This window comes from Ectobacillus sp. OTK, assembly GCF_059698935.1.
In genome coordinates this window covers 3,277,608-3,335,278 of sequence record NZ_AP048547.1, presented here as the reverse complement: position 1 = coordinate 3,335,278, position 57,671 = coordinate 3,277,608, and the positions used below count along the sequence as shown (strand labels likewise).

Here is a 57,671-nt window from a genome sequence, read left to right as displayed (position 1 = left end):
AAACGATATCTGAATGCTTTGCTATTTTTCCAGCATCTATATGCTCAAGTTTTAAGCTTGTAATTCCGTTCAGATGTGGAAACTCTTCATATAATGGAAGCTCATCCCTCGTCGTATGCACTGATTGTATCCTAAATACAGGGTGATGATGTAATATACGGAAAAGTTCACCACCGCCATATCCAGTTGTGCCAATTATCGATACTTTCATGAAAATCCTCCCACGAGACAGTATTTATAAAGGTTTAAGTTTTCTTACGCTTTTCTTATGCCCACACATAATTTTTGCCCCAGCTTTCTTTTGCCAGTGCTTCTACTTCTTCAACAAGCTTGTCTTCAACCATATAGGTCTCACCTTGTTCGAATGGGTTATAGTGGTATGCATACATTCTTGATACAAATTCGTGGAATGGAAGGGATGCTTCTCCTTCAAGTTCACCAAATCCTGAAACACTTGCAATGATGCCTTGCCCCCAATTCTGACCGCTGTCGTTGTTAGGATTGTAAAAATAAATTCGAACATTTCCATTTTGGTCCTTTTTAATTCTTTGAATGGATACAGCATGAAGGCCGAGCAGCTCCCCATGAACGTTTGTGATGAAAATACCAACGGGATTCGGATAAATCAATTCAAATCCTTCATTATAATCAGGATGGTGAGTGGTATAGAATAACTTAACAAATGCAGAGTAGTTTGTAACCTTCAGTGTCATTTGATCAATCGCATTGATAAAGCCCTTTGGAATCCACGCACCGTAAAATTCCGGGTTTACCCACTTATGTCCATCCTCTCCGCGAAGCAGTGTTCTTTTCATCATTTCGTTATATATTTTGTCAAGGTGTGGTACAAGAACAATAGATATCAGATCCAAATCCTGATCGATTGCATGGGCTACTCCTCCAATAAGGAGGCTTGAGTGAATGGTCTCTCCTTCAAATGTCATATCAATATCATTGTCACGGGCTGCCCGAGCAATATATTCCAACAGTTGACCGATTCCATGCTGAGCCCAGAGGGAAATGGCTCTTGCGGATTGGCAAGTTGGATTGTTCCCTTGTCCCATACCAAGGGGCTGACCAAGAACACCCACAACACCGGCAATAAGAAGACCGTTTAGGCTAATCGCGCTTTGTTCATCCTTAAATTTTGTAATTGCTTGCCGTATTTGAGCATGAATAGGGAGATCAAACAGGCGGCGAATGGCAGGAAGTACATGCTCCTGTGTAAGCACCCCCCGATCAAGCATACTTGCAAGTCCGTATACAGCTTGTCGTGTTTCAGGATAAATGGAAATCTGGATAATGTCATGAACCAGTTGCTGATTGGCATTAAAACAAGACATCCCTGTTTCTGATAAATCAAGGGCTGTCTGAATTTTATCAGGACTCTTCCGGTTAAGGAACCGAAGAAGAACGGCATGATAGGGTGATACAAGACCTATTTCCTTCATCGATTTTGCGAAAATTATAGCCTCTGACTCAAGATCATTTTCATTGGCATTTTCTAGTCTGAGTCTATATTCTCTTTGATCTGCCACATCCTTGCTTAAAGGTGTTGGAGCATTTGCAGCATGTATAAATTTTTCAAGAGCTTCTTTCGTTTCTTCATCAATACTGCTTTTAATTAATTGTTTAGAAAGGCTGATCATGTTTAAAATCCGGCCGGTCATAATAGGACGCTGAACAGACAGGCGTTCTAATTCTTGAACAATTTGATTAGCGATTGCTCTAAAGGAAAGCTGCTGACCCAGATAACGGAACAAGCTTTGAGCCCGAATCATATGATCCTCCAATTGAATCCGTCCTTCTTCTGTTTCCGGTGTAAACAAAAGATCGAGATTCAGGGCCATGACTTCATTTAAAAAAGCATTTGCTTCTTGTTGACTCAAGCCCTCATGTATGTAATTTCCTTTCGCAATCGCAAGCATTCTCATTTCACTTAACAATTCGATAATGGAATTGACACCTTGTTTAGACCTCAATGAACCGCCAACGAATGGAGGCTGCATTTTAGTTGGATCCTCCCATTGACCTCCAAGGAAAACACCAGCCTGGTCAAACCGATGGGCATTTTCATAGATAATGTTCATTCCATCGTTGGAGTAAGAAAGCTCAATCGCTAATTGGAATACGTCTGTTTGATACAAGCTTTTTGCGAATGGTTTAGCCTGCTCAAGCTTATCCAAAGCATCTTCAAATTTGCCTTTTAAGTCTGCTGTTTGTTTATCCAGTCTTTTTCTCTTTCTTGTTATTGTACTCATCCTTTTATTCGCTCCTTGTTATTGGTAGAAATTGTATTTATCATAACCTATCAAAAGGGATCTCATTTCATCAGCATCGTCTCCAAAAAAGAAAATGGTTCCATAATGATTCCCGAATCCTACCCGTTCTGCCACTTTGGAAGTAACAGGAATGAACATATTATGTTTTACAAAATAAGGATGGGTCTTGAGCTTATTAGGTATATTCAGCTTTTCAACGGTTTTTACATTAGGATAGACCATGAGATTACCAGAATACCCTTTGGCGGATACCACTTCCTCAGGGAAAAATGCCTCAATTTCTTCTTCCGTAGTATCTGGGTCACAGCAAAGCACTTGGCCTTGATAAGGGCTGAACCCATATGCATTTTCAATATGTTCAAAAATATGGCCGCCAGGGATACGGTTCGCTACCTCGCCAAAGCTCAATGTCCCATCTTGAGTGATGAAAAACTCGGGGTGAATGATGCCGTATTTGACTTCAAAGGCATCCACAAGTTTTTCAATAGCTTCCCTGATTTGTGATCTCCATTTTTCAAGTGAAGGAGAAGCAGGTACGAAGTTAGAATGACCTAACTTTACATATTCAGTAATATTTAGGAACCTTACTTTTCCGTTATGGATAAAGGCCTCACAAGAGAATTCTTGACCTTCCAGGTGGCTTTCCATTAGTAAAGGGAATTCTGAATCGTCAATTTGGTCAATCTCTTTCGGTTTTCGAATCATGTAATGTCCGACTGTGCCTGCTTTATCGAATGGTTTAACGTGAATAGGGGCATAGTCATCCTCATTTATATTACATAGTGCCTCGTTGATTCTTTTTAAGAAATAATGGATATCTTCCTTGTTGTTTGCTTCTTCAAAGACTCCGACACGGATACCTGCCAATTGTGCTCTACGCTTCATCAAGCCTTTGTCTCGAAGCAGCAAAGATTTATGGAAAACGCGTGGGTTATTCCAAAGCCTTGCATTCATGGCAGCAGCCCACTCGACGGTTTCTTCGTAGATTGGTACAGCCACTTTTGTATTAAGATCCTTTAATTTTTCATAGAGTTCACCCGATCGCTCCTCTAAATGGTTGAATACCCATGGGATAAATTGGATACCGTGGGTGTCAGCAAAACTTTGAAATTCAGGCGGACCAACAACAACATATGGTCGATCCATTTTGTCAATTGCTTCGATTGCGTGCAGGCTCCAGCCTAGCAATGCCGTTATTTTGCCCTTGTTCTGTTTCATCTGAATAACTCTCCCTATTTATGAATATGGACTAGATAATAACAGCCCCTATTTTAGCAAAAATATAATTAGAATTTTCAGATTTACAAAAAGAGTACGAATATTTAAAAGCGGCTTAATAAATAATTTACATTTATTAACTAAAATGGGGGAGACATCAAAGGATGTTAAAATATTAAAAAATTCAGGCAGAGGGGTATTGTATGAGCGATTGGTATACTAGATTGACTGAGTATTTTCCAGAAAAGGAAATGAAATCAAAAAAACATTTTGAAATACTTTTTCAAGAAAAAAAAGGAATTTATCAATTGCTGGAAGGCCCAGATTATGTACTTGTATATTTTGAACAGTCTGATTATATCTTTATTGACTTTATTTTAGTAGGCGGGCGAAGTCGTGGAAAAGGGATAGGCAGCATGGTCCTTGACCATTTGAAAAAAGAGGGGAAAGCAATCATATTGGAGGTTGAGCCAGCTGCCGCTAAAGATCCTGACTCGGAAAAAAGAATACGATTTTACGAAATGAATGGTTTCTTAAAAATGAATTCTATTCAATACGAAAGAATCCATATGGTTACAAACGAGCTAAATAAAATGGACATTTTTTGCTGGTCACCGGTACATAGAACGGAACAATGGGTGTATGACCAAATGAAAGCTATATATGATGAGGTACATGCCTTTAAAGCGAGGGAATTGTATGGGCGCAATCCCCAGCCTGTATCAGATGTCCTTTGGATGAGAGAATTAATGTATAGTTAAGCTTAGATCATTGAGAATAATGTTTCACCAGTAGACCTGTTACGGTGAACCGTATCACAAGTAAATAAGATTTTTATCCTCATGCGAAAGGAGTGGATAGACTATGTAAAAATCTATTTTAAAAGGATATTTATTATATGGAGGCTTAAATCAATCCGTATAACTGGATATGATTTACTTATATAAAAAAATCTTCAGGTTATCTTTCCTGTCAAGGGTGGCAAGCAGAACGTTTTTTACTTCAGTCTGATATAAACTTTCTAAACTGGAAACAACCCATTCTTTGTCCTTGTGAATTTGTTTTAACTCCGTGAAATTAATTTTACCTTCCTTAATAATCGTCCTTGGCAAATCGAAAGGCTCTGTTTCCAGTTGGAAGGATGCAGGTGTAAGGGGTTCGTATTTTGGATCCAAAAAAACCGAAATTTTTCCGTCTGCTTCCCAAACCGCTAAGGCTACTTTCTTCACATCTTCTACTTTTTCTTCCCGTAATTCTTCCAATAAAACATCAATGGATATTCTTGCTTTTTTTAATCCTTTATAAAGGATTTCTCCGTCCTGAACAATGGTAATTGGTGCAGGACTAATCAGTCTTCTAAACCCTGGCCATTTAAGGGTCATAAAAATGCCTCCAAGATACAAGACCACCAATACAATGGTTGTAATGACAGATCCTTTGAGCCCAAGATGCTCGTCTGACAATGGATGGGCAATAATGTTTCCAATAACTAAAGCAATGACGAAATCAAGGAGTCTTAATTGGGAGATGGCACGTTGACCTAAGACTTTAGCAACAATCAATAAAAAGAAAAAAGCAACAATAGCTCGAAGAATCCACTCAATGGCAGTAAGTGCTTCCTGACTTTGAAAAAAATCCATGTAAGACACATCCTTTACCCCAATAAGCTAGCATTTAGTTTACCACTAAAGTTACTTTAATAATCCACAATTACGAACTGTACCCTAATTGTTAGACAAAAAAGTCTAACGGTAGGGGTATTTCTTTATGTCAAAATACACAACTGAGTTCAAATTAAAGATAGTCAAACATAGTTAAGAGTAGCTTAATATTACCAAATAATGTATGATTGTCAGGGAGAGGTGATTAGATTTTGTTAGTAAAAATAAGGAGACAAGAGTTTGATTCGCTGGAAGATGCAAAGCTTGGAAGAGTGTGTTTCGAGCCAATAATCCCTAAGATTCGTGGAAAAGACAACACAGTGAAAGAAAAGCTTTATAAGCAACTGACAACAGGACAACAAGCATTGTTCATGTTCAATGTGTATTATAACCATGCAAGCAATTCTCTGGCTGAGTTTTATTGGTGGAGTGCTTATTATCTTGCGCAGCCGAAAGCATGGTCAAAAATCAAAAGCGGGTTACAGTATTTTAGGGCTGATGCCATGTTGCAGATTCTTGAGAAGATGGAAGGGATTCTTGAAGCGAAAAATTATCCGAGAAGTTTAGAAAGATTCGATGCTTCTTATAAGGATCTTGACAATAATTCGGAACTCTTAGCATCCGTAAGTTCTCTTAACATCTTATTCAACCAAATTTCTCCTGCAACTTTAAAGATAATTGGTGAGTATATTAGAAATAGCCCAAATGAGTTTATACAATTCGAGGATTAGGAATCATCTCTGAATATAGTACAATGTTTTTTCAAGTACTCTTTATAAAACAGTAGGTTTATTTTTAGCCCTTTGGAGTAATTCAAAGGGCTTTTCATATGATAATGCTATTGTGCTAGCATTAAATAAACTGCACGTATTTACTTCCTAAACTATAATGAAGAGATAGTATAATTGGCTAAGAGATACTGCTTTTTTTAGTGGGAATGATGATTTATTGCACAAAAATCAATTTTGTTACTAGCTTGAAGTGTGAATATTATATTAGCTTTAAGTAATCTCAAAAGAAAGAGATGTGGTTAAAATGACAGAGGAATTAGAAATATTGAAGATGGAATTAGAAGGAATAATAAATGCCTCGAATGATAACATCGTTGTGACAGATGGACAAGGAATCGTGTTAAGGGCCATTAGGAATTCTGAAGAGATATACGGTGAGGTTTCATCAACTTTGGTAGGAAGGTCGGTTTTCGAACTAGAAAAGGAAAATATTTTTTCTCCATCCGTCACTGCCAGGGTTTTAAAGGAGAAAAAGGAAGTTCAAGTGATGCAAAAGACGAGAACAGGAAAGGTTATAATGGCTACGGGTATTCCGATTTTTGATAAACAAAAAAATATTATTCGAGTCATTAGCTTTTCTCATAATTTAACTGAAATACAAAAGTTAAAGGAGGATTATGAACAGCTCCAGTCTAAAATGAGGCGTTATGAATCAGAAATCGAAGAATTGAGAGGGAAGGAAACAAAAATTGGGGATATAGTGATCGAGTGCAAAACAATGCAAACAGTTTGGGAGCTTGTAAATCGAGTGGCAAGAAGTGATGCAACGGTTGTTTTACTAGGAGAATCTGGAGTTGGAAAAACTGTCTTTGCACGTGCTTTACATAATAGAAGCGAGAGAAAAAAGGAACCGTTTATTGAAATCAATTGCGGGGCTATACCGGCAAGTCTATTTGAATCTGAACTATTTGGATATGAATCTGGTGCTTTTACAGGAGCAAATCATAAAGGGAAAATAGGAATGATTGAACTGGCACATAAAGGAACACTGTTTCTTGATGAAATTGGAGAATTGCCTCTTGATATACAAGTTAAGCTTTTAAAAGTGTTACAAGAAAAAAGCATAACCAAAATCGGTGGAGGAAGGAGCAAAAAAGTAGATTTTCGGTTAGTGGCAGCTACGAATCAAGACTTGGAATACATGGTGAAGCAGGGAAAGTTCCGAGAGGATCTCTTTTATAGGTTAAATGTAGTTCCAATTAATATTCCTCCTTTACGGAAGAGGCGAGAGGATATTTATCAACTTATAGAGTATTTCTTGTCAAAATTTAACAAAAAGTATCAAACGAATAAATTTTTTCACTCAGCTGCGATTGATGCATGTTTGAAATATGAATGGCCCGGGAATGTCAGAGAGCTTGAGAATCTTATCGAACGGTTAGTTGTTACTTCGCATACTAATACAATTTATCATGACAATCTTCCCTTTATGCAAAAAAATCAGCGTTATAATGATAACGAAGCGGAATGGTCTTCGCTAACGGTTTTTGAAGATCAAGGATTAACGCTGCAGGATGCTTTGGAAGAAGTTGAAAAACGTTGGCTGCTGCGTGCTTACCGTCAATGTAAAACAACATACGAAATGGCCGAAGCTCTTGGGCTAAGCCAAGCAACAGTCGTTCGTCGGCTGAAAAAATACAATATTAATTCAAAATGAATCAACTAATTCAATTTTGAATTAATTATTGCTAGTTTAATTCAGTTTTGAATTCATTTAAAGGAATTTAAAGGGAGATTTGTGCAAAAAAAGTTGGCATGAAATTTGCAAGTAATAGTAATGATGAGACCTTAAGGAAGGAGGAGCAATCTTAACCTAAACTGCTTTTTAAGCTAACATGATCAATCATACTCTACCTTATTTTGGAAAATAAGGTTAATTAAAAACGGACAATGTAAATTGCATGCTAGTTTTTTATAAAGCATGAAGTAGTCATTGAAACTAAAACACCTATATTCCCTGTGTAAACGTACTTTTAGCAGTTTAATAATGATTATAGAGATGATTCTAAAAGCAGAGGGTAAGTTGTGATAACGAAAAAACGAAAGCGTTTTAATTGTATAATAAATTAAAGGTGTGTTTTGGTGTTTTCTGGTTTGTTTTTATGTAAGTTGGGTTTTTCTTTTGTGGTAATCCCTTTATTTTCAATAGTTTATATATTGTTGTGGTTAATAATGTAAAGAAAAGCAATGTAAGGAAATCTCACGTTATTATTGAGAAATAATATATATGTATGATTATAATAATATCAGTAAGGTAAATTAAGTTTAGAAGATACTATTCCTAATTCCTTAGGCTGTGACGGTTCTATTTATATAGAGTGCTGTTGATTCGGAAGGGAATAGCATTGATTAGACTTAAGCCGCAGCAAAGTAACTAAACATTGTTAAGGGAGGATGTTAGATTATGATTATTGGTGTGCCTAGAGAAATTAAAAATAACGAAAACCGTGTCGCTCTTACTCCAGCAGGGGTCATTTCTTTTACGAATGCTGGCCATAAAGTGTTGGTTGAAAAAGATGCAGGGATTGGAAGTGGTTTTACTAACGAAGACTATACTGCTGCTGGTGCAGCAATTATTGAAGGGGCTGCGGACGTTTGGGCTCAAGCCGAGATGGTGATGAAAGTTAAAGAACCTCTTGAAAGTGAATATGCCTACTTCCGTGACGGCTTAATTTTGTTCACGTATTTACACTTAGCAGCTGAGCCATCTTTAGCTCAAGCTCTTAAAGATAAAGGCGTTATTGCTATTGCCTACGAAACGGTTGCAGCAAATCGCAATCTTCCGCTTCTTACTCCAATGAGTGAAGTAGCAGGCCGTATGGCTGCACAAATTGGCGCGCAATTCTTACAAAAATCAAACGGGGGTAAAGGTATCCTTCTTGCGGGCGTTCCTGGTGTGAGCCGCGGTAAAGTGACAATCATTGGCGGGGGTGTTGTAGGGACAAATGCAGCTAAACTTGCAATTGGTTTAGGGGCTGATGTCACAATCATCGACTTAAGCGCTGATCGTTTACGCCAATTAGATGATATCTTTGGAAACCAAATCAAGACATTAATGTCAAATCCATTCAATATTGCAGAAGCTGTAGCAGAAGCTGATCTTTTAATCGGTGCGGTATTAATTCCAGGTGCAAAAGCTCCTAAACTTGTAACAGAAGAAATGGTAAAAGCAATGAAACCTGGTTCTGTTATCGTTGATGTTGCGATTGACCAGGGCGGTATTGTGGAGACAGTTGACCATATTACAACACATGACAAGCCAACATATGAAAAATACGGTGTTGTACATTATGCAGTAGCAAACATGCCTGGTGCGGTTCCAAGAACATCCACAATTGCCTTAACAAACGTAACGGTTCCTTACGCATTACAAATCGCCAACAAAGGTGTGTACAAGGCAATCTCGGAAAACGAGTCCTTAAAATTAGGGGTAAACGTGGCAAACGGCGAAATTACATACGAGGCTGTTGCAAAAGACCTCGGCTATGAATATATACAAGTTGAAAAAGCGCTTGAAAAAGAACTATCCATAGTCTGATTGAATGATATAGTGACAGATGAAATGTCCTAGAAGTTAACGTTTTACATAGTAGCTTTGTTATCAGAACATTTCATCTTAGTATAACTTCAATCAAATGAAGCAGTGTCTGTAACAGTCAGTATTTTGTTTATATATCATAAAAAACGAACAAAATACTGGCTTTCTTAATTTTATGAAAAGAAAGGATGTCTATCATGATAAAAGATTTGGATGTAATTCAAACGTTAGCAGAATTGGATAAAAAGCATTTTCTTCATCCCACGTCTCCTATCAAACAGCAGCAAGAACAAGGGCCTGCCTTTATTTTTACTGAAGGAAAAGGGATTCATCTGTATGATATGACGGGAAAAACTGTGATTGATGGAATGTCTTCTCTTTGGAATGTCAATGTTGGCCATGGCAGAGAAGAGATAGGCAAAGTCGCAATGGAGCAAATGTCAAAATTGGCTTTCACTTCTTGTTTTGCCACATTTAGCAATGAACCTGCAATTCGGCTGGCGTCTAAACTCTCTCAAATAGCCCCTGGAGACTTAAGTGCTGCTTTTTTCACTTCGGGAGGATCAGAGTCTAATGATACTGCTTATAAACTTGCTCGGCATTATTGGATTCTAAAAGGACAAGCCGGACGAAAAAAGATTATTTCGAGAACTAAGTCGTACCATGGAGTAGCAATGGGAGCAACGAGTGCAACAGGACTGAAGCCTTTTCGGGATTTTACCAACTCATTAGCTCCAGATTTCTGCTACGTAGAAAACTTCTCTGCACAGTCTCTGCGTGAAGTTATTGAAGCAGAGGGGCCTGAGACGGTTGCTGCGTTTATTGCGGAGCCAGTTCAGGGGGCTGGAGGAGTTCATGTAGCTCCAAAAGACTATTTTAAGGAAGTTAGAAAGATATGTGATGAGTATGGAATCTTATTTATCACAGACGAAGTAATTACTGGATTTGGCAGAACGGGAAAATACTTTGGGATTGAACATTATGGTGTTACTCCAGATATGATGTGTTTTGCTAAAGGGGTTACGAGCGGGTATGCTCAGTTAGGGGGCGTGATGCTCTCGGAACGAATCCATCAAGAATTAATTGAATTTTCAGAAGGTACGCTCCTGCATGGTTATACATACAGCGGCCACCCAATGGCTTGCGCTGTTGCCTTGAAAAACCTTGAAATAATCGAACAAGAAAATCTGATTGAAAACGCGGAAATAATGGGTCAAGAACTACTAAAAGGATTTAAATGGCTGCAGAGTAATCGGAAAATTGTTGGTGAGGTCAGAGGGCTTGGCTTAATGGGGGGCATTGAAATTGTAAAAGAGCAGGATACAAAGGAAAAGTTTTCAACTCCTATAGCGCCTATCATTGTTTCGGAAGCCGCAAAGCGGGGCCTTATTTGCAGATCAGTTACCTTTGATGGCCAGGATACTCTTGTATTTGCACCTCCATTAACAATAAACAAAACTGAAATGGACCAAATGATCGATATCCTTCATGATTCTATTTTAGCTCTCGAATTGAAAAAGGGGTGACACATAGTGAGCACAAATGTGAAAAGTGCTAAAGTTATTGATGTTATTAATCCAGCCACAAACCAAGTCGTTGCTTCCGTTCCAAATGGAGGTAAAGAAGAAGCTAAGTTTGCAATTGATGCGGCTTATGAAGCTTTTAAGGAATGGTCGGAGAAAACAGCTGATGAGCGAAGTGCCTTGTTAATGAAGTGGCATCAATTAATTGAAGAAGCAAAAGAAGAACTGGCAACACTAATGACAAGGGAACAAGGAAAGCCTTTAAAAGAAGCAATGGGTGAAATAACGTATGCGAATAGCTTTGTATCATGGTATGCAGAAGAAGGGAAGCGAATTTATGGCCAAACGATCCCAGCTTCTAACCGTTCTAAACGTATTATTGTACAAAAGCAGCCTGTTGGGGTGATTGCAGCGATTACCCCTTGGAACTTTCCAGCGGCCATGATTACACGAAAGGTGGCCCCAGCCCTTGCTTCGGGCTGTACAGCTGTTGTAAAGCCTGCAGAACAAACACCTTTAACAGCTATTAAGTTAGCTGAGTTAGCTCACAAAGCAGGTATTCCAAAAGGTGTGTTTCAAGTTGTTACAGGAAATCCAGCTGAAATTGGCGAAGCTTGGCTGCAAGATACACGAGTGCGAAAAATTTCTTTTACCGGATCTACCGAGGTTGGGAAGCTGTTAATGAGACAAGCAGCTGACACTGTTAAAAAAGTGTCACTTGAATTGGGGGGACATGCTCCCTTTATTGTGATGGCGGACGCAAATATGGATAAAGCGATTGAAGGGCTGCTTGCATCTAAGTTTCGAAATGCGGGCCAAACATGTATTTGCACAAACCGTATTTATGTAGAAGAAACATGCATTGATCAGTTTAATCGTAAATTCGTAGAGGCTGTATCAAAATTGAAAGTCGGGAATGGATTAGATCAACAAACTGATATCGGACCACTAATTGATGAAGTGGCATTAAACAAAGTAAAACTGCATATTCAAGAGGCAATTGCAAAAGGAGGGAATCTAGCGTTCGGAGGGAATGTCGTGGCAAACGGAGACGGAGGCTGCTTTATTGAGCCAACGATTATTACCAATGCCTCAGATGATATGCTTTGTATGAAAGAGGAAACATTTGGACCTCTTGCACCGGTTGCCGCATTTAAAACAGTAGAAGAGGTCATTAAAAGGGCAAATAATACACCATATGGATTAGCAGCATATGTATACACTGAAAATTTAAGTCAAGCTATTCGAATAAGTGAACAGCTTGAATATGGAATTATTGGATTAAATGATGGACTCCCTTCAGTGGCTCAAGCGCCATTTGGCGGATATAAGCAGAGTGGACTAGGCCGTGAAGGCGGGCATTATGGAATTGAAGAGTATTTAGAAGTAAAATATATTTCTATCAACTTGTAAAAATAATATTCCGAATATATTTTATTTTCTGTTATTTAGGGTGGATGTGGAGAGAACATTTTACCAAGCTATAACAAGCTGCAATAAAATGCATTCCAAGGGGGAGGTAAGTAATAATGGAAAAAAAGACACAACTACAACATCAGTTAAAAACGAGGCACATTTCCATGATTTCTATTGGCGGTATTATTGGTGCTGGTTTATTTGTAGGAAGCGGATCTGTAATCAACTCTACAGGGCCAGGTGCTATTTTATCCTATGCTGTAGCAGGCGTGCTCGTTGTTTTTCTTATGCGTATGCTGGGTGAAATGGCAACTCTTAATCCTGATAGCGGCTCTTTTGCTACATATGCAAGACAGGCGATTGGACCATGGGCAGGATATACAATCGGTTGGCTTTATTGGTTCTTTTGGTTAATTGTTATTGCGATTGAAGCGACAGCAGGAGGCGCCATCGTCCATGAATGGATCCCATCTATTCCAATATGGCTGTGGAGCCTCGTCTTAACCTTTTTATTAACACTTACAAATATTTATTCTGTAAAAGCGTTTGGTGAATTTGAGTATTGGTTTGCGATGATTAAGGTTATTGCCATTGTTGCATTTATGGCTATAGGCTTAGCTATCATTTTGAATCTCATACCGAGTATTCAATCACCTGGAATGTCTAACCTAACTGCACATAGCGGGTTTATGCCAAAAGGAATTGGTTCTGTTTTCGTTGGGGTTGTTACTGTAGTTTTTTCGTATTTTGGTGCAGAAATTGCAGCTATTGCAGCTGGAGAATCAAAAGATCCTGCAAAGTCTATTACAGTAGCGATTAACAGTGTCGTGTGGCGAATTCTTGTTTTCTATATTGGCTCCGTCTCTATTTTAGTCATTCTTCTTCCATGGAATGCAGCTGACTTGCTAAAAAGCCCATATGTTACCTTGTTAGATATGGTTGGTATTCCAGCAGCTGCTCAGCTGATGAATGTAGTCGTTTTAGTAGCAGTTCTTTCTTGTTTAAATTCAGCTTTATATACAAACTCACGGATGATTTTTGCCCTTGCGCAAAGAGGAGATGCTCCGCGTGCATTTTTAAAATTAAATAAACATGGCGTGCCTGTTCGGGCTGTCTGGATCAGTACGGCTCTTGCTTATGTTTGTGCCATTTTTAGCTTCGTATCTCCTGATAAGCTCTTTCTCTTTTTAGTAAATGCTTCTGGTGCAATTGCTTTACTTGTGTATTTAGCTATTGCTATATCTCACTTGCGATTGAGAAATAAAATGGAAAAGGAAAATCGTCAAGTTTTAAAAATGAAAATGTGGCTGTTTCCTTACTTAACATATGTAACAGTCTTTGGAATTGTGGTTTTTCTAATTTCAATGGCTTTTATCGACTCCATGCGTTCTCAACTCGTTTTAACGATGCTTATCACAGCATTGGTTATTTTCTCATACTTCTTGTTTAAAAAACGAGACGTTCATGCAGTAGAGAAGAACCATATGGAAGATAAAAAACCAATTGTAAATTCTTAACATAATAAGGATGCTGATACAAACATTATTTAGATAGAAGTTTTCCTATCAGCTTTTTATCAACAAGTCTCACTACAAACAAACCCCTTTCCTGATTAATCGGGAAAGGGGTTTTCTTCCTTATCATTCTCTTATCTACTAATCTGTTTTAATATATCCTCTCGCTTATTCTCCATTCTCTGCAGCCACCCGAAATAAACTGAAACCGCAGCAATCCCTGCCAAAATAAAAGGGGAAGAAAATAGCAATATACCGAAAAAGCAAACTGAAAGCACTGTTGCTCCCGCTTTCAAGAACGGCGAGGAAAATAAGCGTATGCATGCCAGCACCCCGATTAGGGCGTTACACAGAAAGAAGGTATTGGCGATAGCGACAAGCTGTTCAATACGTACAGTATGCGTGGCATATAGCATAAACATGCTTGAATGGATAACAAACATGAGCAGAAGCGCCCGGGACGGAACATTATTCTTATTTTTAAAGGAAAGCCAGGACGGCAGTACACCGCTTTTTGCTTGATCATAGACAAGTCTTATTACAGCACCGATAACGAGCAATACCGTGCTGATGCATAAGGCAATGGTAATGGTAGAAATGAGCGGTGTTGCCCAACTGCCAAACAAGCTTTCTAGTAAAGATGCCAAGGATCGTTCCTGTGTACTGATTCCACCTGTACGTGTCCACTGAAATGCGAGAGCGACAGACAAGCTAACTACGGCTATAACAGTGAAACTTAAAGCAATAGCTCTTGGAATGGTACTCTCCGGATTTTTCACCTCCAGTGAATAGCTGCCAATGACTTCCCAGCCAATCAGCGCCCAAAACAAAAGAAGCAGGCTTTGTCCAAAGTCATATACAGTAATGGGCTCTGTCAGGCTGATGCTGCCGTTTGCCGTGAACAGGGTGTGCAGACTGCCGACAAGTAGGGTTACAACAACAAAGCTTGACATGATGAACGCTAATTTCCCTACTGCAGTAATGTTACGCATTAATAGGATGTACACAATGCAAAGTAAGCCAAATGTAAGCCATTCCTCCGGCTGAGAGGTCAAGAGATGCATATAGTGACCGGCTGTTCCGATAACGGCGACAGGACCAAAACAAACAGCTAGTAGAAAAAAGATAGCAGACAAGTTTTTAAAATGTGTGCCGAACGCCCTTTCTACTGCAAGTGCAACACCTGAATCACCTGGAATCATGATACTTAGTTTACCAAATAAGTAAGCAAATAGCATGCTTAAGCACAGTATAAGTATCCAGGCGAAGATGGCATAATTTCCAGCTGCTTCGTATACAGCTGGAGGCAGAATGATAATACCAGATCCGAGTATAGGCCCAATTATTAAACCGCTCAGCAGGATGAATCCAATTTTTCCGTTTTGCATACTATCACCTCAAATATTCTTGAAACAAATTGTAATCTCATATATTTTTATTATATGTAACACTTTTCCATCGGTAAAATGAATAATCATGATTATAACCATCGGGAATTTTGATGAGAGGAGAATCTATCATAGAGATACGACATTTGATTACTTTCAAGGCTATTGTAGATATGGGAGGATTCACGCGCGCGGCAACATATTTGGGGTATGCGCAATCAACAGTCACAGCTCACATCCAATCTCTCGAACAAGAACTAGGCGCACCGTTATTTAACAGGATTGGCAAGACGGTGCAGCTAACCGAAGTAGGAACACACTTCTTAATGCATGCTTCAGAAATGATCCAACTGTATACGAAAACAAAGGACATTTTCCATACACATCAAGAGGTAACAGGAACGCTGCGTATTGGGGCGCCGGAATCTCTTACAATCTACCGTCTTCCGTTTATTATCCAAGCATATCGAAAGCGTTACCCGAAGGTGAATATCATTATGAAATCAGGTTCCTGCTGGGACCTGCAGGAGGAACTTCGCAGAGGGATGTTAGATGTGTGCTTCCTTTTGCAGGCACCGTTTACAGATCACGAGCTGCATACTGAAGTTCTCCTAGAAGAGCCGCTAGTTATCATTCTGCCTCCGGATGCTGATGGGACGAGAACTTTGGAATCATTTACTTTGAAGGACAATGAGAATCTTTTGTTTACGGAACAAGGAAGCTATCGGGATTATTTCGAGGCATTTTTAAGAAGCAGGGGAATTGCAACGGAGAGTGGTATGGAGTTTTGGAGTATTGAGGCAATCAAGCAATGTGTCATCTGCGGTCTTGGCATTTCTATGCTGCCCTATGTGACGGTGCAAAGTGATCTCAACCAGAACAGGCTTCAGTCCATTTCTTGGGACTCTGGTCTAGGCAGCGTTTCGATGATTATGTCCTATCATAAGGATAAATGGATCTCTCATGCAGTCAGGGAATTTATGAATATAGTGAGAGAGCAGACAATAGGATGAAGATGTGATTGTTCATCATTAATCAGAAATATTTTATGATTTTTAGAGTACTTTTCTAACATTTACTGAATTAAAAAGAGTCCTTTTAAATAATATTTTATCAAAAAAGAATCTTGAAGTTATCTCAAGATTCTTTTTTTATTCCTTATGAGTATTGTTGCTATCTGAATTTTTAGCTAATTTCATAAATATATCATTTATAGTTTGCATACGCTTCTCTACCTTTTCCGCTGCTGCGTCGAGAGTATAACCATCATCTAATAATTCCTGAATCAAAAGGATTTTTTTGATATTTAAATAATTATATTTCCTTGTTTTACCTTCTCCCTCTGTTTCTGATTGAATAATATTTTTTTCTTCCCAGTACCTAATTTTTCTTGTTGGAACACTAGTAATATCTGATACTTCTCCAATTCCCACAACTAATTTTTGTAACAAATCAAAGTCCAACAAAGCATTCTCCAGTTGATTTTTCTCCATGTTTAATCACTCCTCTATGTAAGTATTTTACGATAAATGAAAATAAATTACAATTTTTTATAGGTAACGTATTGACTTATTTTGTAAATAAGTTACAATCTATGTAGATAATTTACATTATCCAAAAAATTACATTCAGGAGATGATGTGAAAATGCCTATTATCAATGTTGATTGTTGGGAAGGTTTTAATGATGAGCAAAAACAACAATGGATTAAGGAATTGACGGATGTAACGGTTAATTTGTTTAATCTTCCTCCAGACAAAGTATTAGTAGTATTGAGAGAGGTTCCTTTATCGAATTGGGGTCAAGCGGGAACCGTTGCAACAGATTCAGATTTTCTGGCTAAGAGCCGCATGACCGAATTACCATCCAAATTAAAAATTTAATAATCAGGGGGGATTCCTTTTATGTGAGAGGATTCCCTGAAAATTTAATTCAGGAGGGATTTCTATTGACGAGTAATCCAGCGTTCGAACAATTTAAAGAGGAATTTCCTGAGATATTTAAAGCCTTTAGTAATTTATATCAAAATGTTAGTTCAAAAGCGTTAGATGAGAAGACAAAGCAGCTTGTGTACTTAGGGATTCTTACAAGTACACACTATGCTCCAGCGGTTTGTGTTCATATCTCTCGTGCACTTGAAGCTGGTGCGAGCCGAGAGGAAATTTTAGAAGCAATGATGCTGGCTATTCCTGCAAGTGGTTTGTGCAACTTTCTTTCGGTATTGCCAGATGCTATGAAGGAGTTAAATCGATAGGGGGGGGTTTATTGGTTAAACTAGCTAAAAGTATGGAGGAATCGGTTGATAACAAAAATTATCTATTAATTACTTCTATACTTATTTGGTGCGGATTAGTTATTGTATCGAGCTTATATATTACGATTCCCTTGGTTCCGGTCCTTGTTAATGATTTAGGCGTTGCAGTTTCACAAGCAGCTTTAACAAGTAGTGCTTTTTCATGTGCATATGCTATCGGCTTCTTATTTTTTGGACCCTTATCGGACCGTTACGGGAGAAAACAAATTATAACAATAGGTTTGGCTCTCTTAACATTGATTTCGCCAATTATAGGTTTTTTAGACAGTCTTCCATGGATTGTAAGTCTTCGAGCTATTCAAGGAGTTGCGGCTGCAACCTTTGCGCCGGCTGCATTAGCGTATATCGCTGAAATGTTTCCGATCGAGAAAAGAATCACAACAATCGGATTTGTTAGTACCGGCTTTCTAATGGCAGGAATTATTGGTCAAGTGTTTAGCAGTTTAGTAAATCAACAACTTGGCTGGGGTAACGTTTTTTATATTCTTGCAGCAATTTATTTTGTAACGACTGTCCTCGTATTGCTGTTTATTCCGGAAGGAGAGAAACAACAAACTTCTGGTAACCTTTTTGAAACACTTAAACAAATGGGGAAGTTTCTTATAAAAAGAAATTTATTTCCTTGTTATCTTATAACGGTTACACTCCTGCTTTCATTCGTGGGTATGTATATATTATTTGGCAGCTATCTAAGTACAAATTTTAATTTAAACGATAATGAGATTCTTCTGGTGCGTAGTGCGGGGATTGTAGGTATGTTTATTTCGCCGTTTGCAGGCAAATTGGCTGTGCAATTTAGTATGTGCAACGTTTTAAGAATAGGACTGTTTCTGAGCTTGGCTGGTCTTGGAATAATGGGGGGGATCTCTAACTTAATATTCCTTATATTTATGAGCATCGTATTTGTAGCGGGAATCTCTCTCGTTGTTCCTACCCTCATTTCGTTAATTGGCCATTTTGGTGCGGAGGCGCGTGGGGTAACAGTGTCATTATATACATTCATTTTATTTATAGGAGCGACACTGGGACCAATTGTGGCAATTAATATACTAAAATTAGGAAGCTACTTATTAGCTTTTGAAATTCTTGCCATCCTGTTAGGTGCAGGGTTTTTCATTTCGTTTTTTATAGGCGAGAGGGATACTGAGAAAATAAAAAGATAAAAAATCTCAGTTTTTTATTTTGTTTGTTAATAAAAAGGAACATGAACACTTTGATTTACTAAAAATAAATATCGTCAATTCTTATGCAGGGATGGAGTCTAAAAACAGTTAATAGATTATTATTTTTTGAAAACTTCGGGGAATTTTGAATGGGAGGAAGGTTTTATGGAAAAGAATGAATATCTTAATCTAAGTCCATATAGTGAAAAGTGGAATCATAAATTCATAATGGTAAATGAAGATGTTAAAATTCATTTTGTTAGGTATGGTGGAGGTGCCCCGGTTATTTTATTACATGGATGGCCGGGATTTTGGTATGATTGGCGGTATGTCATCCCTTCATTGTCCCAGTATTGCGATGTTATAGCTCTGGATTTTAGAGGATTCGGGGATTCAGATAAACCTTCTTTGCCTCCTCATGAAGGTTATACACCCAATCATTTAGCTGCTGATGTTATAAGCTTAATAGAAAAGCTAGAGCTAAAAGAGGTGATATTAGTTGCTCATGACATAGGAGCGACAATTGCACAAACAGTGGTACAGAAATGCCCATCCTATATTAAAGGACTAGTACTATTGAATCCCCCGTATCCTGGGATTGGGCAAAGAAGATTTGATCCTGCAATTCAAAGGGAATTTTGGTATCAACATTTTCACAATTTACCTTGGGCAGGAAATTTAATTGGTAGTTCTTACAAGAACGTCCAGCTATACATCAAACATTTTTATGAGCATTGGGCGGGAGACAAGAAAAAAATAAATGAAAAGGAATTAGACTATATAGTTGATGTTTATTCTAAAGAAGGCTACTTTGACGCTAGTATCGCATATTATAAAGCACGAGCAGCTGCCAAAACTAGTCAGGCAGCTACTAGCTCACCAATTCATGTTATATCTCATAAAACTTGTGTTCTATGGGGAGAAGAGGATCCAGTTATTCCATCTATGTGGTCAGACAGATTATCTGATTATTTTTCAAATGTACGCTTGACCCTGTTACCTGGTATAGGCCATTTCGTTCCATTTGAAGCTCCTGAGGAAGTGGTTGAAGCTGTTAGGGAATTTTTATAAAGACAGCTGAGGAAAATACTTCATTAACTAGAACAAATTCAAAATGTAAATTACAATCTTAGGGGGCTAATTTATGAAATTAAGTGTAATTGGAACAGGGAGGATGGGAAAAGGTCTGGTAAAAACACTTGCGCCATATGTGAATGAATTACTTTGGGCTTCGAGAGATAAAAAGCGAATTGAATCATTGGTTTATGAGAATGATCTGAAAAATATTATTCCAGTTTCCTGCGCAGAAGCACTAGATGCTAATATCATTATCCATACTTTGTGGTTTAGAGATTTGATTCCTTGGGCAAGAGAAAATAAAGAAAAACTAGCCAACAAAATTTTAGTTGATATTGCTAACCCATTCACAGACGATTTTTCAGATTTTACATTAGAGTGGGGGAATTCGGCAGCTGAAGAGCTTCAAAGGATCATCCCCGAAACAAAAGTAGTAGGTGCCTTCAAAAACACTTTTTTTAAAGTGTTTGAAGAACCTGTTCATGAAGGGGTTAAAAGCGATGTTTATGTGACCTCTGACGATGAAAGTGCAAAGAAAATTGTAATGATGCTTTTAAGTACTATTCCTTTTCGGGTGCTCGATGGAGGGAAACTTAGTAATAACCGAACCATTGAAAGAATCACACTTTTTGAACGAGAAATAGCTATTCGATATGGCAATTATCCTTACGTATCGAATAGGTTATTTGGTATTAAAGGGTAGGGTAAAGTATTTATGTATATAATTACTTTAAATTATTTCATGCCAATTGAAAGAATAGATCTGGGTAGATTATTTGAAAAAAGGATAAACAAAGATTACATCGTCAGAGTACGAAATAAACAAGCGTTCTTGATGAAAGAACAATGGAAGGCTGTTAACAATATATAAAGTTAACAGCCTGATAATTCATGGCAACACTTCCGCCTAACTTTAACAGGATACACTCGTTTACTTTTTCGAGAGGTCAATATATTTTATACTATCCGTCGATACCTGACAGTGTTCACAGAAATATGTGATTTCTACCTCATGATTGCACTCCGTATGAACGAGTTCATAGTACTTTTCATCCAGGTGACGGTTGCCCCAGATGGCTAGCGCATTGATTACGTGACGCAGCTCTTTCCCTTTGCTTGTTAACTCGTAATCATAGCGGGGAGGATGCTTTACATATAGGTTAGAAGAAATAATGTCTTCCTGTTCCAAATTGCGAAGGCGTTCAGAAAGAATATTTGGAGCAATTCCTTCTAGGGCCTTTTTTAACTCGGTAAATTTCTTTTTGCCTTTAAATAATTCACGAATGATTAAAAGTGTCCAGCGATCTCCAATAATGTCCAATGTTTTTGCGATATTACAAGGCAAGTTGTACGTTTTATTCATCTGACATAATCTCCTTTCCCTGTGTTTTTGTAGCCCGATAAATGTTAATATAAATCCAATTTTATAGTATAAATAAAAAATTTTAAATACTTGATTGCAAAAAACAACTTAGTATTGTATATATAACTTATAAGCATATTTTTCCATATAAGGGAGAGGATCACATTGCTGATTAAAAGATTATCGTGGGCAGGCATGCTTATTCAATCAGGGGAAACAATCATTATGATTGATCCGCTTGGAAATACACCAAAGGGGCAAGATCAACCATTAGCTGCACGACTGGGAAACGCTCTTGAACCCTTTATCAGGCTTAATCAACTCTCAAAACCAACTGCAATCGCTATCACACATGTTCATCCCGATCATTTCGATTCCGAATCTATTCAAATGGCTTTTGGATCAAGCATTCCAATATTAGTCCCTATTGAATCCGTTGAAATTGCAAGAAAAACTGGCCTTAATAATGTTATCGGAGTCTCTGTAGGGGATACGGAAATATATGGGGAGATGAAAGTGACGGCGGTACAGTCGGCAGATGGATATGGTACACCTCAAGTGGCTTGGATAGTAGAAGGACAAGGACAAAAAGTTATTCATTGCGGGGATACTCTCTGGCATGGATACTGGTGGAGAATTGCTCGAGAGTTTGGTCCGCTAAACGTAGCCTGTCTGCCAATTAACGGAGCTGTTCTAGATGTTTATGGCTTTCCTGTGCAAAGTGAGCTTCACGCTTGCATGACACCTGAAGAGGCTGTAGAGGCAGCTAAGATTCTAGGGGTAGACAGTCTAATCCCTATTCACTTTGGAATGTTTAACAATCCTCCTTATTATACAGAAACATCTAATGCGCTTGATCGTTTGCAGAATAGGGCGGATACAAGAGAAGTGAAAGTTTGTCTGCTTCATTCGGGTGAGGAAATAGAGCTGACTGAATAAGTAAATTTCATATGTAGTGAGTTGCAAAAAACAACTTAGTATATGTTATGAATTTAATATAGATTACTAGAAATAATGAGGAGTTGATCCCTTGAGTCAAACAAATATTACTTTACAAGAGATTATTCAAGCCCATAAACAAATTCGAAATTATATACGTCATACACCATTGGAGTACAATGAGGAACTTAGCTGTTTATATGAATCTGATATTTATTTAAAGTTAGAAAATCTCCAGGTTACCGGAAGTTTTAAAGCTCGAGGGTCTTTGAACGGACTTTTGGACCTAAATCAAATAGAACTCAACCATGGCGTTATAACCTCTTCAGCCGGTAATCATGGGATTGGCTTGGCATACGCTGCTAAGAGGCTGAACACCACGGCATATGTGTACTTACCAAAGGATGCGGATCAGAGTAAGATTCAATCATTAAAGAGATATGGGGCCCTTTTGAAATTTTTTGATTCTATCGAGAAAGCAAGACTCTCCGCATTGACGGATGCTAACAAAAAAGGGTACACCTTTCTCTCTGCTTACAATAATCGATCTGTAATTACAGGAGGGGGAACTGTTGCATTAGAGATTTTAGATGATTTATCCGAAGTAGATACGGTTATTACTTGTATGGGTGGTGGAGGGCTTGCCTCTGGTATATGTTTGGCTCTAAAATCCGTAAATCCGAAAATTGAAGTCTGGGGTGTTCAAGCTATAAATAGTCCCTCGCTAGCTGTTTGGTATCAAAATGGAAAGGTTACCCCAGTTGATATACAACCCTCTATAGCTGAAGGGCTGAGTGGGTTGCTTGATCCTGAAACTATTACTTTTCCTATTATCCAAAAACATATTGATCGAATTTTAACTGTGACCGAGGAAGAGATTATTGATGCAATGAAAATAATGCTAGATTCTCAGTACATTGTCGAACCCTCTGGTGCGCAGGGGTTGCAGCGCTAAAGCAATGCGGGAAGAAGGAATTACATGGCCGGAAAATAGCGGTTGTGATTACTGGACGTAATATTTCATGGTCCAGGTTAACTTCCTTAGTTTCTAAGGTAACTTCCAAAGCTTCGCTATAGAGTATAATATTTGAGCTCAGGTATTGAAAACAGGAGAACTAATAATGTTTCTGTGATAAATGTAATTCATGTTTGATGATTATATAAATGGAGGGATTATTTTGAAAGTACAAAGAATTCAATGGGCTGGCATTAGGTTGTTTCTCTCATTGTCCACTAACTGTTAACTGATAATCACTCTTCTCTTTTTAGTCCTAACACTTCCAAATGTTTATCCCGAATAAAGGGGTTAAGAAATGTCAGAATATATGTAATCTTTTTTAAAAAGGTATTGAAATCTTATTAAAGGCAGGATAAAATAAAAACAACGATTGGGTAATCGATAACCTAGCTTGATAAATGGATTTGGAAGCGTTTTAAACTAATTTATTGTAAAAAGGGATGTGAAAATAAGGAGAATAAGAGAGTTTTCCGAAAAAATATGTAAACTATCTAGTTTTATTGAGTTATCGATAACCTTTGTTTTAAAAATAATAAAACATATTATAGGCGTGGTTCACCAGCTGTATAGAGAATAATTAGTACTACTAATATGATAAAAATGTAAGCGTTACCTATATGGTGGGTATATAAGGGGCTGTAAAAAAATACTAAAATAAATAAATAGTCTCTATTAGTACTGATTAAAGTTGAACACACTCCAGTTGTTGTTCATCTATTGGGATATACTTTATTGATTCAGAAATACATAGATAAAAAATTGTGTATCTACTTATAAAGAGGAAAGAGAGGAGAAATTCTCATGAATAAACAGAGGAATCAAACGTCGTTCTTGCGTACTATTATTTTAGTCTCGACATTCGGCGGGCTTCTTTTCGGATATGACACGGGTGTTATTAATGGAGCCTTGCCGTTTATGTCTGAAGCACTTGGTCTTAATTCATTCACCGAAGGTCTCGTTGCGAGTTCGCTTCTTTTTGGGGCAGCACTAGGTGCAGTATTTGGTGGCCGACTATCAGATATTAGTGGCCGCCGCACCAACATTCTTTATCTCGCAGTGTTGTTCTTTTTGTCTGCACTTGGATGTACACTTGCTCCGAACGTAATTATTATGGTTATTTCTCGTTTCTTTTTAGGACTTGCTGTAGGGGGAGCGTCCGTGACAGTTCCAGCTTATTTAGCGGAAATGTCACCTGCAGACAGAAGAGGCCGAATGGTTACTCAGAACGAATTGATGATTGTTACTGGGCAACTATTAGCCTTCGTTCTCAATGCTATTTTAGGCAGTACAATGTCTCATAATGAAAATGTCTGGCGCTACATGCTTGCTATCGCAGCGCTTCCAGCTATTTTCTTATTCTTTGGTATGCTTAAAGTACCAGAAAGCCCTCGTTGGCTCGTATCAAAAGGGAAAAATAGGGAGGCTCTTGGTGTCCTTTATAAGATACGTGAGGAAAAACAAGCTGAATCAGAGTTTAATAAAATTAAGGAGACTTTCGCTAAAGAGGCAGGCACTAAGCAAGCAACATTTAAAGATTTAAATGTACCTTGGATCCGTCATATCCTATTCCTTGGGATTGGGATTGCTGTTGTTCAACAAATTACAGGTGTTAACTCAATCATGTACTATGGTACTCAAATTCTTAAAGATGCTGGTTTTGAAACTAAGGCCGCTCTTATTGGTAATATTGCAAACGGTATCATTTCGGTTTTAGCGACTTTTGTTGGGATTTGGCTTCTTGGTAAGGTCGGCCGTCGTCCAATGTTAATAACTGGCTTATTGGGAACTACGGTATCACTTTTGTTTATTGGAATATTCTCACTTATGTTTGAAGGATCCGTGGCACTTCCATATGTTGTGCTTACTTTAACGGTTACGTTTCTTGCTTTTCAACAGGGAGCGATCTCACCGGTGACATGGTTGATGCTCTCAGAGATATTTCCGCTTCGTTTACGTGGTCTAGGTATGGGTGTTACAGTACTTTTCTTATGGGTAGTGAATGGTCTAATTGGTTTAGCATTCCCGATATTACTCGATAAGGTCGGTTTGTCTACTACATTCTTTGTTTTCGTAGCTTTGGGACTTGTGGCAATCGGTTTTGTAAAGAAATATTTACCGGAAACAAAAGGACTTACACTTGAACAATTGGAATATAATTTCCGCAATCGTAATGGGCAAGATAATCAGGAATACTTAGAACAGGTCGACGCCCAAGCAAAATAGGTAAAGTAAGCATGAAGCAACGTATTTCTCTGCTGCCGGAACTTGTTATTCGTCAGTCAACAGCAAGACTTAATGAAAATTAATAAAATATAAGATGAAATTTCCATCAGTGCGGGAGATTCTATCCACCTGATGGTTTGTTAAGGCTTGCAAGGTGGGGGGATAGGGATATTGCCTAGTTTACTCTTATTTAGACGCAGCCCTTATCCATCCTTTTTGATTTTCCTAAATCTTGAAGCAAGACTATGTGGTCTATTAAAGCAGTATAAAATTAAGTTTTTTAAGGCGTTATAGGCTAATTCTATGAAAAAAACGGCGAAAAAATCGTAGTTTCACTCGATTTTTTCGCCGTTTTTTGGTTAAAGAGAGTTACGTTAATTTTCATAGTTATTTTGTGTTCGTTTAAATAAAATTAAGCGGAAACCAAATACGAAACACAACGACCTTACCTAAGGGGAAGAGAAGATAAGGGATAGTTAATATGCATAAAAAGTTACTTTCGGTATCCTATGTAAAACCACGGTCAAAAAAGTAGTTTGAATATAAAACTTTTTGAAAAAATCATTGAAATATAATAAAGTATGAGATAAAATTAAATCAACTTAGGGTAATCGATAACCCTAATGTAAGAAAGTTATGTTTTCATTTGGTGTTTTTTAATAAAAAAAGAAGAATGTTAAGAAGTTTATTAGGGAGATTTCGTTGAAATTTCATATAATTCATAAGTTTTTAAAGGGAAACGATAACCTTTATTCCCTATCAGCGAATATTAAAATCTCAGCTGTAAGGAAGCTGCACTTCAACTGATAAGAGCATCTTTAAAAATGGTAACCAAAGAAGGTTGCTGTGTTGTTTGCATGGAGGATATCGTGTTTGTAAATTCACCAAATTTGTAAGCGTTGTCCTCCTGATTATGAGATCAATAGAAATAAAAACATATTTTGAGGAGGAAAAACATGTCAAAAGTGGTCACATGTTGCGGTTCCGAGTCGTGCAAGAATTCTATTCAACTATCAGCAATGGATTTTGCTATACAGTAAAACAGCCGGTCCCTTATATCACACGGGGTTGGTTTGAAAAGATTAGTAGAATGTTAAGGGGATGAGTAGCTATGAGTAATCAGGATATTTTATGGGGAATCGCGCCAATCGGTTGGCGCAATGATGATATACCGGAAATCGGTGCAGAGAATACATTATCTCACCTACTGAGCGACATTGTAGTAGCGGGTTTTCAGGGAACCGAAGTGGGCGGTTTTTTCCCAGAAGCAAAAGTGTTAAATAAAGAACTCAAACTTCGTAACTTAAAAATAGCAGGTCAATGGTTCAGCAGTTTTATCATTCGCGATGGAACCGGGGAGGCGGCCAAAGCATTCCATAAACATTGTCAATACTTGCAAGAGGTCAATGCTGCAGTGGCGGTTGTATCTGAGCAAACTTACAGTGTGCAGGGGATTGATAAAAATGTCTTTTCCGAAAAACCTTACTTCACGGATGCTGAATGGAAAACTTTATGTGAAGGCTTAAATGAACTAGGAAAGATTGCCGAACAATACGGTTTGAAATTAGTGTACCATCACCATATGGGAACAGGTGTCCAAACACTGAAAGAAATTGACCGCCTCATGGAAAACACGGATTCAAACTATGTGCATTTGTTATATGATACAGGCCATATCTACGTTTCTGACGGTGATTATATGACTCTATTAAACAAGTATATTGATCGCATTAAACATGTTCACTTTAAAGATACGAGAAGAAATGTGATGGAAGATTGCAAGAAGCAAGGCAAATCGTTCATGCAGTCCTTCTTAGCTGGCATGTTTACAGTGCCGGGCGATGGATGTATTGATTTTACAGAGCCGTATAAGAAATTACTTGAGTACGGTTACAAAGGATGGATTGTAATTGAAGCTGAGCAGGACCCGTCTATCGCTCATCCATTGGAGTATGCATTGCTCACCCGGAAATATATAGATGAAAACCTACTTGTCCTTTCCAAAAGGGATAAGGCAGTAACCATTAAATAAATTTCGAGGAAATTATAACCAGAAAGCATCATGTACAAAAAACAAGGCCTCGCTGTATGATGGCGAGGCTTTTGTTACACTTTAAGAAAGTATAAATTTCCAGCGAGAAGTAAATTCGACGTATTCGGAAATTTTAGGAATAAAGTATAAGTGCAACTACGTCTCTGTCTTCGCCTAACGGCTTGCCAGTCGGCGAGTTTTCTTTATATAAGGCATTTCATCAAATGCAGCTGTTTTCCATGAGAAAAAAGATTAATCCCCATTTCCATATGAAATGGCCTAGTATTTGTCTGATGTATTCTAGATTAGCTCCATTATCTAACGAATGGTTCGCAAAGAAGTAGTGAAACCAGTGCGGAGTTATATCACTTGGTTTTAGTTTCTAAAAAAGGAAGTTTAGTTTCTTTGATGATTTTTTACACAGCCACTTAGATATGTATAATCATACGATAGTAGACTGTTCCCCAAAATAGAAAAAATGATAAGTTTTTCGAAAAAAAGGTTATGAAAAATACAAAATTTCTGAATTTTATACCATAAATGAAGTATAGGAATCGGTATAATATTCTTAAGAAAGAAAAATGAAAGCGTTTGCTTTTGAGGTATCATCTGAGGATTCATAATGGATAGCCGTATAAAAGAACTCATTTCGTGGATGACATTAGAAGAAAAAGTGAGCCTATGCTCGACATTAGATTTTTGATATTTAAAAGGGATTGAACGATTAGGGATTCCGTCTAGTATGGTTACAGAAGGTTTGCACTGAGAGGAGCTGATCACGACAGCATTCCTACTACTTGTTCCCCGTCTATTGTTGGGATGGTAAGCTCTCGGAATCGAGAATGAATGATAAAAATTGTCCTGATTTTATGCAATTTCCTAGGAGTTTCTAATTTGAATAGTGTGAAAATAGTAGAAAGGAAAGAATATTAATGATTTTAAAGAAGGCGCTAGATTTAACTAAGAGCATAGAGGACTATCGTTTGGATATGTACGAATTGGCAAAGAAGAAAGGTTTCTCTAATCCGGATGTAATAACAATCAGCCAGAAATTAGATAAGAAAGTTTTAGCAGTTCAAAAAATTCTATATACAATTTGCGCCTCGCAGACAGGTACACCTGATTATCAGAATCAAAAACATGGTTGATTAAAATAGGTAAGGAGAAACACGCGATGAAACTAGCATTGATTGCACATGATAAAAAGAAAAATGAAATGGTTCAATTTACAAAAGCCTACCAACACATTTTGGAAAAACATGAGCTGTATGCCACAGGAACAACAGGGATAAAAATTATGGAGGGCACAGGATTAGAAATCTCTCGTTTTCAATCGGGTCCACTTGAAGGGGATCAAGAAATTGGAGCATTGATTGCGCAGAATAAAATGGATATGGTCATTTTCTTTCGTGATCCTCTAACAGCTCAGCCTCATGAACCGGATATTTCTGCTTTAATTCGTCTTTGTGATGTATATGCGATTCCGCTCGCAACAAATATGGGGACAGCAGAAGTTCTAATACATGGTTTAAAGCGGGGAGATTTAAAATGGCGAACTCTCATCCATGAAAAGCAAGGTGAATAAAGGCGGAATAGGCTTAATCCAAGGGCGTGTACGAGCGATGGAATTAGAGATTGAATATTTACAAGGGACAATTACGTTTTTGCAAAAAGCGTTGGACTAAATCAACAAGTAGGAAAGACAGTATGAGTATAGAAAAAAGGGGAGAGGGTAATGTGGGAAACGATACCATCTCCTTTGTCCGTTTTGCGACTTGATTCTAAGAAGAAGAGTATGAACAGATTCATTGTCTCCAGTACAGCAACAATAACATATTTATGCATACTAAAATTGTGAACAGCTTACCCAGACTAGGATATCCTGAAGCAAATAACGCAAATACACCTATTCCAAAAACTATTAACTCAATAAGCAGTCTGACAGGTAACTGAAGCTGGAACCTAGAATTGGGAGCAACAAAAGTGCCCAAACAAGCATAATGCTAATTGGAAGAACAACACCTATTCCAATCTTAAAAGCTAGATGATTTTTTAGGAAGGTTTTCATGAAGCTATCTGTTTCGGAGATACTAGAACTACAGATAAAGTAATGACCATCCTGATTCAGATATGCACTGAATCAGAATGGTCATTACTTTGTTTTTATATTATTTTCTTAACTTGATGGTATAGAGAGCCTTTTGGAATATGCATTTATCATTTATATTGAAATAACACCTAAAATGATCGCTGCAATAGTCATAACTGTAGTAGTTCCTACCGCCCATTTTAGGGAGAATCGCTGCAAATCTCCAAATTCAGTCCCAACCATACCTACTAATAGATGTGCTGCTGCCACTAAAGGGCTTATTACATGTACAGGTTGACCAAGTATAGAGGCACGACCTATTTCAGCGGCACTAATCCCATAAGCTTGAGCAGCTTCAGCTATAATTGGAAGGACTCCGAAGTAAAATGCATTGTTTGACATGAAGAAAGTGAATGGAGCACTTGCAAATGCTACGATTACTGGTAAATAGGGACCTAATGCGTCCGGGATTAATGAAACTAAAGTAGTGGCCATGGCGTCAATCATTTTTGTACCGGACATAATTCCTGTAAAAATTCCTGCTGCAATAACAATAGAAACTACAGCTACTGCATTGCTCGCGTGGGAAGAGATACGTTTTTGCTGATCTTTTATAGTTGGATAATTGACTAATAAAGCAATTGCAAACGCAACCATAAATAAAATCGCAAGCGGCATAAAATCAGCTATCAAACAAATTAGGAGTGCTACAGTCAAAAGAAGGTTGAACCATACTAGTTTTGGGCGACGATATTCTATTTGTTCTGCTGTTGCGGCTAACTGGGAATATACTTCTTGTTGTTGTGGTATGTATTGCGTTTCTATAACTCCCAATCTCTTACGTTCTTTTTTCCCAAAAACAAATGCTACAAAAATCACCCATAGAAGACCAAAACCCATTACCGGAATGAGGGGAAGAAATAATTCAGAGGCCTCAAGATGTAATGAGCTCATAGCCATGGCAGAAGCGCCTCCCCATGGTGTCATATTCATTACGCCCATTGATAACATAGCCACCGTTGCCAATATTAAAGGGTTCATGCCAAGCCGTTTATAAAGAGGAAGCAAGGATGAAATAGTAATCATATACGTTGTAGTACCATCTCCATCCAAGGCAACAAGCATGGAGAGGATCGCTGTACCTATAACTATTTTTAATGGATCCCCCTTTACAACTCTTAATATTTGAGAAATAAGAGGATCAAACAATCCTGAATCTATCATAAGCCCAAAGTATAAAATTGCAAATAGAATCATAATTGCTGTAGGAGCTATGCTCTTTACACCCTCCAACATCATTGTTCCCATTCCTGCGCTAAAACCGCCAATTATGCCAAATACGATTGGTACGAGCATCAGAGCAACAAGGGGAGTGAGTCGCTTAGACATAATCAAATACATAAAAACTGTAACCATGGAAAATCCTAATAAAGATAGCACTAGTGTACGTCCTCCTTTAATTTATTAACGCTTTCGAATATTGGGGTGTAATAATCCTAACTAGATTGAAGGATGACCCTTTTCAATCTAACTCCTGTAGTATTTGTTCACTTAGATTACATGGAGATCGAGCTAATTACGTACATCCCTATAATTTGATAGCGCTTTCTAAAGTGATCTTAGCACTAATGTTTCTCTATAACTACATAACAAAAATAAGTTTAATTTTTACTATAATTATAGTTTTTTTTATTTTTCTCATGCAAAGCTGCGTTATTGCTGTTACTTCGATTCTAATAATCAGTATGTTCAAGTCTTTGAGATTATTTACGAGTCGCTGGAAGCTTTAGCACCAGAACAGAATGTCTGAATTGTCAAAAACCGACGTTACGGAGGTCATGGCGATTTTTTATGAAAAACTTATAATTTAATACTATGGGTTGATAATGGTTAGTTCTTTTTCACAAAAAGATTAGAATATGACAAACATAGTTATATAATAAAAGTATAGTAATTTATCATGTATGTCAGGAGTCGAGATAGACATTGGAGAAAAAATTTAAAAAACCGCGGTTACTTACACAAATGGTCTTATTTATTTCTATGGTAATTTGCATTACTGTAATATTTGCAAGCGCTATCTTTTCTTCGATGATTGAGGATATAATTAAAACAGCACTTGGTAACCAAGCCATGACAGTAGCAAAGATGACAGCTCAAAAGGAACAAATTATTGAGGCATTTAGGGAACCTGTCCCCTCTTTGATTATACAGCCGATTGCAGAAGAAATACGTAAGTCAACAGGTGCCGGCTATGTTGTAATTGGCAATAAGAAAAATATTCGCTACTCTCATTACAATAAGGAGTATATTGGGAAAGAAATGGGATCAAGCAACAGACAAATTTTTGAAAACAATGCTTCCATTATATATGAAGGGACCGGAATTTCAGGAAAAGCCATCAAGGCAAAAACTCCCATTTATAATAAAGATGGTGTCACAATAGGTGTAGCATCTGTTGGATTTTTAACCTCTGAAGTAGAGAGAAAAATACATACATACCGCCTTAAATTACTTCAATTTTCTGTCTTTATTTTATTGTTTGGTATAACAGGTGCAATTGTTATTGCGAAAAAGGTGAAACGTCTAATTTTTAACCTTGAACCTGAGGAAATTTCCTTTTTGTTTAAGGAAAAACAAGCCACCCTCGAATCAATTAGGGATGCAACGGTGGCAGTAAATCAATACGGCAAAGTAACCTCCATCAACAAACGGGCACGGGAATTGTTAAAATACGACCATATCGAGGAAGACGCAAAAATTGTGCACAGCCGTTTGAACAGGATTATCGAATCGGTCACGACTAGCAAACAACATTTAATTAGTCAAAAAGTTATTTTTGACGATCAGCTTTACGTGGTCGATGCGGCCCCGATTATAGAAAAGAAAAGAACACAGGGAGCTGTTCTGACTATCCGTCCTGTGTCTGAAATTGAGGGGATTTTAGATGAAGTATCTAAAGTAAAAAGCACTTCTGATAATATCCGTGCCCAGAACCATGAGTATTTAAATAAATTAAATACTATCTATGGTTTAATTACCCTCGAACAGTATGATGAGGCACGGGAACTTATTTCAGAAGAAGTGAAAGAACGCCAAGATATTGTTGTATTCCTAACTTCTTCGGTTAAAGATCCTTTCATTGCTGCTTGTCTGCTTGGAAAAATAAATCGGTCGAAGGAATTAAAAGTACAGCTTGAAATTGATAAGGATAGTAATTTAGAGAGTATACCAGCTTCATTAGATACTAAGCTACTTGTAACCATACTTGGGAATGTAATAGACAATGCAATGGAGGCAGCTATCCGGACAAATTCTAATAGAGCATATGTAAAAGTATCTTTTACTGATATTGGAAGTGATCTTATTTTTGATATAGAAGATAATGGGAAAGGGATACCGGAAGAATGGCAAGACAAGATTTTCATGGAGGGATTTACAACAAAGGAAGGAGAAAATCACGGTTTAGGACTAGCAATTGTTAAAAACACCTTGAAAAAATTGAATGGTGAAGTTTTCATTTCTACCAGTGATTCAGGAGGAGCTCAATTTACAATTGTTTTACCAAGAGATGATTTAGGGAGAGGAATACACAATGACTAATGAATTAATCAAAGTGATGATAATAGAAGATGATGAAACAGCAGCAAGAATTTATGAGAAATTCACTCATAAGGTAGAAGGGTTTCAAGTTGTAGCTACTGCAAATACAGGGAAGCAGGCACTCGAAATGCTTCATGTATTTACACCAGATTTAATTTTGCTTGATGTGTTTCTTCCAGATGTGAAGGGGACGGATTTATTATGGGAGATTAGAAAAGCTATAAGAAATGTGGATATTATTATGATCACAGCAGCGAATGATGTTGACACTGTAAGCGAAGCTATCAGGGGAGGCGCATTCAGCTATATTATGAAACCCATTATGATAAACAGATTTCTTGAGGCGTTGGAACAATATAGAGAAAATAGACAAAAACTTGTCAATTTAAAGACTTTAGAACAAGATGATTTAAATGATTTTTTTAGAGTAAAGCCCCGGGAAGAGGTCGTAGCACAGGGAGAACCGGGAGGGAATTTACCAAAGGGCATTGATAAACACACCTTAAAAAAAGTTAGGCAACAGATAAAAGAAATAAATGAAAGCATCAATGCAGACGGATTTGCAAAAATTATTGGAGCTAGCCATTCTACAGGCAGAAGGTATCTTGAATATTTAGTGTCAATCAATGAGATGGAAGTAGAAGTCATGTACGGAATCATTGGACGCCCTGAACGAAGATACCGTAAGAAGGAATAATTATTTGGGTGTATTTAGAAAAGGAAACAGGGAAATTATTTTATAATAAAGCATAGGATGGGGGAACCTCGATGAGGGCAACAGAAGCCTTCATCGGGATTTTGTCTTCACCAGCTCTTCTTTACAAGGAGCATCGATTCGTCAATATCGAATGTTTAATTAAACAAATTTCTTTTATGGAGATTTTCTTTAATTTCTGTTACACCCGCTTTTCAGAACCGCTAGTTCGTTCTGCTGCTGATTAAAATAAAAAGGCGAGAAGAGGAAAACCTATTCTCGCACATCTGGCTAGCTGTCTGCAAAACTAGCTTATTATTACTAAAGAATTTTATTTTTGCATATTTAGTGAAGTGAGAATCTCTTTTATTACCTTTTCCTGTTCCTTCAGGAATGCAGCAAAATCCTTCGAATCCTTATAACCGTCTTCCCAGCCGTTTGATTCTAATACCTGTTTCCATTCTGGGGTTTGGCTCATTTTAGATAATGTTTTATTCCAGTAGTCTACAGCATAATCAGGCATATCTTTTGGTCCGAACAGCCCGCGCCAAATAGTAAACTCTGCATCTATACCTTCTTCTTTATAAGTCGGGATATCGGCATAGATTCCTTTTAGTCTTTGAGGAGAAGAAACACCCAGTACCCGCACCTTTCCCGCCTTTAAATACTCACCTGTCCCAGAAATATCAGTGGCAAGAACATCAGCATTTCCGCCAATTAATGCGGTCATAGCTTCTCCGCCTCCATCATAGGAGACAAATTTAATTTTTGTAGCATCAACTCCAGCTTTTACTGCCGGAAGCATGGCTACTAAATGGTCTTGTGAACCAGGTGCTGAACCTCCAGCTAATGTAATTCTGTAAGGATTTTCCTTTAAGTCTGCAAATAATGACTTTAAATCTTTATATTTGGAATTTGAAGGAACTACGATAGCTCCATAGTCTCTCGTTAATTGTGCCAAAGGTGTTAAGTCTCTAAAAGAATAAGGGCTGTTTCCTTCTTTTTTCAAATTGTTGATTAATAATGGAACAGACGGAAGGTATAAACGGTAAGGATCAGAAGGATCTTGGCTGACAAAATCAGCTAACCCTACGGCTTGTCCCCCGCCAGGTTTATTTTCCACAGTAATAGATGTTTTGGATAACTCAGTTTCCTTCAATACTTTTGATAGAGCACGGGCTGTAGTATCTAGACCACCACCGGCACCGGATGGGGCAGTCAATATAAGAGGCTTTTCAGGATAGGCAGCCGCTTCTTTACTATTACTACTAATTTCTTTCGATGAACTTGTTGAAGAGCCGCTACATGCCGCCAAGCTGAGAGCCAACGTTGCACTGGTAAAAATGCTGCCCCATTTTTTAAAGTTGGTACTAAAAATCATCATTTTTCCCCCTTGTAATCTTTTTTTTGATAACGCTTTCAAAATCATAGCATTCAAAAAAATAGGTGACTAGTTTATGAACATTTATAGAATTATTTACATAATTTTCACTGGAATCGAAAAAAGACTATAAAAAATATGAATTTAATATAAAAAAGGAACAATTGAAATTATAGAGATTATGGCGCTATTGAGATTCGTGCAGCGGTAGATTAATGTAACGGGAAATAATTATTACAACTTTCTAAGGATTTGTTCTTAGAAATTGGAAAAGGATTTCTCTTATTACTTTGAAAGATAACGAATTGGAGTGCTCTCGCATGTTTAGGTATAATCGCTACCGTTTTCATGTCCAAGTTGTCTTGCTTCTAAACAAGATTGGATATTGATTATAGTTTTGCTGCATTCTCCAGATAAACAATTCCTTTTGCATATGTCAGCAAAGGGCATTTTTAAATGGTTGTAATTAGTATATTAGTTCATATATTTATAGAATTACATGGGGGATTTGCTGAAAATGACAGGTAGTGTGTTCAAAACGAGACAAAATGAGACACGTGTCTCATTTTGTCTCGTTTGCTTTTTTTAGGAATAGCTAGATTCCTATTTTTTCGCCTATCTCTATTTGGCACAGTACTTGCAATGTACAAGAGTGAAGAAGGAAAGATGATGGGAGGCTGAGGAGCATGGAAGTCATGCAAAGCAAAGAGAAGCTATTTACTAGGGAGAAGGCTTATTGGATGTACAAAAAGATGCTGGAAATTCGTAAGTTTGAGGATAAGGTGCATGAGCTGTTTGCGCAAGGGATCTTGCCTGGCTTTGTTCATTTGTATGCAGGCGAGGAAGCTGTGGCTGTTGGGGTATGTGCACATCTCAATGACCGTGACAGCATTACAAGCACGCATCGCGGACATGGCCATTGTATTGCCAAAGGCTGCGACTTAAATGGAATGATGGCTGAAATCTACGGTAAGGCTACCGGATTATGCAAGGGAAAAGGCGGTTCGATGCACATTGCGGATTTGGATAAAGGGATGCTTGGGGCCAATGGAATTGTAGGCGGGGGCTTTCCTCTTGCTTGTGGTGCAGCTTTGACAGCCAAGTATAAAAAGACAAGTAATGTAAGCGTTTGCTTCTTTGGCGATGGTGCTAACAATCATGGAACATTTCATGAAGGCATTAATTTAGCTGCAATCTGGAAACTGCCTGTTATTTTCATCGCGGAAAACAATGGTTATGCAGAAGCTACACCATTTTCGTATGCTTCTAGCTGCAAAACGATTGCCGATCGTGCAATCGGCTATGGTATCCCTGGTATTCGCGTAGATGGAAAGGATGTATTGGCTGTTTATCAGGCGGCAGAGGAAGCAGTTCAAAGAGCCCGCCAAGGGGAAGGTCCAACGTTAATTGAATGTGTGACATATCGCAATTATGGTCATTTTGAGGGAGATGCCCAGAAATATAAAACGGAACAAGAGAAGAAGGAGCATAAGCAAGAAAAAGACGCAATTGTTCACTTTAGAAAATATTTATTAAGCCAACAGCTGTTTGCTGAAAATGAATTGACAGCCCTAGAGGCTTCAGTTGAAGAGGCAGTTAAAGAAGCGGTGAGCTTCAGTGAGGAGAGCTCGTATCCGGATGCATCTGAACTTTTAACCGATGTATACGTATCGTATTGAGTTAATGCCCTTCCCTGCTTCTCTGAGGCTGGGGAAGGGGGCTTCTTTCAGAAATTTATACAATTTGAGGAGGAGAAAAATATGGCAAGAACATTAAGTATGTCTGGCGCGATCAATGAAGCAATGAAAATTGCTATGAGAAAAGATGAAAATGTCATTCTTATGGGGGAAGATGTAGCCGGCGGTGCCCAGGTTGATCACTTACAGGACGATGAAGCATGGGGCGGGGTACTTGGTGTCACGAAAGGACTGGTTCAAGAATTTGGACGCGAACGAATTTTGGATACTCCGATTGCGGAAGCAGGCTATATGGGAGCAGCAATGGCAGCCGCATCAACTGGACTGCGGCCAATTGCAGAATTAATGTTTAATGACTTTATCGGAAGCTGCCTCGATGAAGTGTTAAATCAAGGAGCGAAATTCCGATATATGTTTGGGGGAAAAGCCCAGGTGCCAGTTACAATCCGAACTATGCACGGGGCCGGATTCAGAGCTGCAGCCCAGCACTCTCAAAGCTTATACGCATTGTTTACGAGCATTCCAGGGCTTAAGGTTGTAGTGCCGTCTACACCTTATGATGCGAAAGGATTGTTGCTTGCAGCCATTGAAGACAACGATCCGGTCATCTTTTTTGAAGATAAGACACTTTATAACATGACAGGGGAAGTGCCGGAGGGATATTACATGATTCCTTTAGGAAAAGCCGATATTAAACGGGCAGGATCGGACTTAACCGTTGTGGCAATTGGGAAGCAGGTGCATACTGCACTAACGGCTGCTAATCAGCTTGCTGCAAAAGGTATTGAAATGGAAGTAATCGACCCGCGAAGCTTGTCACCGCTTGATGAAGATACGATTCTGGCTTCTGTAGCCAAAACGGGCCGGCTTATTATTATCGATGAAGCCAACCCAAGATGCAGCATTGCTACCGATATCGCTGCTTTGGTTGCAGACAAAGGTTTTGACACTCTTGATGCACCGATTAAAAGAATTACAGCACCGCACACACCTGTGCCATTCTCTCCTCCGCTTGAAGATATATATCTTCCTACACCTGAAAAAGTGGTGGAGGCTGTATCAGAATTATTGGGGGATGCGACGCTTTTACGCATCTAAACTGACAAACGAAAGGGGAGAAGAAAAATGGCTGTAGAGGTCGTAATGCCGAAATTGGGGATGGCTATGAAGGAAGGGACTGTCTCGATTTGGAACAAGCAGGCCGGAGATCCGGTAGAGAAGGGCGAGCTTATCGCCAGTATCAATTCAGAGAAAATTGAAATGGAAATCGAATCCCCGGCAGAAGGGGTAATTTTAGAGATTATCGTACCAGAGGGACAAGGCGTCCCTCCAGGTACAGTCATATGTTATATCGGCCATGCAGGTGAAAAAGTTGTAGAGGTTGAGCGGAATTTGCAAACAGCCAAAACAGAAGCAGCTGTTGCTGTAACAGAAATCGAACAAGCATCGCCTGCCATTCAAACAGCCGTAAAAGAAAGAGTCAAAATCTCGCCTGTAGCCCGAAAAATGGCGGAGTCTGCTAATTTGGATATTGGGAAGATTCAGGGAACAGGTCCAGGAGGCCGTATTACAAAAGAGGATGTTCAAAAAGCGATTGAAGATTCTTCCCGAACTGGACATGAAATCAGGGAAGAGAAACAAGTGAATGATAAGCTGGTTAGCCGCGTTGATCAAGTACAACGGCTTCCAATGACTGGAATGCGGAGAGTAATTGCCGAGCGGATGCAGTATAGCTTGCAGGCAAGCGCCCAATTAACATTAACGATGAAGGTAGATGTAACAGATTTGATTGCTATGCAAAAACAAATAGCGGAAACAGCCCAAACACATTATGAAATAAAGCTGACCGTTACGGACTTTGTTGCCCGCGCAGTTGTACTTTCCCTGCAAAAGCATAAGCAAATGAACAGCGCTTATATGGATGATCAAATACATGTTTTTGATGCTATTCATCTTGGAATGGCTGTCGCTCTCGATAAAGGATTGGTTGTACCTGTGATTCGGAACGCCCAAAATGACTCATTAGTCAGCTTATCTAAAAATATTAAGGATGCTGCCTACAGAGCGCGGCAGGGACAGCTTAGTTCCGATGAGATGACCGGCTCAACGTTTACGATTAGCAACCTGGGAGCTTATGGAGTCGAACATTTCACCCCGATATTGAATCCGCCCGAAGCAGGGATTCTTGGTGTTGGAGCTGCTTATGACACACCTGTTTATAAAGGAGAAGATTTACAGCGCAGAACGATCATGCCGCTCAGCTTAACATTTGATCATCGGGTATTAGATGGAGCGCCGGCTGCCGCGTTTTTACGTACCGTTAAGCAATATTTAGAAGAGCCAATTTTAATGCTTTTATAGGAAGAAGGTCGATTGTATGACAACTGTAGCTGTAATTGGGGGCGGACCTGCAGGATATGTGGCGGCAATTACTGCCGCCCAGCAGGGGCAACACGTTATCCTCATTGATGAAGGCCAATTAGGAGGAACCTGCCTAAACGAAGGGTGTATACCTACAAAGTCATTACTAGAGAGTGCTGAAATATACGACACCGTCAAACGGGCTGAGGAATTTGGTGTAAGTCTCTCATCCAGCCATATAGGAATCAATTGGATGCAGGTTCAGAATAGGAAAAATAAGATCGTCCAAGCGCTTGTGCAAGGCATAGGCTATTTAATGAAAAAGAATAAAGTCGAAGTGATAAAAGGGCGGGCTTCCTTTCAAACAGATTCCCGCTTATGTGTAAGAAATGAAGGCAGGGAGAGTGTAATTGAAGCTAGTCGCTTTATCATTGCTTCAGGATCTGAACCAATCAGTTTACCATTTGCCCCCTTTGATGGGGAATGGATTCTTCATAGCGGACAGATCATGTCCCTTCCTTCTATTCCTTCTTCCCTGCTCATTGTAGGAGGAGGGGTCATCGGGTGCGAGTTTGCCAGCATTTACAGCCGGATGGGAACGAAGGTCACTATCATAGAGATGGCTGACCAAATTTTACCTAGTGAAGACAAAGATATCGCGGCTTTCTTACATAAAGAGTTAGAGAAGGAAGGGGTAATAATCCGTACTTCTACTTTTTTAAAAGATTTGAATTATGCTAGAAGGCAGATCATTCTTGAAAATTCCAATGGGATTGATGAGTTAGCTGCTGATTGCGTGTTGGTGTCCATTGGAAGAAAGCCGAGAGTTGCGGAGTTAACTTTGCAGAATGCTGGTATCATCTACTCGCAAAAAGGGATTATGGTGAATGAACAGATGCAAACAAATATCCCGCATATATATGCTTGCGGTGATGTGACCGGCGGTATTCAGCTTGCGCATGTCGCTTTCCATGAAGGGACTGTTGCTGCCTTAAATGCCTGTGGTAAAGAGGAGAGCGTGAATTATAGATCTGTTCCTCGCTGCATTTATACGTCACCTGAAATTGCAAGTGTCGGTTTGACGGAAAAGCAAGCAAGGAACGATTACGGTGATATTAGAGTTGGGGAATTTCCATTCGCTGCAAACGGAAAAGCTCTTATACTGAATAAGCCAATCGGAAAGGTAAAGGTGATAGTGGAACCCCAACATAATGAAATCCTCGGCATTTCAATTGTAGGTCCGCATGCTACTGAGTTAATTGGACAAGGGGCAGTTATGCTTCATGCGGAGATGACGGTGGACGTAATGGAGGATTTCATCGCGGCACATCCAACTTTATCCGAAGCAATTCATGAAGCAGTGCTCAGTACAGCTGGTCATGCTGTACATGCTTGATAAAGGTGAAATGTTAGGAATCATTCAAAAGGGGAACACCTCCTTTTGAATGATTTTAGGGAGACAGTTCCTTTATAGATTCATTTTTTCAGGAAACTAGTAACTTCCGCAAGTAATTCAACTTATTGCCAACAATCAAATCCAAGCATCAGAACTTGTCACTAAACATATCAAATTAGATGATATCGTTTCTGAAGGATTTGAAGCATTAACACAGAATAAGAGCCAAATTAAGATATTAGTTAGCCCAACTCTGTAAAAATTTTTGTCCGTAGAAGTACCTTGCAGAAGCAAGTTGCGTTCTATCAATCTCATTTTCGCTTCGCGTACCCTTTTGCGCGGAGCTTTTTATATGGAAAAATTTTATTGAAAGCGATTTCGTTATCATCTATAATGATGAAAATACTCCGCATTATAACCTGATTTTTTCCTCATATTATTCATTCTTTTCCTAGTCAAACAATCTGTAAGAAAATCCAAATTATGCGAAATGATAAAATGGTTAGGAGGATAACAGTATGATTGGGACAGCCTGTTATTTAAATACGTGGAAGCGCTTTGTAAGTGAAGGAGTACTTGATGAATCTCGTTTAAACAAACGAATTATGGAATCATGGTATCGTTGTAAAAGCAATGATGTGAATCCGCATTTACATAAAGGACCGCATATTTTACCCGAGAATTTACTGGCTGCTCAAAAGGAGAAGAGTTCTTTTTTCCTTGATATTGCTTTGCCTCATTTGGATAAAATGAAGGGGATGATTGAGGATCTAAGAATGATGGCTTTATTGGTTGATCCAGATGGGTATGTGCTATCCTTGACAGGGAATCGAGGTGTTCTACACGATGCAAGGAAGATTAATTTTACTCAAGGTGTTCGATGGACGGAGGGAGAAGTAGGGACGAATGCAATTGGAACGGCGCTGCAAATTGGAGAAGCTGTTATGATCAGCGGAACGGAGCATTATTCTGTTGCATCCCATGGCTGGAGCTGTTCAGCAGCCCCGATTCGCAATGACAATGGCGAGTTGCTGGGGATTATTGATATTTCTTGCCCGCTCAGCCGTACCCATCCTTTCATGCTAGGGATGGTCTCTTCCGTTGCACATGCGATTGAACGGGAATTAAGCGTAAGGGCGCGCCAAAACGAATTGGAACTCGTTCATAAAAGTATGGACTTGCTTGAGACGGACAAGCCGATTGTTGTATGCAATGAGCAAAGGATAATAGTTGCTGCAAGTAAATCAGTGCGTTCTAGAATACGTAACTGCCTTGGCATGAAGGCTAGTGAACTATTACAATATGGATTTGTCGTTCGGACAGAAACCCCTCTATACTCAGATCTGCATAAAAATAGAATTGGAATGTCCTCACTGTTATCTGAAGTAACGACTAGCAGCACAAATAAGATGCTTATCCCTTCCTTTTCCTCCAAGACGTTCCGCTTTGAAGGAGAGGTTGGTACGAGTGACACCTTTAAGTATGTTTTACAAGATATAAAGCGCGTGGCTCCTACAGACGCGAGCGTTTATATATTAGGAGAAACCGGAACGGGGAAAGAACTAGTAGCAAAAGCGATTCATGAAAATAGCTCACGTAAGGACGGCCCATTTATCACAATCAATTGCGGAGCTATTCCAAAGGAACTAATGGAAAGCGAACTATTTGGCTATGTGGAAGGCGCATTCACGGGGGCAAAACGCAAGGGGTATAAAGGGAAATTTGAACAAGCAAACAACGGCACTATTTTTCTTGATGAGATTGGGGAAATCCCTCCATCCATGCAGGTTGCGCTATTGCGTGTTTTGCAGGAACGCAAGGTGATTCCGATTGGCGGAACCAAAGAAATCCCTTTGAATATTCGGATCATTACCGCTACTCACCGTGACCTTTCCCAGCTTGTGAATGAAGGAACCTTTCGTCAGGATTTATATTATCGTCTCCATGTGTATCCTATATATGTACCTCCTTTACGGGAAAGAAAGGAGGATATTCCTCACTTAGTAAGATACTTTTGCCAAAGGAATAATTGGAACATAGAGTGGCCTAATGCATTTTTTGATAGATTAATGGAATATAATTGGCCGGGAAATATAAGGGAATTGTTCAATGTGTTAGAACGGGTACATATTGTGGCATCGGATGTAACAGCAGATCAATCCCAAACACTTATGTTATTGCATGTACTGGATACCCACACCAGATTGAATGCCTCATCCAATATTGAACTAGAAAGAACAAGCACTGGGGCTCAATTGACATTCCGCGAAAAAATTCAAAAAGACTTGATGATCGATGCTTTACAAAAGGCAAAAGGGAATGTTTCCTTAGCTGCAAAATTACTGGATATTCCAAGAAGTACATTTTATAAAAGGATGCAGAAGTTTAATTTATAAGGACCTCTGGGGAAGGATTGATCACAGTTAGCAGAGGTTTCTTAGTTCGTTTCAATTGAAATTATTCCAACGCTAGGAACACAGTATAATTACTGCTTCTAGCGTTTTTTATTTGCTGTGATTCAGCCGTTTAACTGGCTTGCCAACAGCTAGGATTCAGGAAAAACGAATAAAACTGGCCGCTGAATATGCAAGAAGCAATGGAGTCATCGTTGTCTTAAAAGGCCATTTCACGGTAATTGCTTTTCCTGATGGCACAGGGATTATAAATCCAACAGGCAATGCCGGATTGGCAAAAGGGGGAAGCGGTGATACGTTAACCGGAATGCTGCTTGCAAGTATTGGAACGCACGAAGACATAAAAGCAGCTGTAGCAAATGCGGTATACATCCATGGCGCTTGTGCTGATGAATGGGTGATATCAAGAGGCCAACAGACATTAACTGCCCATGATTTCAGCGATCTTCTTTCGATGGTTTGCTATCGGTTCGAGAATGGACAGTCTCATCCATAAAAAATGGAAAATAGGTAAAAAAGGATGACAGAAAAATAATTCTCCCATCCTTTTTTTACTTTTTAGAACTTCCTGCAAAGATTTTTAGTAAGATGAAAACTTCTTTTACGGGATAACCCCGCCAGCTTGCTTATAACGAGCATAAAACTCTTGAACAAATTGATTCGTTATAGATGGATCGTGAATAATTAACATATTTTCATCGTTTACACTATTTCCGTTATTACTCCAGTTTGTTGAACCAACAATGACAGTAGGGTCACTAGTGGTGTCTGCATCGACAATCATCGTTTTGCTATGAAGCTTTCGAACTTCAGCACTCTCCAATACAGGAGCTGGGTTGGCCCATCGAGTATTTGGATTATTTACACTTACTTGGGCAGCCGTTTTCCCAAGCATATCTACACTGGCTGACCACCATTGATTCCAAAAGCTTGTTTCAAATACACCTTTAATGTCAAAACCTGTACGAGTTCCCTCTAAATCATTATAAGAGCCTTCCCATTTGTATTTCAGCTCATCTACTAATTGCTGATCGCTCCATGCAAAAATAGAGAAATACGCATTCATATTTGCCTCATTTCGAATGAGCTCTGCCATTCTTCCGACAGCATTGTCACCAGCTGAAAAGTAGATTTCGACCCTTTTGCCGTTAATGGTAATGTTATGTGTCGTATTGTCTGTTTTGCGTGTGCTGAAGTTAGAAATCACCGGATCTGGGTTTAAAAGACCAGATCCCCACATCTCATTAAATTCAACCTTATAAATGCCAGCAAGCTGCGGCCAATTCACCTCGACCACATGATTTTGATTTCCATCTAAAATCCCTTTTTCCATATTTTCATCGGATCCATAAAGACCTGTTACCGTGAAATTCCAGGTTCCTGTAAATACCCACTTGTCATCAATAATGGCAAATTTATTATGCATCTGATTATCTGGACTATAGTAGCTGCCTGCTGACTTAGATTCAGCGTCTACAAACAAACGTCCTGTAACAGGACTGTTTCCTACCGTAACAGTTACTTCCTTAATATCAGAAGCGGATGAAGGGAGACCTTTGCTAATACGTTTTGTGCTATCCAAAACCGCAAACATAGGGGAATCTGAAAAAACAATAATATCATCTAATGTCCCAATTATCCCATCTTGTCCACGGACCATTTTTTCTACATACAATCGCATCGTTTCAAAGCGTTCAACATAACTTGGATCAGCTGAGTTTTTAGAATCTGCAATCACACGAACGTCAATACCAGCTGCAGCTCGCTGAATTAATGTATCAACAACACGAGGCAGGTTAATTTCATATGCTGCCAAATCAATACTTTTTGTTGCAGCATTTAAACGCTTTATTAAAATATCCTCAAAGTTCACATTATAATTAGCTTCATTACCAGTCGTAGCGTATTGAGGGAATGCACACTTATTAAAATAAATATTAATGGCTCCTTCAACTTCAGATACTTGGTTTATATGCTGAGTTGTATCGTTACAAATATTGGTGGCTGAAGGTGCAGGTGTCGTTGTAGAACCACCAGCATCTGGTGAACCGCTGCCATCCGCAGCTGTTGAGTTGATCCCTTTAGGAGTTCCGAATCCACCTATATAGCTATTAATGGCAGTTGCCCAATTTGAAGATTGGGTTCCTAACACACTTGTATTAATTCGTTCCATTGTTGCTTTTTTAACATTATCTCCTGCATACCACGTGTCCACCTCATCAATTAAGGTTCCTGCTTCATCAGTAAGTTTAAGATGTTCCCCAGTATTACCTAGTGCACCACTGTAGATAAGATCCGCTGTTATACCAGGTACTGCTAGATCATCCGTTTTTTCTAATAAAAAATAACCGTGTGCAGGAATTGTGCCGGATAGAGCTATAGAGGGAGCTCCATCAGCTGCTGTTAATTGCCAGCCTGTTAACGAGATACTGCTGCTAGAGTTATTATATAACTCAATCCATTCATCACTATAATTGCTTGTAGTCCCCATCCAAGCAACTTCACTGATTACAACGCTTGATATGGCCGCCGCATCCACTTTCGGTGCAGGGGTCATGAATGTTGGCAAAAGAAGAGAAAACAAAAGAAATAATGCCGAAAAAATTGTATAAACCTTTTTCATCTTATAACCTCCTTTTTAATAGATTGTACATTCATATTATAGAATGAGAATTTTGTAGAAATATGTTGTAATTGTAAATTTTAAACAAAACGAATCTATTAGACTAGTTAATGTTTTTTAATGGTTAAGGAATGCATACTTAGTTGTTACTTTAGGGGAATTGGATGAAACTAGAAAGCTGATATAAAGTACATAAAAATGCAATTGCAAGCATACTCTTCGGAAGTGGCAAAGGTGTAAAAAATTTGAGGGGGATTTATATGGAAACAAAGCTTAGTGCATGGATCTCTAGATTGTTAATGCTTGTACTCTTAATCTTTTTTTACAACACCGGAAACTTTGGGAGAGGACTTGCCTTAGCCTTTTGCGCATTAGCTGCATTCTTTGCAATCGCATCGAGGCTGACTCGTAGAAACAAGAGAAAGGAGTGATGTTGAGGAATGAGTGAATGTATACTTGGAGGAGTTCTTTCTATTAAAAATTTGATGAAACTTCATTTCATTAAATCAACAACAATGGGACATAATACCATAGCACAAGCGAGGTTTTTGTATTAAAATTTAAATCGGTTTATGAAAATTAAGATATATGAATAAAAAGGAAAACTCGTTGAAAGGTAAGGACGCAAAGCTATGGGTCTAAGATTTTAGAAGAGAACTATGACTGCCAAGCTACCGTAATAAGAGATTTAGGCGGCTATTCATTAGAAGGGCTGCCTTTATTTGTAAAGGAGGGAATAGCAGTAAATGATGAGGAGTATAAGGAGATAGCTTTTCCTGTAAGAGGCAGGAAGGGTTTTTATTTTGATCCATTGTGCGGCTTTATTGAACGTATGCATGAGGAAACTAAGCTGCCAGAAACTCTCTTATGTGTGAAAGAATAATAGAATTACAATGGGTAACCATCCGCTTAGTAAATTTTGAATGATAGTATCTTTCGGTCTCATAATTAGGTGGGGTATATTGCTGAGGAGTTACAAGAACTACTGAGTAAATTTAAGGTTTAATTTTCTTGTCTTTTGAATGGAAGTAATAATGGTGATTTAAAAACTTGACAATAAACATGGTTATATTTTTATATTTATATATCATTTAGGAAGTTTCCTCAATTCCTTCTATGATATAATCCCTTCTAGGGAGACACAGGATTCAAACCCCTGCAGTCTACTTAGAAGGGATTATTTTTTAGGAAGAAAGCAGATAGAAAATCATATATATGCAAAGAGATTTAACAGATCTCCGAAAGAATTCCCCTTCTTCAAGCCTGTGAAGGGAGCAGCCCAAGGGTAAGGAGGGGTCATTCACTTTGTAACAGAATTATTGTGAGATAAGCTCATGGTGTTTTTGTGGAAAGAAATACCATTCTTCTGGGCGGCTTTGTAGTTTATGAACAAGCTCCTAAGTCAGCAAGTCTCTTACTGAAGCTTCCACCGCATTGGTTAAAGAATATCCTGTATGAAATCCTAATTTTCTTATCTTGTTGTCATTCCAAATTCTATTTACTGTAAAAGTTTTCACCATTATTGTTTGCTCAGATGTCGGCAATTGAACAATTTTAGCATTTCTGCCAGTTACCTGATCAATTTCTTCCTTTAATTGATACCAAGTTGTATCAAATCCTTTAAGTAAATAAACCCCATTATCATCCTTCGGTTTTTCGTAAGTTCCTAACCATTCCATTGCCCTTCCAATATCTCTTGTATCTATTAAAGACACTTTAGTATGACCATTTCCAATCATCGGAAATTGATCATTAGTATAAGCGGTAAATAGTCTTGAAAAAAATGATTTAACGTCTCTAATTCCAATAGTACTTGCTGGACGTAAAATGATTGTTTCAATTCCATGCTTTCTTCCTGCTTCTTCAATTATTTTTTCCCTTTCTATCCCTACTCTCTGTATTAGATATTCAGGGTGTGAAATATAGGATTCGTCAATAGGTTCATTACTTTTGAAATCATAGATTACGATCGTGCTTAATTGAATAAAACGGGATATTCCCTGTAAAACGGCTGAATCAATAAGCGTCTTAGTCAACTGTATTTCTACTGGAGCATTCAAGCTGTTTTGTGTATGTAGATTTGCATCCGCTGTACAGTTATAAACAACTTCATTCCCTTCTATAGCTTTTCCTATAGCTAAGGAATTAGAAAAGTCAACCTTAACAATATTGACCCCTAAACTTTCTAAAAAGGTTATGTTACTTGTTTCGCGAACAGCCACTGTTACTTGATGGCCAGCTAAATACAATTGTTCAACTACATGACTGCCAATAAATCCAGTACCTCCAAAGACAATTGCTTTCATTCTTTTCATCCCCCCATTATTTACTAAAGGATCGTTTAGAACTATAATAAATGAAGTGCTATATTTATAAAAGTACGGTTATTTTTTATAGTTACTATCAATAATGATAGTGGGAGGCTAATGAGATGTATGATGAACAGGATTACCAAAAATGTCCTATTGAAAAAACTATGAATGTTATCGGGGGTAAATGGACATTTCTCATTTTAAGGAACATTTTTTATGGACCGCAGCGGTTCGGGGAGTTACAGAGGTCTTTAAAAGGCATCAGTCCAAGAACACTATCTATGCGATTAAAAGAGCTGGAGGAGGAGGGGATCATTATTCGAACTATATATTCAGAAATACCTCCGCATGTGGAATATTCTCTTACCGAAAAAGGGCAATCCCTTCGTCCGATTTTCGAAGCTATGAAAGCATGGGGAAATTCGTGGGATGTGTTAGGGCAGAAGCAATAATGAATCTTATCAAAATTACACATTATGGGCAGCCCGAATACAGAAAATCCAACACTTGATGTGATATTTTGTGTCGAAAAGGTATAATAAATTGGAAGAAGTAGACATTAAAAAGGGGCTGTCTCGTGTTGATACATAAAGTAGATAACTAAAAATATTATAGAATGCCTATGCTTTTTGTTTTATGTAAAAGAAAACCTGGGATATAAAAAGAAAGAAAAAGGGAGATACCATGACAAAAAGAGAAGAACCAGTAGAAACAGGATGGAATCTAGATAACAGCTATGCCCATCTGCCGAAATCATTTTTTAGCCGTCTTAATCCAACCCCTGTACGCTCACCGAAGCTGATGATTCTGAATGATTCGTTGGCAACATCTCTGGGGTTGAACGTCCAGGAGCTGCAAAGCAATGATGGCGTCGAGGTGTTTGCCGGCAACCGGATTCCCAAAGGCGCTTTGCCCCTTGCGCAAGCTTACGCGGGGCATCAATTCGGGCATTTTACGATGTTAGGGGACGGCCGGGCTCTGCTGCTTGGCGAGCAGATTACTCCCCAAGGGGAGCGGGTTGATATTCAGCTCAAGGGTTCAGGTAGAACGCCATACTCCCGCCGGGGCGATGGCCGAGCGGCACTTGGGCCGATGCTACGCGAATACATCATCAGCGAAGCAATGCATGCGCTTGGGATTCCTACTACCCGTAGTCTAGCAGTAGTAACAACCGGTGAGTCAGTAATTCGCGAAACCGAACTTCCTGGTGCAATTTTGACCCGCGTGGCTGCCAGTCATCTGCGCGTTGGTACCTTTCAATACGCTGCAGCATGGGGCACTGACCAAGATCTCCGGATCTTGGCTGACTATACATTAAAGCGCCATTTTCCAGACGTTGAAGCTGATGAGAACCGCTATCTTTCGCTGCTTCAGCAAGTAATTAAGCGGCAGGCCATGCTGATTGCAAAATGGCAGCTGGTGGGCTTTATCCATGGGGTAATGAACACCGACAACATGACTATTAGTGGAGAAACCATTGATTATGGTCCTTGCGCCTTCATGGATGCCTATGACCCGGCAACAGTATTTAGTTCCATTGATACTCAAGGCCGCTATGCCTATGGGAATCAACCGTATATTGCTGGGTGGAATCTCGCGCGATTTGCTGAAGCACTATTGCCGCTGCTGCATGACGATCAGGAGCAGGCACTCGAACTGGCTCAGGAAGCAGTGTCAAATTTTATTGAATTGTATCGTCAGAATTGGCTCGCGGGAATGAGAACAAAACTGGGACTATTGAACGAAGAGCCGCAGGATGCAGCTCTTATTGAAGACCTCCTCAGTATGATGGAGAAATATCGTGCGGACTATACTAATACCTTCCGCGTATTAACTTTTGATACGCCGAAGGATACAGTCCTGTTTGGGACCTCAGAATTTACTCAGTGGTATGAGCAGTGGCAGGCGAGACTAAGCAGGCAGCAGGAACCGAAAGCCTCCTCGCACCAGTTAATGCGGAACTCTAATCCCGCGGTAATCCCTCGCAACCATCGGGTAGAAGAGGCGCTGGAAGCTGCAGTGAAACAAGGAGACTACAGTGTGATGGAACGGCTTCTTTCTGTTCTTTCAAGCCCTTACGCACACTCCCCCGAACAGGCTGATTACTGTACACTGCCTGCGCCATCAGCCCGTCCTTACCGCACCTTTTGCGGCACCTGATATAGAAGCAGTAGGGATTGAAGAATAATGAACTATATCTTGGTTTTAAAAATTAATGATTCCATAAAACAGGCGCTTCCCGCTAAGATGGGCAGCGTCTTTTTCTAATTGCTGCAGCTGTATTAAGCTAAAGAGAAAACCTGTTAAATCATAAAACGGCGTTGAAGCCTGTTTCCAATACAGATACAAAATTCGAAACTAAGTTTGTGAAGCCTAAAGTCTTCATTATCGCTATGATTTAAGGTATCATCCTTCATAGAACTTCCGTAACCGAACGGTACGTACGGTGGCGTGAGAGTTCAGGGATGAGTCATTTCCTCCTGCTCGATTGTGCTATTTGATTAACTTTGCTCTTACATTACTCCATTCTTGTGGCTGCAGCAAGGTTTCGAAAAGGCGGCACATATCCTGAAATACCGGGTCGGGTGCTGTTTGCTTTAGGTTTTTTAGCATCATTGTCTGTTCCTGAATGTTTAAGGCTGGGATCATGTACCGTTGGAAATTAGCTTGAATGTGCGAAGGAACATTGTTACGAACTTTTAAGCTCACTGCTAAAAGATCTTCATCATTGAAAGCTTCCCACAAGACTGGCATCGCAGCAAATTCTTCATGGTAGAGGTGCAGATAATAATCGCCGACAAATCTGTTTAAATTTCCAACGAATAATTGCCATGTATCTGGTAAAATCGTAGATGTGTTAGCCATTGCTTCCACATCTTTCTCCAACTCTTTCAAATATTTATCAGATCTTTGATGCTGCATCTCCAATTCTTGGCCTATTTTCGGAGAACATTGATCAATAAGTGGTTGAATAAAAGTATCCTCATCGTTCGCATGCTGGTGAAGCATGAGGGCAATTTGCCTAAATTCATGGAAAAATTTTTTCTTTTCATCCTTATTGGTAATATCTAGCTTCCCGGCAGTCCATACCATGTTCTGAAGTGCATGTCGCAATCCTTTGTGTATGAGGGTAAACAAGTTAAAGCGAGTAGTCATTTCCTTTCATCCTCCTTTTTATAATTCCCTTTTAGTTTAGAGAATGAGCGGCGGTTGCGGTATCGGTTGATGTACGTATTTTAGCTATTTATTACATTTACAAATAGGATAAAATTCCCTGAAACAGGGGAAAAAGGATGAATAATTAATGTATCATAATGCTGCATCCCCTAAAGCTCTACATTTTACTATCTATCTTCCTCTAAGCTGACTATCTTTTTGACAAGTTGAGCTTTTTCCTTACCCCCAATTTTTCATAGATGTTACTTAAATGTTTTTTATTGTAATCTCGCTTACATATAGATGTTTTGCGATTTCATTATTGGTAAGTCCTTTTAGTACCCATTTTATATCCAGCACTCCGGGCATGCGGAGTGCTGTTCATTGCGTGTAAAGAAAGATTAATAAGAGAATCTGCTTGTATTTTAATTTGCCTTCGTCTTGTGCGAAGATTATGTATAAGCCCTGGTTGAGTATGTAGAAATTTTTTTTTCGAAAAAAGGTATTGCAATCTTATGAAGTACAAGATAAAATAAAGGCAACAATAAGGGTAATCGATAACCTTAAGTTAATGAAAAGTGAAAGCGTTTATATTTGTTTTTGTACCCAAGTATAGGAGGAATGACGAAAAAGTTTTTTACTAGATGTTCATATTTTTTGTTCAATTAGAGCAATCGATAATCCTAATTTATTTAAAAGAAATCTTTGAAATAACAACAATAACACGTGTTGCAGCTGTTGTTTATTCGTTCTTATGGGAAATATTAAAGTTAATAATTATGATAAAAATGTAAGCGTTATCCCTTGGTGTCTAAGGTAATTGTAAGAGGGTGTTAAGGCGGATGAATAATCATCTGTTATGAAAGATGCACTGTTACTCATATTGTATATACCTTTGTAAAGCTGAAAACGCGATATTCAACAGGACATAGATTCACTTTTTCCTGTTTATGGTATCTAAGGGGGTACATATGAAGCTAAAAGCAATGGGATGTTTAGTACTCTTTGTTACTAAAGATTGAGCTTAAATAAAATCTATCCGCAGCTCTCCCGTTGTACTATGCTTCATTAGATTTGAAAATATGCGGATAGACAATTATTAATCTTTTCTTAAATGGAAGGGGAGGGAGAAATTCATATGGGGAACCAAAAGTCATTTTTACGTACTATTATCCTAGTCTCGACCTTCGGAGGACTTCTCTTCGGATATGATACAGGTGTTATCAATGGTGCCTTGCCTTATATGTCTAAAGCACTTGGTCTTAATTCACTTACTGAAGGTCTCGTTGCGAGTTCACTTCTTTTTGGAGCAGCATTAGGCGCGGTATTTGGTGGGCGATTAGCAGATTATAATGGTCGTCGCAAAAGTATTCTGTTGCTTGCAGTACTGTTCTTTATTTCAACACTTGGATGTACGCTTGCTCCGAATGTTGCGGTTATGATTCTTTTCCGTTTCTTGCTGGGGCTTGCTGTAGGAGGAGCATCTGTAACAGTTCCGACCTATTTAGCGGAAATGTCACCTGCGGAGAGCCGGGGCAGAATGGTTACCCAAAACGAACTGATGATTGTTAGCGGACAGTTATTGGCTTTTGTTTTCAATGCCATTCTTGGCAACACAATGGGCGACAACTCGCATATTTGGCGTTATATGCTGGCTATAGCGGCAATTCCAGCGGTCTTCCTGTTTTTTGGAATGCTTAGGGTACCCGAGAGCCCGCGGTGGCTTGTGTCAAAAGGAAAAAATGTGAATGCCCTGCGAGTCCTCCAACAGATACGTGAGGAGAATCGTGCTAAATCAGAATTGATTGAAATTCAAGTAGCTTTCACCCAAGAAGAGGGGATGGAGAAAGCAACTTTTAAAGATCTGAATGTGCCGTGGGTGCGCCGCATTGTCTTTCTAGGGATTGGAATTGCTGTTGTACAGCAAATTACAGGGGTTAACTCGATTATGTACTATGGTACGGAAATCCTTAAAGATGCTGGCTTTGAAACGGAGGCTGCACTTATCGGGAATATTGCCAATGGTGTTATCTCGGTTTTGGCAACTTTCGTTGGGATCTGGCTCCTTGGAAAAGTTGGCCGTCGACCAATGCTGTTGACTGGTCTAATTGGAACTACAATGGCACTTCTGCTCATTGGGGTATTTTCACTTGTACTTGAAGGGTCTACGGCGCTTCCGTACATCGTGCTTACTCTAACAGTCACATTTCTTGCTTTTCAGCAGGGAGCTATTTCACCTGTAACATGGCTTATGCTCTCAGAAATATTCCCGTTGCGATTGCGGGGGCTTGGTATGGGTGTTACTGTATTTTGCCTTTGGGTAGTAAACTTCCTTATTGGTTTAACGTTCCCGGTATTACTTGATAAGGTTGGTTTGTCCGCGACATTCTTCATCTTCGTAGCTCTGGGGATTGGGGCAATCACATTTGTGAAGAAATGCTTACCGGAAACAAAGGGGCTCACACTTGAGCAGCTAGAACATCACTTCCGTACTTACAATGGTCAAGATGCTCAGGAATCTTTAAATCAGATTGAGGCTCAGGCGAAGTAAATCTAAGGGTTATACAGTATAATAAATCCTTAAAAAGAGGTGTAGGGGAAATTGAAGGGTCCTGGTATGGAAAATTGGGGATAGTTGCAATTCGTTTATAAACCAGCGGCATATTAGCAGTAACACCTGAAAAAGGTATGGAAACAGATCAAAAGACCGCAAAGGATTTCTTTAGAGAAAGCTTTGTGGTCTTTTCACGTTTCAAAGCCTTGCTGTGGTATTTATAGTAGAGGGTATGGGCTCATAGAAACGAAGCTTCTGGACATAAGAAGGAGATGCTGACCCTGCTTAAAAACCTGTGGTATACTTAGTTATATAGACAAGCAAATGGGATTGGAAGAATAGACTGCTTCGTTATAAGAAAATATATATCAGTTGAAAGAGTGTGGAGAAATGAAGCCAACCATTTATGATATTGCGAGGGAAGCGGGAGTATCTGCTACTACAGTTTCCAAGGTTATTAATAATAAGGGACGGATCAGTGAGAAAACGAGAAAAAAGATTATGGACATTATAGAGGAGTTTCACTATCAGCCTAATGTATTAGCCTCGGCCATGAAGGGAAAATCCACTTACACCATTGCATTATTAATCCCTGACGCAGCGAATCCTATATATGCCCAATACTTAAAATATATAGAGGAATACGGACAAGAGTTGGGATTTAGTGTTGTAATGTGCAGCACCGGAAGCGATCCTGAAAAGGAAGCTAAGCATATTACATTATTAAAGCAGAAACGTGTTGACGGATTTATCATCGCTTCTGTCTTTAAAAATGAACCGGTTTTGAGACAATTAATTGAGGAAGAAATCCCGTTAGTACTTATTGCTCTTCATCGGTCAGAACTTCCTGTAGGCAGTGTGACCGGTGATGATTATTTAGGAGGCTATGTCGCGACTGAGCATTTGTTGTCTCTAGGGCACCGTAGAATTGGAGTTATTGCAGAGGAGGCAACAATAAGCGGGATAGAACGGACAAGAGGATACGAAAAGGCTTTGGAAAATGCGGGAATAGAGGTAGATAAAAACTTAGTCATTACAACTACTGACCCGACAATTGAAGGAGCCCAGCTGTGTGCCAGGGAATTGCTTACTAGCGGGCAAAGGCCTACAGCAATTTTTGGCTGTAATGACATATTAGCCATTGGCGCTATGCTGGCAGCGAAGGAATTTGGTATTAAGATACCAGATGAATTATCTATTATAGGGTTTGATAATACTGTTATGTGCAGGATTGTAGAACCTCAGTTATCTTCTATAGCTATACCGATACATGAAATGGGAAGACAGGCGATGGGTCTCTTAATCCAACAAATTGAACAAAAGGATAATACGAAGCAGCGTATCTCTCTGCTTCCGGAACTTGTTATCCGTCAGTCAACAGCAAGGCTTAATGAAAGACAGTGAAATATAGAGTTCAACTTCTGTTAGTAGGGCAGTTGAGACTTGTGTGAAAAAGAACTGAGCATGGGCGGTTTGCCTATGCTCAGTTCTTTTTAGGTTGAGGGTGGTGCTGCTTGCAGCATAAGGAAGAGGAAGTAGGATTACAGATCTTTCGGCAGAAAAAATCGAAAAAGGTTATAGAATTAAACAAAGTATTCTCCTTTCTCCAGAAGTTATTATCAAGAGTTCGATGATATCATCTAAAGAGAGAGGGTAAATATATACAAAAGAATGCTCTCAGCGGCCTATATAGAGCTATAATCACAAAAATAATCTGAATATAAATTCAAAAAAGCCATTGAAATATTATAGATTATAGGATAAACTAAAAACAACTTAAGGAAATCGATAACCCTTTGAAACCAATAAAGAACACGGTTACATTTTGTGTTTTGTATAAAAAAGGAGGTGTATAAAGAAAATTAGCGGATGATATTTCTGAAAACTCATATGTTTTTTATGATAAAAAGGTAATCGATAAACCTATCTCATCTAGTAGTAGTTAATATCAAGATTCCGCTTAATGAAGCTTCACTTTAGCAATGTTAGTTTCCATAAACATTGCCAATATCTACAAGAAGTCAATGCTGATGGGGTTCATCCGTTGGAATATGCTTTATTAAAACGGAAATATATAGACGGAAAATTACTTGTTCTTTCTTAAAGAGAAGCTTGGAGAAATGAACTAAACGACTAAATAAATCAGGAGGAATACGATTATGACTTTAAAGTTTGGTGTGATAGGAACAGGTGCAATTGGCAGAGAGCATATTAAAAGAATTACAAATAATTTATCCGGTGGAAAAATTGTTGCTGTAACTGATGTGAATCAGGAATCTGCAAAAAGTGCTGTGGAACAATTTGGTTTAGATGCTGTTATATATCCGGATGATAAAGCGCTTGTAGCTGACAAAAATGTTGATGCTGTACTCGTAACAAGCTGGGGTCCTGCTCATGAACAAAGTGTACTGGCTGCAATTGAGGCTGGAAAGTATGTATTCTGCGAAAAACCTTTATCAACAACAGCAGAAGGCTGCATGAGAATTGTGGAAGCAGAAATGAAGCATGGCAAACGTTTAGTTCAGGTTGGATTTATGCGTCGTTATGACAGCGGTTACGTGCAATTAAAAGAGGCAATTGATAGCAATTATATCGGTGAACCATTGATGATCCGATGTGTACACAGAAACCCGGAAGTTGGTGATAACTACACTACGGATATGGCTATTAACGATACGCTGATTCATGAGATTGATGTTTTACACTGGTTAATCAACGATGACTATAAATCTGTACAGGTAGCATTTCCAAAGAAAACAAAGCGTGCAGCAGCTCACTTGCAAGATCCGCAGCTGATTACGCTAGAAACAAACAGCGGTATTATCATTACTGCAGAAGTATTTGTAAACTGCAAGTACGGCTACGATATCCAGTGTGAGGTTATTGGTGAAGAAGGCGTTGCGTATCTTCCGGAATTCTCTGGTATTGTCACTCGTAAGGAAGCGAAGCTTGGTACAAGCATCTTGATGGATTGGAAACAGCGTTTTATTGATGCTTATGACAAAGAATTACAAGATTTCATGGATTCTATTAAGAAAACAGGTGAGCCTAATGGCCCAACGTCATGGGATGGCTACATTGCAGCCGTAACAGCGGATGCTTGTGTGAAATCACAGCAAACAGGAGAAAAAGAGCCTGTTACATTAGCGGAAAAGCCTGCTTTTTATAAAAACGAAAAAGAAGCAGTTGAAACGATTTAAATTTTTTCATTTAACCATATTGAAAATAGAGGGGGATTACTACTATGAAACTTTGTTTTAACCAAGCGACGACATTGGAAAATTCTAATCTAGTCAAGGATTTAGAGTATTGCGATAAACATGGCTACGATTATATCGAAATCCGCACAATGGACAAACTGCCTGAATATTTACAGGAGAAGTCTCTTGATGAACTGGTTGAGTTTTTTAATACACATCACATTAAGCCGTTGGCATTTAATGCTCTAGTATTTTTTAATAACCGCGATGAAGCCGGTTACAAGGAAATCATCAATGAATTTAAAGGGATGATGGAGGCAGCGAAGAAGCTGGGCGTCAAATATGTCGTGGCAGTTCCGCTAGTAACAGAACAGAAGATTTTGAAACAAGATATCAAGAAAAGCTGCGTAGAGGTGCTGACAGAACTGTCAGATATTGCAGAGCCGTATGGAGTGAAAATTGCAGTTGAATTTGTCGGACATCCACAGTGTACAGTCAATACATTCGGTCAGGCATATGATATTGTCGAAACTGTTAATCGTGAAAATGTAGGCTTAGTACTTGATTGTTTCCACTTCCATGCGATGGGGTCAGATTTAGAGGATCTGAAAAAAGCTGATGGGTCAAAAATCTTCATTTTACATATCGACGATACGGAAGATTTCCCTATTGGTTTCTTAACAGATGAAGATCGTGTATGGCCTGGGCTTGGTGCCATTGATTTAGATAGC

General features: G+C 38.8%; 48 protein-coding genes, 3 pseudogenes and 1 riboswitch (2 of these 52 cut by a window edge). Of the genes and pseudogenes, 37 read left to right on the top strand and 14 right to left on the bottom strand.

The genetic code is table 11. From position 1 onward, the window contains the following. The 3 genes in view from argC to AC6HZ4_RS16640 are tightly spaced (at most 55 nt apart) and all read right to left on the bottom strand, a layout consistent with a single transcriptional unit that may run on beyond the window. Positions 1-211, bottom strand: partial view of an N-acetyl-gamma-glutamyl-phosphate reductase gene (gene argC, locus AC6HZ4_RS16650; RefSeq protein WP_497490758.1) — the 5' portion only. It extends 824 nt beyond the left edge of the window; only the first 211 of its 1,035 coding nucleotides appear in the window; the start codon lies at positions 209-211; its stop codon lies beyond the left edge, outside the window. Between the two features lie 55 nt (positions 212-266). Then, positions 267-2,261 (bottom strand): hypothetical protein, encoded by a 1,995-nt coding sequence (locus tag AC6HZ4_RS16645; RefSeq protein WP_497490757.1) that lies wholly within the window; start codon positions 2,259-2,261, stop codon positions 267-269. An 18-nt stretch (positions 2,262-2,279) separates the two neighbouring features. Beyond that, positions 2,280-3,500, bottom strand: a complete 1,221-nt coding sequence (locus tag AC6HZ4_RS16640; RefSeq protein ID WP_497490756.1) for an ATP-grasp domain-containing protein — start codon at positions 3,498-3,500, stop codon at positions 2,280-2,282. A gap of 203 nt (positions 3,501-3,703) precedes the next feature. Between AC6HZ4_RS16640 and AC6HZ4_RS16635 the strand changes: the two genes are divergently transcribed. Then, positions 3,704-4,261, top strand: a complete 558-nt coding sequence (locus AC6HZ4_RS16635) for a GNAT family N-acetyltransferase (protein ID WP_497490755.1) — start codon at positions 3,704-3,706, stop codon at positions 4,259-4,261. A gap of 174 nt (positions 4,262-4,435) precedes the next feature. Here the strand turns inward: AC6HZ4_RS16635 and AC6HZ4_RS16630 are convergent, their stop codons facing one another. Then, positions 4,436-5,140: a DUF421 domain-containing protein gene (locus tag AC6HZ4_RS16630; RefSeq protein WP_497490753.1), complete on the bottom strand. Its 705-nt coding sequence runs from the start codon at positions 5,138-5,140 to the stop codon at positions 4,436-4,438. A 233-nt stretch (positions 5,141-5,373) separates the two neighbouring features. Between AC6HZ4_RS16630 and AC6HZ4_RS16625 the strand changes: the two genes are divergently transcribed. The 6 genes from AC6HZ4_RS16625 (at position 5,374) to AC6HZ4_RS16600 (ending at position 13,946) form a co-directional block, all read left to right on the top strand. After that, on the top strand, positions 5,374-5,892 hold the full coding sequence (locus AC6HZ4_RS16625; protein ID WP_497490752.1) for a DMP19 family protein: 519 nt from the start codon (positions 5,374-5,376) through the stop codon (positions 5,890-5,892). Between the two features lie 304 nt (positions 5,893-6,196). Then, positions 6,197-7,609: a sigma-54 interaction domain-containing protein gene (locus AC6HZ4_RS16620; RefSeq protein ID WP_497490751.1), complete on the top strand. Its 1,413-nt coding sequence runs from the start codon at positions 6,197-6,199 to the stop codon at positions 7,607-7,609. Positions 7,610-8,356: 747 nt separating this feature from the next. Then, complete coding sequence (gene ald, locus AC6HZ4_RS16615) at positions 8,357-9,490, top strand: alanine dehydrogenase (protein ID WP_497490749.1); 1,134 nt, start codon at positions 8,357-8,359, stop codon at positions 9,488-9,490. Between the two features lie 197 nt (positions 9,491-9,687). After that, a complete protein-coding gene (locus AC6HZ4_RS16610) occupies positions 9,688-11,016 on the top strand; it encodes an aminotransferase family protein (RefSeq protein ID WP_497490747.1) in 1,329 nt (442 codons plus the stop codon). A 6-nt stretch (positions 11,017-11,022) separates the two neighbouring features. Further along, positions 11,023-12,426, top strand: a complete 1,404-nt coding sequence (locus AC6HZ4_RS16605) for an NAD-dependent succinate-semialdehyde dehydrogenase (RefSeq protein WP_497490745.1) — start codon at positions 11,023-11,025, stop codon at positions 12,424-12,426. A gap of 116 nt (positions 12,427-12,542) precedes the next feature. Beyond that, complete coding sequence (locus AC6HZ4_RS16600) at positions 12,543-13,946, top strand: amino acid permease (RefSeq protein ID WP_497490743.1); 1,404 nt, start codon at positions 12,543-12,545, stop codon at positions 13,944-13,946. Positions 13,947-14,077: 131 nt separating this feature from the next. Here AC6HZ4_RS16600 and AC6HZ4_RS16595 read toward each other — a convergent pair whose 3' ends face one another. Further along, positions 14,078-15,331 (bottom strand): APC family permease, encoded by a 1,254-nt coding sequence (locus AC6HZ4_RS16595; protein ID WP_497490742.1) that lies wholly within the window; start codon positions 15,329-15,331, stop codon positions 14,078-14,080. Between the two features lie 146 nt (positions 15,332-15,477). Between AC6HZ4_RS16595 and AC6HZ4_RS16590 the strand changes: the two genes are divergently transcribed. Further along, complete coding sequence (locus AC6HZ4_RS16590; protein ID WP_497490741.1) at positions 15,478-16,344, top strand: LysR family transcriptional regulator; 867 nt, start codon at positions 15,478-15,480, stop codon at positions 16,342-16,344. Positions 16,345-16,482: 138 nt separating this feature from the next. Here the strand turns inward: AC6HZ4_RS16590 and AC6HZ4_RS16585 are convergent, their stop codons facing one another. Continuing rightward, entirely contained in the window at positions 16,483-16,824 is a 342-nt protein-coding gene (locus AC6HZ4_RS16585; RefSeq protein WP_497490740.1) for a MerR family transcriptional regulator, read from the bottom strand. Positions 16,825-16,977: 153 nt separating this feature from the next. Here AC6HZ4_RS16585 and AC6HZ4_RS16580 point away from each other — a divergent pair, with 153 nt between their 5' ends. The 5 genes from AC6HZ4_RS16580 (at position 16,978) to AC6HZ4_RS16560 (ending at position 20,588) form a co-directional block, all read left to right on the top strand. Next, positions 16,978-17,214 (top strand): tautomerase family protein, encoded by a 237-nt coding sequence (locus AC6HZ4_RS16580; protein ID WP_497490739.1) that lies wholly within the window; start codon positions 16,978-16,980, stop codon positions 17,212-17,214. Between the two features lie 65 nt (positions 17,215-17,279). Next, positions 17,280-17,585 carry a carboxymuconolactone decarboxylase family protein gene (locus AC6HZ4_RS16575; RefSeq protein WP_497490738.1) on the top strand — a complete coding sequence of 102 codons (306 nt, stop codon included), beginning with the start codon at positions 17,280-17,282 and terminating at the stop codon, positions 17,583-17,585. A gap of 11 nt (positions 17,586-17,596) precedes the next feature. After that, a complete protein-coding gene (locus AC6HZ4_RS16570) occupies positions 17,597-18,808 on the top strand; it encodes an MFS transporter (RefSeq protein ID WP_497490736.1) in 1,212 nt (403 codons plus the stop codon). Positions 18,809-18,973: 165 nt separating this feature from the next. Beyond that, positions 18,974-19,879 (top strand): alpha/beta fold hydrolase, encoded by a 906-nt coding sequence (locus AC6HZ4_RS16565; protein WP_497490735.1) that lies wholly within the window; start codon positions 18,974-18,976, stop codon positions 19,877-19,879. Between the two features lie 73 nt (positions 19,880-19,952). Further along, a complete protein-coding gene (locus AC6HZ4_RS16560; protein WP_497490734.1) occupies positions 19,953-20,588 on the top strand; it encodes an NADPH-dependent F420 reductase in 636 nt (211 codons plus the stop codon). A gap of 228 nt (positions 20,589-20,816) precedes the next feature. On the opposite strand, the gene AC6HZ4_RS16555 is transcribed toward AC6HZ4_RS16560, so the two are convergent. After that, positions 20,817-21,248, bottom strand: coding sequence for a winged helix-turn-helix transcriptional regulator (locus tag AC6HZ4_RS16555; RefSeq protein WP_497490733.1), 432 nt, complete (start codon positions 21,246-21,248; stop codon positions 20,817-20,819). 165 nt (positions 21,249-21,413) lie between these two features. On the opposite strand from AC6HZ4_RS16555, the gene AC6HZ4_RS16550 reads away from it, so the two are divergent. From AC6HZ4_RS16550 to mgsA, 7 genes and pseudogenes are all read left to right on the top strand, one after another. Continuing rightward, on the top strand, positions 21,414-22,187 hold the full coding sequence (locus tag AC6HZ4_RS16550) for an MBL fold metallo-hydrolase (RefSeq protein ID WP_497490732.1): 774 nt from the start codon (positions 21,414-21,416) through the stop codon (positions 22,185-22,187). Positions 22,188-22,278: 91 nt separating this feature from the next. Beyond that, on the top strand, positions 22,279-23,142 hold the full coding sequence (locus AC6HZ4_RS16545) for a threonine ammonia-lyase (protein ID WP_497490731.1): 864 nt from the start codon (positions 22,279-22,281) through the stop codon (positions 23,140-23,142). 864 nt (positions 23,143-24,006) lie between these two features. Then, complete coding sequence (locus tag AC6HZ4_RS16540) at positions 24,007-25,428, top strand: sugar porter family MFS transporter (RefSeq protein WP_497490730.1); 1,422 nt, start codon at positions 24,007-24,009, stop codon at positions 25,426-25,428. Between the two features lie 1,111 nt (positions 25,429-26,539). Next, on the top strand, positions 26,540-27,460 hold the full coding sequence (gene iolE / locus AC6HZ4_RS16535) for a myo-inosose-2 dehydratase (RefSeq protein WP_497490729.1): 921 nt from the start codon (positions 26,540-26,542) through the stop codon (positions 27,458-27,460). A 622-nt stretch (positions 27,461-28,082) separates the two neighbouring features. After that, positions 28,083-28,303, top strand: a pseudogene (locus tag AC6HZ4_RS16530) (hypothetical protein); the annotation flags it as partial. 89 nt (positions 28,304-28,392) lie between these two features. Beyond that, complete coding sequence (locus AC6HZ4_RS16525; protein WP_497490728.1) at positions 28,393-28,608, top strand: Spo0E family sporulation regulatory protein-aspartic acid phosphatase; 216 nt, start codon at positions 28,393-28,395, stop codon at positions 28,606-28,608. 26 nt (positions 28,609-28,634) lie between these two features. After that, the gene (gene mgsA / locus AC6HZ4_RS16520; RefSeq protein WP_497490726.1) at positions 28,635-29,045 is read left to right on the top strand and encodes a methylglyoxal synthase; all 411 of its coding nucleotides are present in this window, start codon (positions 28,635-28,637) and stop codon (positions 29,043-29,045) included. A 220-nt stretch (positions 29,046-29,265) separates the two neighbouring features. On the opposite strand, the gene AC6HZ4_RS16515 is transcribed toward mgsA, so the two are convergent. Continuing rightward, positions 29,266-29,451 (bottom strand): YrdB family protein, encoded by a 186-nt coding sequence (locus AC6HZ4_RS16515; RefSeq protein WP_497490724.1) that lies wholly within the window; start codon positions 29,449-29,451, stop codon positions 29,266-29,268. Between the two features lie 230 nt (positions 29,452-29,681). After that, a complete protein-coding gene (locus AC6HZ4_RS16510) occupies positions 29,682-30,989 on the bottom strand; it encodes a CitMHS family transporter (protein WP_497490723.1) in 1,308 nt (435 codons plus the stop codon). A gap of 546 nt (positions 30,990-31,535) precedes the next feature. On the opposite strand from AC6HZ4_RS16510, the gene AC6HZ4_RS16505 reads away from it, so the two are divergent. From AC6HZ4_RS16505 to AC6HZ4_RS16495, 3 genes are all read left to right on the top strand, one after another. Next, on the top strand, positions 31,536-33,152 hold the full coding sequence (locus AC6HZ4_RS16505; protein ID WP_497490722.1) for an ATP-binding protein: 1,617 nt from the start codon (positions 31,536-31,538) through the stop codon (positions 33,150-33,152). After that, positions 33,145-33,849, top strand: a complete 705-nt coding sequence (locus AC6HZ4_RS16500) for a response regulator (protein ID WP_497490721.1) — start codon at positions 33,145-33,147, stop codon at positions 33,847-33,849. Before AC6HZ4_RS16505 ends, AC6HZ4_RS16500 begins: the two co-directional genes overlap by 8 nt. A gap of 71 nt (positions 33,850-33,920) precedes the next feature. Further along, complete coding sequence (locus tag AC6HZ4_RS16495; protein WP_497490720.1) at positions 33,921-34,094, top strand: hypothetical protein; 174 nt, start codon at positions 33,921-33,923, stop codon at positions 34,092-34,094. An 83-nt stretch (positions 34,095-34,177) separates the two neighbouring features. Here the strand turns inward: AC6HZ4_RS16495 and AC6HZ4_RS16490 are convergent, their stop codons facing one another. Next, positions 34,178-35,227, bottom strand: coding sequence for a tripartite tricarboxylate transporter substrate binding protein (locus AC6HZ4_RS16490; protein WP_497495744.1), 1,050 nt, complete (start codon positions 35,225-35,227; stop codon positions 34,178-34,180). Between the two features lie 686 nt (positions 35,228-35,913). Here AC6HZ4_RS16490 and AC6HZ4_RS16485 point away from each other — a divergent pair. The 7 genes and pseudogenes from AC6HZ4_RS16485 to AC6HZ4_RS16455 form a co-directional block, all read left to right on the top strand. Beyond that, a complete protein-coding gene (locus tag AC6HZ4_RS16485) occupies positions 35,914-36,906 on the top strand; it encodes a thiamine pyrophosphate-dependent dehydrogenase E1 component subunit alpha (protein ID WP_497490718.1) in 993 nt (330 codons plus the stop codon). A gap of 81 nt (positions 36,907-36,987) precedes the next feature. Beyond that, positions 36,988-38,022 carry an alpha-ketoacid dehydrogenase subunit beta gene (locus AC6HZ4_RS16480; protein WP_497490716.1) on the top strand — a complete coding sequence of 345 codons (1,035 nt, stop codon included), beginning with the start codon at positions 36,988-36,990 and terminating at the stop codon, positions 38,020-38,022. Positions 38,023-38,049: 27 nt separating this feature from the next. Then, a complete protein-coding gene (locus tag AC6HZ4_RS16475) occupies positions 38,050-39,285 on the top strand; it encodes a dihydrolipoamide acetyltransferase family protein (protein WP_497490715.1) in 1,236 nt (411 codons plus the stop codon). A gap of 16 nt (positions 39,286-39,301) precedes the next feature. Further along, a complete protein-coding gene (gene lpdA / locus AC6HZ4_RS16470) occupies positions 39,302-40,681 on the top strand; it encodes a dihydrolipoyl dehydrogenase (RefSeq protein ID WP_497490714.1) in 1,380 nt (459 codons plus the stop codon). A 106-nt stretch (positions 40,682-40,787) separates the two neighbouring features. Beyond that, positions 40,788-40,940, top strand: a pseudogene (locus tag AC6HZ4_RS16465) (butanediol dehydrogenase); the annotation flags it as partial. 259 nt (positions 40,941-41,199) lie between these two features. After that, positions 41,200-43,077 (top strand): sigma-54-dependent Fis family transcriptional regulator, encoded by a 1,878-nt coding sequence (locus AC6HZ4_RS16460; RefSeq protein WP_497490713.1) that lies wholly within the window; start codon positions 41,200-41,202, stop codon positions 43,075-43,077. A 133-nt stretch (positions 43,078-43,210) separates the two neighbouring features. Continuing rightward, positions 43,211-43,591 (top strand): annotated as a pseudogene (locus AC6HZ4_RS16455) (ADP-dependent NAD(P)H-hydrate dehydratase); the annotation flags it as partial. A 105-nt stretch (positions 43,592-43,696) separates the two neighbouring features. Here AC6HZ4_RS16455 and AC6HZ4_RS16450 read toward each other — a convergent pair. After that, complete coding sequence (locus AC6HZ4_RS16450; RefSeq protein WP_497490712.1) at positions 43,697-45,718, bottom strand: phospholipase D-like domain-containing protein; 2,022 nt, start codon at positions 45,716-45,718, stop codon at positions 43,697-43,699. 260 nt (positions 45,719-45,978) lie between these two features. Here AC6HZ4_RS16450 and AC6HZ4_RS16445 point away from each other — a divergent pair, with 260 nt between their 5' ends. After that, a complete protein-coding gene (locus AC6HZ4_RS16445; RefSeq protein WP_497490711.1) occupies positions 45,979-46,149 on the top strand; it encodes a hypothetical protein in 171 nt (56 codons plus the stop codon). 158 nt (positions 46,150-46,307) lie between these two features. After that, a riboswitch (cyclic di-GMP riboswitch) is annotated at positions 46,308-46,397 on the top strand. A 718-nt stretch (positions 46,398-47,115) separates the two neighbouring features. Here the strand turns inward: AC6HZ4_RS16445 and AC6HZ4_RS16440 are convergent. Beyond that, complete coding sequence (locus AC6HZ4_RS16440; protein ID WP_497490710.1) at positions 47,116-48,024, bottom strand: NAD-dependent epimerase/dehydratase family protein; 909 nt, start codon at positions 48,022-48,024, stop codon at positions 47,116-47,118. 125 nt (positions 48,025-48,149) lie between these two features. On the opposite strand from AC6HZ4_RS16440, the gene AC6HZ4_RS16435 reads away from it, so the two are divergent. Both AC6HZ4_RS16435 and AC6HZ4_RS16430 read left to right on the top strand, forming a co-directional pair. Next, on the top strand, positions 48,150-48,482 hold the full coding sequence (locus tag AC6HZ4_RS16435) for a winged helix-turn-helix transcriptional regulator (protein WP_497490709.1): 333 nt from the start codon (positions 48,150-48,152) through the stop codon (positions 48,480-48,482). Between the two features lie 232 nt (positions 48,483-48,714). Continuing rightward, positions 48,715-50,190 carry a protein adenylyltransferase SelO gene (locus tag AC6HZ4_RS16430; protein ID WP_497490708.1) on the top strand — a complete coding sequence of 492 codons (1,476 nt, stop codon included), beginning with the start codon at positions 48,715-48,717 and terminating at the stop codon, positions 50,188-50,190. Positions 50,191-50,523: 333 nt separating this feature from the next. Here the strand turns inward: AC6HZ4_RS16430 and AC6HZ4_RS16425 are convergent, their stop codons facing one another. Further along, positions 50,524-51,186: a hemerythrin domain-containing protein gene (locus AC6HZ4_RS16425; protein WP_497490707.1), complete on the bottom strand. Its 663-nt coding sequence runs from the start codon at positions 51,184-51,186 to the stop codon at positions 50,524-50,526. A gap of 267 nt (positions 51,187-51,453) precedes the next feature. Beyond that, entirely contained in the window at positions 51,454-51,555 is a 102-nt protein-coding gene (locus AC6HZ4_RS16420; RefSeq protein ID WP_497490706.1) for a LuxR C-terminal-related transcriptional regulator, read from the bottom strand. 769 nt (positions 51,556-52,324) lie between these two features. Between AC6HZ4_RS16420 and AC6HZ4_RS16415 the strand changes: the two genes are divergently transcribed. The 4 genes from AC6HZ4_RS16415 to iolI form a co-directional block, all read left to right on the top strand. Beyond that, entirely contained in the window at positions 52,325-53,737 is a 1,413-nt protein-coding gene (locus AC6HZ4_RS16415; protein WP_497490705.1) for a sugar porter family MFS transporter, read from the top strand. Positions 53,738-54,130: 393 nt separating this feature from the next. After that, positions 54,131-55,144 (top strand): LacI family DNA-binding transcriptional regulator, encoded by a 1,014-nt coding sequence (locus AC6HZ4_RS16410; RefSeq protein WP_497490704.1) that lies wholly within the window; start codon positions 54,131-54,133, stop codon positions 55,142-55,144. A 755-nt stretch (positions 55,145-55,899) separates the two neighbouring features. Continuing rightward, positions 55,900-56,940, top strand: coding sequence for a bifunctional inositol 2-dehydrogenase/D-chiro-inositol 1-dehydrogenase (iolG, locus tag AC6HZ4_RS16405; protein ID WP_497490703.1), 1,041 nt, complete (start codon positions 55,900-55,902; stop codon positions 56,938-56,940). A gap of 44 nt (positions 56,941-56,984) precedes the next feature. Further along, a protein-coding gene (gene iolI / locus AC6HZ4_RS16400) for a 2-keto-myo-inositol isomerase (protein WP_497490701.1) crosses the window boundary here: on the top strand, positions 56,985-57,671 show its 5' portion. Its footprint extends 159 nt past the window's final position; 687 of the gene's 846 nt are visible here — the first part of the coding sequence; its start codon is at positions 56,985-56,987; the stop codon falls past the right edge of the window.

What these genes read in the sequence shown, in the direction of transcription:
- AC6HZ4_RS16495 (WP_497490720.1), top strand. Translation starts at nt 33,921, where the DNA reads ATGAGGGCAACAGAAGCCTTCATCGGGATTTTGTCTTCACCAGCTCTT.
- AC6HZ4_RS16580 (WP_497490739.1), top strand. Translation starts at nt 16,978, where the DNA reads ATGCCTATTATCAATGTTGATTGTTGGGAAGGTTTTAATGATGAGCAA.
- AC6HZ4_RS16435 (WP_497490709.1), top strand. Translation starts at nt 48,150, where the DNA reads ATGTATGATGAACAGGATTACCAAAAATGTCCTATTGAAAAAACTATG.
- AC6HZ4_RS16560 (WP_497490734.1), top strand. Translation starts at nt 19,953, where the DNA reads ATGAAATTAAGTGTAATTGGAACAGGGAGGATGGGAAAAGGTCTGGTA.
- AC6HZ4_RS16440 (WP_497490710.1), bottom strand. Translation starts at nt 48,024, where the DNA reads ATGAAAGCAATTGTCTTTGGAGGTACTGGATTTATTGGCAGTCATGTA.
- AC6HZ4_RS16450 (WP_497490712.1), bottom strand. Translation starts at nt 45,718, where the DNA reads ATGAAAAAGGTTTATACAATTTTTTCGGCATTATTTCTTTTGTTTTCT.
- AC6HZ4_RS16480 (WP_497490716.1), top strand. Translation starts at nt 36,988, where the DNA reads ATGGCAAGAACATTAAGTATGTCTGGCGCGATCAATGAAGCAATGAAA.
- AC6HZ4_RS16540 (WP_497490730.1), top strand. Translation starts at nt 24,007, where the DNA reads ATGAATAAACAGAGGAATCAAACGTCGTTCTTGCGTACTATTATTTTA.
- AC6HZ4_RS16630 (WP_497490753.1), bottom strand. Translation starts at nt 5,140, where the DNA reads ATGGATTTTTTTCAAAGTCAGGAAGCACTTACTGCCATTGAGTGGATT.
- AC6HZ4_RS16445 (WP_497490711.1), top strand. Translation starts at nt 45,979, where the DNA reads ATGGAAACAAAGCTTAGTGCATGGATCTCTAGATTGTTAATGCTTGTA.
- lpdA (WP_497490714.1), top strand. Translation starts at nt 39,302, where the DNA reads ATGACAACTGTAGCTGTAATTGGGGGCGGACCTGCAGGATATGTGGCG.
- AC6HZ4_RS16565 (WP_497490735.1), top strand. Translation starts at nt 18,974, where the DNA reads ATGGAAAAGAATGAATATCTTAATCTAAGTCCATATAGTGAAAAGTGG.
- AC6HZ4_RS16635 (WP_497490755.1), top strand. Translation starts at nt 3,704, where the DNA reads ATGAGCGATTGGTATACTAGATTGACTGAGTATTTTCCAGAAAAGGAA.
- AC6HZ4_RS16640 (WP_497490756.1), bottom strand. Translation starts at nt 3,500, where the DNA reads ATGAAACAGAACAAGGGCAAAATAACGGCATTGCTAGGCTGGAGCCTG.
- iolG (WP_497490703.1), top strand. Translation starts at nt 55,900, where the DNA reads ATGACTTTAAAGTTTGGTGTGATAGGAACAGGTGCAATTGGCAGAGAG.
- mgsA (WP_497490726.1), top strand. Translation starts at nt 28,635, where the DNA reads ATGAAACTAGCATTGATTGCACATGATAAAAAGAAAAATGAAATGGTT.
- AC6HZ4_RS16490 (WP_497495744.1), bottom strand. Translation starts at nt 35,227, where the DNA reads ATGATTTTTAGTACCAACTTTAAAAAATGGGGCAGCATTTTTACCAGT.
- AC6HZ4_RS16420 (WP_497490706.1), bottom strand. Translation starts at nt 51,555, where the DNA reads ATGCCCGGAGTGCTGGATATAAAATGGGTACTAAAAGGACTTACCAAT.
- AC6HZ4_RS16585 (WP_497490740.1), bottom strand. Translation starts at nt 16,824, where the DNA reads ATGGAGAAAAATCAACTGGAGAATGCTTTGTTGGACTTTGATTTGTTA.
- AC6HZ4_RS16525 (WP_497490728.1), top strand. Translation starts at nt 28,393, where the DNA reads ATGATTTTAAAGAAGGCGCTAGATTTAACTAAGAGCATAGAGGACTAT.
- AC6HZ4_RS16425 (WP_497490707.1), bottom strand. Translation starts at nt 51,186, where the DNA reads ATGACTACTCGCTTTAACTTGTTTACCCTCATACACAAAGGATTGCGA.
- AC6HZ4_RS16415 (WP_497490705.1), top strand. Translation starts at nt 52,325, where the DNA reads ATGGGGAACCAAAAGTCATTTTTACGTACTATTATCCTAGTCTCGACC.
- AC6HZ4_RS16595 (WP_497490742.1), bottom strand. Translation starts at nt 15,331, where the DNA reads ATGCAAAACGGAAAAATTGGATTCATCCTGCTGAGCGGTTTAATAATT.
- AC6HZ4_RS16645 (WP_497490757.1), bottom strand. Translation starts at nt 2,261, where the DNA reads ATGAGTACAATAACAAGAAAGAGAAAAAGACTGGATAAACAAACAGCA.
- ald (WP_497490749.1), top strand. Translation starts at nt 8,357, where the DNA reads ATGATTATTGGTGTGCCTAGAGAAATTAAAAATAACGAAAACCGTGTC.
- AC6HZ4_RS16620 (WP_497490751.1), top strand. Translation starts at nt 6,197, where the DNA reads ATGACAGAGGAATTAGAAATATTGAAGATGGAATTAGAAGGAATAATA.
- iolE (WP_497490729.1), top strand. Translation starts at nt 26,540, where the DNA reads ATGAGTAATCAGGATATTTTATGGGGAATCGCGCCAATCGGTTGGCGC.
- AC6HZ4_RS16475 (WP_497490715.1), top strand. Translation starts at nt 38,050, where the DNA reads ATGGCTGTAGAGGTCGTAATGCCGAAATTGGGGATGGCTATGAAGGAA.
- AC6HZ4_RS16410 (WP_497490704.1), top strand. Translation starts at nt 54,131, where the DNA reads ATGAAGCCAACCATTTATGATATTGCGAGGGAAGCGGGAGTATCTGCT.
- AC6HZ4_RS16555 (WP_497490733.1), bottom strand. Translation starts at nt 21,248, where the DNA reads ATGAATAAAACGTACAACTTGCCTTGTAATATCGCAAAAACATTGGAC.
- AC6HZ4_RS16600 (WP_497490743.1), top strand. Translation starts at nt 12,543, where the DNA reads ATGGAAAAAAAGACACAACTACAACATCAGTTAAAAACGAGGCACATT.
- AC6HZ4_RS16485 (WP_497490718.1), top strand. Translation starts at nt 35,914, where the DNA reads ATGGAAGTCATGCAAAGCAAAGAGAAGCTATTTACTAGGGAGAAGGCT.
- AC6HZ4_RS16610 (WP_497490747.1), top strand. Translation starts at nt 9,688, where the DNA reads ATGATAAAAGATTTGGATGTAATTCAAACGTTAGCAGAATTGGATAAA.
- AC6HZ4_RS16430 (WP_497490708.1), top strand. Translation starts at nt 48,715, where the DNA reads ATGACAAAAAGAGAAGAACCAGTAGAAACAGGATGGAATCTAGATAAC.
- AC6HZ4_RS16460 (WP_497490713.1), top strand. Translation starts at nt 41,200, where the DNA reads ATGATTGGGACAGCCTGTTATTTAAATACGTGGAAGCGCTTTGTAAGT.
- AC6HZ4_RS16500 (WP_497490721.1), top strand. Translation starts at nt 33,145, where the DNA reads ATGACTAATGAATTAATCAAAGTGATGATAATAGAAGATGATGAAACA.